Genomic DNA, 47,277 nt, shown 5'->3' on the forward strand with positions numbered 1-47,277 from the left:
TTTAAGATAATTAAAAATTGGCTTTAGCGAATAGTTAAACCGTTATTATCAAACTTTAATACTTTATCTGCAGGTGCACTTAGGTAAATACTGTCGCCATATTTTAATGGGCAATCACCATCTGCTTTTACTGTTACGGTCCCTTTGCCTTCAATGTTTATATGTAAAAAACTCTCCGATCCTAAATGCTCAATTACACCTACAGTTCCAGCCCAAGTACCTTGCTCAGTAGATAGTGTTATATGCTCTGGTCGTATACCAATACAGCTAATATTCGCATCTTCATTTTGTGGAGCATCTATAAAATTCATTTTTGGCGAACCAATAAAACCAGCTACAAATTTGTTTACAGGGTTTTTATAAAGCTCTAAAGGTGTGCCTACTTGTTCAATAATACCGGCATTAAATACTGCGATTCTATCTGCCATCGTCATGGCTTCAACCTGATCGTGTGTAACATAAATCATTGTTGTAGCTAAACTTTTATGTAATTCAGATATTTCTAAACGCATATTTACACGTAGTGACGCATCTAGATTTGAAAGTGGTTCATCAAATAAAAATGCCGAAGGCTGACGTACAATTGCGCGCCCTATCGCTACACGCTGGCGCTGACCGCCCGACAATTGCCCAGGCTTTCGGTCTAAATAATCGGTCAAATTAAGTATTTTAGCGGCGTTAGCAATTTTACTTTCAATTTCTGCAGGGCTAACCTTGGCTCTTTTTAAAGGAAAAGCAATATTGTTACGCACTGTCATATGCGGATATAACGCATAGGATTGAAACACCATTGCTAAGCCTCTTTTTGCAGGCGGTGTTTTTGTAGCGTCAATGCCATCAATTTCTATATTACCACTGGTGGTATCTTCAAGACCTGCGATCATACGAAGTAATGTAGATTTACCACAGCCCGATGGACCGACAAAAACGATAAACTCACCGTCTTTAATTTCTAAGTCGAGCGGTTTAATTACGTTAACTTCATCAAAGTTTTTAGTGACTTGTTTTAGTGTGATGCTGCCCATGTGTATTCTCCTATTTTACTGCGCCGAAACTTAATCCACGCACTAATTGTTTTTGACTAAACCAACCAAGTATTAAAATTGGCACAATGGCCATGGCAGATGCTGCCGATAACTTAGCGTAAAATAACCCCTCAGGGCTTGAGTAACTGGCAATAAATGCCGTTAAAGGTGCAGCATTTGCAGCGGTTAAAATAAGTGTCCAAAACGCTTCGTTCCACGACAAAATAACATTTAGCAATAACGTTGAGGCTATACCTGGTAAGGCTATTGGCAATAAAACATGAAATATTTCTTCACCAATTGTTGCGCCATCCATACGTGAAGCTTCAAGTATTTCGTTTGGTATTTCTCTAAAGTAGGTGTAAAGCATCCATACCATTATTGGTAAGTTAATGAGTGTCATTACAATCACTAAACCTAATTTTGTATCGAGTAACGCAAAGTCACGAAACAATAAATAAATCGGAATAAGTACGCCTACTGGCGGTAACATTTTAGTTGAAAGCATCCACATTAATAAATGCTTTGTTTTTTTAGTTTGTACAAAAGCCATAGACCAAGCAGCAGGTACAGCAATTAATAAGCCCAGTAAACTTGAACCTAGCGATATAACTACAGAGTTCCAAAAATGGTTAAAGTATGGCGAACGTGACAGTACATCGCGGTAATTTTCGAGGGTCCAATCAAATGCATATAAGCTTGGGCTTGCTGATATTGCTTCGGCTTCCGTTTTAAAGCTGGTGATTAACGTCCATAAAATTGGAAAGAAAATCATGCCGCTTATTGTCCATGCAGCAATGGTATAAATTAGTGTGGAACGACGGCTATCTTTTATAGTCATAATTAACCCTCCAAGTTTTTGCCAATTAAGCGCATTAAAAATATAGCGACTATATTTGCAATAATAACTGCAACTATGCCCCCTGCCGAACCACCGCCTACATCAAATTGAAGTAGTGATTGCGTGTAAATTAAGTACGTTATATTGGTTGACGAATAACCAGGGCCGCCACTAGTTGTAACTAATATTTCAGCAAAAATTGACAGTAAAAATATAGTTTCGATTAAAATAACCGCAGTTACAGCGCGCGATAGGTGCGGTAAAACGATGTAAAAAAACTTACTAAATGGGCCTGCTCCGTCCAAATCAGCCGCTTCTAATTGTTCGCGGTCTAATGATTGTATTGCTGTTAGCAGTATTAATGCTGCAAACGGTAACCACTGCCAAGACACAATTATGATGATTGAAAATAACGGCATTTGAGCAAAAAAGTCGATAGGTTCAAAACCAAGCCAAATCGCAAAATGTGCAAATAAGCCATTAACTGGGTTCATTAGCATGTTTTTCCATACCAATGCCGACACAGTTGGCATTACAAAAAATGGGGCTAGTACCATAATGCGAACGTAGTTTCGTCCCCATATGGCTTGGTCTAGTAAAATAGCTAAGCCAATACCACCACAAATAGTGATAAGTAAAACCCCAGTTACTAGGTAAAGCGTGTTAAAAAATGATTCAAAAAAAGCTGGATCAGTTAGGAAAAATTCATAGTTTAAAAAGCCTACAAATTCTTTATCCCCAGGAACGAGTAAGTTGTAATCAATAAATGAGAAATACAGTGTCATACACAGCGGAACTATCATCCAAGCAAGTAATAAAATTACACTAGGAAGAAGCATAAACCGAGCAAGCGTGCGCGAGTTAGTTGTTGCCATAAAGGTGACCTTAAAAAAGCCAATTCTATTTACTTGTTAACTATCAAGTGAAAATCAGAAACCCTTGATAGCGTTTATAACTAACAAGTAAATAGAATTGACATAAAATATTGGGTAAGTTTGAGTACTTACCCGCCCATTACATGCTATTTTGGATAGCGAGCTTTACGCATTGTTCGCTCAACAAGGTGCTGAGACGTACTAAGCGCTTGCTTAACGGTCATTTGGCCAGTTAATGCTGCTGAAAATTGTTGCCCAACAGCTGTACCAATTCCTTGAAACTCAGGAATAGCAACAAACTGAATACCTACATAAGGCACCGGTTTAACGGTTGGATTTTTAGGATCTGCAGATTGAATAGAATCTAAGGTAATTTGTGCAAACGGTGCTGCGTCCATGTACTTTTGATTACTGTAAAGTGATTTACGTGTACCTGGCGGTACTTTTGCCCAACCTTTTTTGTCGGCTACAAGTTGAGTGTATTCTTTAGATGTTGCCCAGCTAATAAATTTCATTGCGGCATCTGGTTTTTTGCTGCTTGCCGGCACGGCTAAAGTCCAAGACCATAACCAGTTACCGCGTTTACCTAGACCGTTATCTGGCGCAAGTGCAAACCCTACTTTATCGGCAACTTCTGAGTCTTTTTTGTTAGTAACAAATGCGCCTGCAACGGTTGCATCAATCCAAATACCACACTTTCCGGTTTGAAATAGTGCAAGATTTTCATTAAAACCGTTTGCAGATGAACCAGCAGGGCCAGATTCTTTCATCACATCTACATAATACTGAAGGGTATTTTCCCACTCTGGGGTATTAAACTGTGGCTTCCAATTTTCATCAAACCAACGCGCACCAAACGAATTAGCCATTGATGTAATAAGCGCAACGTTTTCGCCCCAACCTGCTTTACCACGTAGACAAAGGCCATAAACACCTTCTTTTTTATCTGTCATCGCTTTAGCAGCTTTGCGTATAAAGTCCCATGTTGGGGCTTTAGGCATTGTCAGCCCCGCTTTTTCCATTAAATCAGTGCGGTACATAACCATTGAACTTTCACCATAAAATGGTGCAGCATAAAGCTTGTCGTTAATCGTTAAACCACTTCGAATTGCTGGGATTAAATCGTCTAAATCGTAGTTTTCACCTAAATTATCTAACTCTTTTAACCAATTTTGTTTGCCCCAAATTGGTACTTCATAAGTACCTATGGTCATAACATCGTATTGTCCGCCTTTTGTTGCTACATCGGTAGTGACACGTTGGCGAAGAATGTTTTCCTCTAGAGTGACCCATTTTAGATCTATATCAGGGTTTTGGCTGGTAAAGTCACTACTTAATTCTTTCATGGTGATCATGTCACCGTTGTTAACAGTCGCTATTGTAATTGTTTCTTTTGCCGCAGCGCCTATGCTTATAAAGCCACACGCGAGCATAATTAATTTATTTTTCATCGGGTATTCCCCATACACGTTATGTTTTAATAAGTGCTATTAAATTTTAATCTATTGCCAATTCTATTTATGGCAGTTTTAACGCATAAAACTGCCCGCAAAGTGCCTTTTTAGGTCCTTTGTATAAATAGTTAGACTAATTGGATAATGACTTAAAATTTAACAGATATTTCAGAAGTGAAGCCGTCAAATCCTTTACCGATTTGGCCGCCCGAATTAACACCTTCTTCTTGGTTAACATACTCAACTTTTAAAAGCGTTTTATCGTTAAACCAGTAACCTGCGGCTACTTGAATACGCTCTACTGTGTTGTCTGTTTGTTCAATTAAGTCGGAAGTGTTTTCGGCTTCTGCATAACGAGCCGCTACATATAACTTTTTAGGGATTAGATATTGTTGTGCTTCAAACACGAAGTACTCAACCGATGAGTCGCCTTCTATTACACTGTTTGAATCAAAAGTAGTGCCATTTTCATCAGCTATGCCGTTTGTACCAAAATAGGTAATACCGGCAACTGCATTACCAGCGGCATCTGCAAATGTGTAATCATCAGACGATTTACCAACCATAAAGATTAGGCTTGTTTCGTCAGATGGTTGATAAGCTAAATTAAGCTGGATGATTGATTGCTCAAGCCCTGGCATTGCGCCAACGTGAGTGTCACGCTCGTTTGAAGGTGACGCTGAGAAGTTATAGTTTTCACCATCGCCAAAGCGATAGTTTGTTGTGGTTACACCATCAAGACTGGCTACGCCGTTTTCAAAACGTAACTGGTCGCCTTGATTCGCTTTTAATAAGTTTAAGCCTGCTTTAAAGCCACCTTCAAATTCTAGAGTACCTTGAAGTCGGTAGTTATAACCTCTGTCTTCTTGAAACGCTTCACCGAAACTTGAAGTAGTAATGTGACCTGTAACATTATAAGCACGTACTACACCACTTTCGAAAGTTTCGCTGTAACTTAGCTGTGCGCCGTTTTCGGCGGTTGCGTAATCGGTAATACCATTACCAATAAGTGCATTATTTTGGTTATCTGCGCCGTCTTGAAAACCTTTAAATTGAAATGGTGAGCCACCAATATTACCCAAACGCAGTGTTAAATTTGCGTTTTCTTTTGGTGTGCCATAAAGACCTAGTAAGTCAAATTCAACACCTGCGAAATCGTTGTGAAATGAAAAGTCACGATCTTCGCCACCAAAGTCATTAGGCTCTTCTGCAATATCTATATCGGCAGTGATGAACTCGTTAATATGAAATTTAAGCATTAGATTAGCTCTAATACGGCCAAATCCTGATTCTTGTTCTTCATCTTCTGGACGAAATGCGCCGTCTTTAGCTTGAATTGACTGAAAGTTTTGCATTAGTAAAAAGTCTACGTCAACGCGATCTAAATATTCAGAAATATCAGCCTGTGCTGGAGCCGATGTAGCCATAGCTGCCGCTATGAGAGAAATTGCAAATTTAGTCTTTTTATTATTCAACATAATAAGCTCTTTATTTAGTGTGGTGTGTGATGCCAACTTTATTAAATTGCATATTCATTTAATGAAATTGGTATTAATTCAGTGTGTATAGATGAGGCTGGCTGAGCAAAACATTAAATAGTTAATGAAACCGCACTTGTGAGCATAAGCCCATCTGCTGAGCATAATCACAGAATGAATTTAGAAGGTCAACGATTTTTTATTACAAAACGTTTACAAAAAATCGAATTTATATGTAAATATTTTTGAATCAATAAGTTAAGTAGCAAATTTGTTACATCAAATTTTGAGGAAATAAAGTGTAGGATTAAGGGATTTATTGTAGATACGTCATTATTGTTCAATACAATTAATGAAAATATAAGTTAGTAGAAGATATGAAAGCAGGTAATCCTTTAAAAATAGATTGTTGTGCAAACCTATAAACAGTTTATTTATTAGTGTTTTTTAAGTAACGTTCTTGAGCTTATGATGGGGTTAGCTTAGTATTAAAGCACTTAGATGTATTCAAAATAGAAGTAACCTACATATGGAATTTGTTCGCCCGCTAGAGCCCATCCTCATTATTGATGACGTTAAGGAAATTCGTGATTATCTAAACCAAATTTTAACTGACTTAGGGTTCGAAGATATCTTAGAAAGCGCCGATTTTAGCTCTGCTAAACCTATTATGAACAATAAACCGCCAGGCGTAATATTTGTAGATGTAGATTTACCTGACTCTAACGGTGCAGATATATTGGAATACATTAATAGTGCTTACCCGCACACTCATGTTGTTATGTGCTCTGGCCACAATAGTCTCGAAAATGTACAAAACACGTGGGAAATGGGCGCTAAAGGCTTTATTGCAAAACCTTTCAACACAAAAAAAGTAGACACTGTAATGAAGCGTCTTGAAATAATAGAATAATAATAAGGTTAGCATGCATAGTACTGTTACTGCGATTATAGAAGATCTTTCGACTGTTATATTTGGTAAACAACAGCAAATAAAACTTGCACTTACATGCTTATTTAGCGAAGGGCATTTACTCATTGAAGATTTGCCAGGTATGGGAAAAACCACTCTTTCTCATGCATTGTCAGCTGTGTTAGGTTTATCGTATCAGCGTATACAATTTACCAGTGATCTTCTTCCTGCTGATATTTTGGGTACTAATGTGTTTAACTCTACCGAGCACAGTTTTACGTTTCATAAAGGCCCTATTTTTAGCCAAGTTGTTTTAGCTGATGAAATAAACCGCGCAGGACCCAAAACACAAAGTGCGTTGCTTGAAGCAATGGAAGAGCAACAAGTAACAGTTGATGGAAAAAAATATACGCTGCCAAATCCATTTTTTGTGATTGCAACACAAAACCCGCTTTACCAATCAGGTACCTACCCGTTACCTGAGTCGCAATTAGACCGTTTTTTAATGCGTATTAGCTTAGGTTTTCCACCTAAAGAAGCCGAAAAACGCTTAATTTTGAATATGCAAAAACGAGATTACAGCCAATTACCTAAGCGTATTAACCAACAAGAGTTAGCGGCAATTCAAACCCAGATAAGCCAAATTACTTTGAGCAGCCCGATTATTGACTACATTATAGAGCTTGTTAATTACACACGCACAAGCAACGCTTTTGCAGCATCGTTATCACCGCGTGCCAGTATGGCTCTGGCTAAAGCGGCTAGGTCGTGGGCCTTTATTGATGGTCGTGATTTTGTAATGCCAGAAGATGTTCAAGCCGTATTTGCAAGTGTGTGTCAGCATCGATTAGGTTTGCATAATGAGTCAGGTGAAGCGCAAGTAAACGATATTTTAAAAAACGTTTTAGTTCCGGTATAAGCTTTTATGCCAAAAAAAACAGCTAAGCGCCCTTCTTTATTTAAGTCATTTAAGCGAAGTGTATTTAATAAATTATTAAAAAATAAGCATTTAAAAAACTCAATTACACTTGAACACAGAACAATTTATGTATTGCCATCGTCCCTAGGTTGGTACTTTGTAATTGTGGCTATTTTAAACTTTGTAATGGGCATTAATTATCAAAATAACTTAATTTTAATAATGTCTTATCTTATGTTTGTGGTGATGATTATTGCTGTATTAATGGGCTACAGTAACGCTAAAGGCTTAACGGTTAAATTTAAAGATGCATTTAACAGCTACGCCCCCCAAAAACCGAGTATTGTATTTGAATTACAAAGCCCTTCACTAACCCAATCTATTAATTTAACATATCAAGGTAGTGAGCAAACTCACAAACATACCGACGAAGTTGATAGTAAGACTCAGTTACTTACACTCAACTTACCCTACAGCTCACGCGGTAAGTACTCAGTGCAACGTATTAAAATAGCGAGTAACTATCCCTTTGGTTTAATAACTGTTTGGAGCTACATTCAATTACAAGAAGATGTATTTGTATACCCGTCGCTTGAACAAGTACACAGTGATGCGCATGTTTCTGTGCTTGATGAGCAAGCCGATAAAGGTATTTCTACACAATCTGGTAGCGAAGAGTTTGAGTCGTTAATCCCACACTTACCTGAAATGGGCTTGCAAAGAGTCTCTTGGAAGCATTACGCAAAAACACAGCAGTTGTTAGTTAAAGAGTTTGTAGACTTTAAAACAGCGAATGCGCTCTTCGATTTTACGTTAATGAATGGGGATACAGAACAACGTTTAAGCCAGTTATGCTTTTTAGTGTGTGAAGCAACCGAAAAAAATACCCCTTTTATGTTAAAACTACCGAGTAAAACAATAAATACAAATACCGGACAGCAACATAAGCAGCAGTGTTTAGCGTTATTGTGCTCATTTAATGGTGGTGAGTAATGGATATAATTAAAAACGAAAAAGTAATAAATTATTCACTGTCTTTTATATATTCATGTTTAATTGTATTTTTTGTACCACATTTACCGCTTGCTTTTGTTGGTGTACTTACACTCATTTGTGCATGGAACTTTTACATAACGCTGAGTAATAAACCAAAGCCAAATGCTTGGCTGGCAAACATACTCGCAGGTGTTTCACTTGGTTTAATGCTCTACACCGTAGGCATGTCGGATACGGTTATTTTATTTGTGGCAATGCTGCTACTTGCTAATTTATTTAAGCTGCTGCAGGCTAAAACCAAAAAACACTATCATGTAATTACAACGCTTACGTTTTTTTCACTCTCATCGGTGTATTTATTTAACCAAAGCATTTTAACGACTTTAACTGTAAGTGGTTTATACATATTAAACTTTGCAGTACTTGGCTTACTCGAATCCAAACATAATTTAAAAATAGCCTCTAAGCAAAGTGGTAAATTACTACTTTTAGCGCTTCCTTTAGCTGTATTTTTACTGCTTTTTTTACCAAAAATGCCCGCCTTTTGGCAGCTTCCTGGGCCTAAGCTTGCAAAAACAGGGCTTTCTGAACAAGTCGATCCTTTCGATATTGCAAAGCTTTCAAACTCAGATGAACTTGTGTTTAGAGCTAAATTTAACGAAGAAAAACCTGTAGCGCCTTATTATTGGCGAGCAATAGTCCATGATGAGTTTAATGGTAATGCGTGGCTTACGTCTGACTTTTTAAAATATAATAATGTAAAAACAAATACCCAGAGCGAAAATGATGAGCAACTTATTGCAAGCTACTCAGTTATTACAGAGCCTGCTACACAAAAATGGCTCTATGGTTTAGCGTATTCCAGTAGTAACTCACCAAATGTTGAAGGTAATTCGCTAGGCTTATTGCGTAAAAAAAGTCGTCAAGCTAAAAACTTACAATACGATGTAAATAGCTTTAACTTCACAGCTTTGCCGCTTGGCGAATTTGAAGAAAAACGCTACAAATACCTCGCTTATAAAAAGAATGTAAAAACATCATCACTTGCTAAAAACTTAAAGCAAAATACACACTCTGATCGCGATTTTTATAACCGCTTATTACAATACTTTGCAGGTACGGGATTTACTTATACGTTAACACCCACTCCGATGAGCGGCGATAACACGATTGACCAATTTTTATTTGAAAACCAACGTGGATTTTGTGGTCATTATGCAAGCGCCGCTGCGTACATTTTTAGAACCGCAGGGATACCCGCTCGATTAGTAAGTGGTTATTTAGGCGGTGAATTAAACCAAGATAATAATACGCTAACAGTTCGCCAGTACGATGCGCATGCGTGGGTAGAAGTATATTTACAAAACGAAGGTTGGGTTATTTTTGATGCAACCGCTGTTGTAGCACCGGAGCGTTTAAATGGCTCACTTTCGCAAAACGAAGAGCTGAATGACGAATTTAAAAGTAACCTTGATTTTGGTTTAGTGAGTTTAAGTAATTTCCCCGCTATTAATTGGTTAAGGTTGGAACTTGAAAACCTCGATTATCAATGGTCTAGCTGGGTACTTGGTTTTGACGAAGAAAAACAAAATGATTTTTTAAAATCAATTTTTGGTAGTAAAAATATTTGGCTTGTACCATTAATGGTTTTACTAACAGCTGGTTTTTGTTTTGTAGGTTATTTTGTTTATTTAAACTTACCAAAACGCCCGGCTAAATTAGCGCCTATGGTTAAAGAGTTTTATGAAGTAAAAACATGGGCTAAAAAACAAAAAATAAATACACCCGATAATTTAACACCGAGTCAGCAGTTACATTTTTTTGCTGACAAACTCCCTCATTCTGCACAATCTATAAACACATTTAGTCAGTTATTTAACCAAGTACGCTATAGTAAAAAACCTTTTACGAAAGAGCGTAAAACTCAGGCTAAAGATCTGATAAAATTAATTAAAATTTCCAAATAGAGAATACTATGAATGCTGTTGTTATAGGCGTTATTTTAATGCTCGGGCTATCTCTGGCTCGCGTTAACGTCATTGTTGCCATGATCATAAGTGCTTTAGTTGCTGGTTTAACCGCAGGCTTGGGTATAAAAGAAAGTGTTGATGCATTTAATTCTGGCCTTTCTGCCGGAGCTGAAATTGCACTAAGTTATGCCATGCTCGGTGCATTTGCCGTTGCTATTTCTAAGTCGGGTTTAACACGCATTCTCGCTGATAAGTTACTTGCTAAAGTAAATGCTAAAGGCAGCGGTAATGAAACGTTTTTAAGTTACTTCATTTTATTAATTATTTTAGGTTGTGCGATTTCTTCGCAAAACTTAGTACCTGTACACATAGCGTTTATTCCTATTTTAATCCCGCCGTTACTCGTGGTTTTTAATCAGTTAAGGTTAGACAGGCGTGCTATAGCGTGTATTTTAACATTTGGATTAGCAACTTCTTACATGGTGCTGCCTTATGGTTTTGGTGGTATTTACTTGTATTCTATTTTACATAAAAATCTAGTTGATAACGGCCTAGACATTGTAAATACACAAGTCCCTATGGCGATGATTATTCCTGCATTAGGCATGTTTATAGGATTACTTATTGCGGTATTTATTACCTACAAAAAACGCCGCGAATACACAGAGCAGCCATTAACAACTGTGAGTAAATCGGCTGAGGTAGAAAACCCTAAAAAAGTAATGATTGTAGGGCTATGTGCGGTACTTGCCTCACTTGTTGCACAAAACCTAAGTGGCTCAATGATTTTAGGGGGTTTAGTAGGTGTAATGATATTTAGTGTATTTGGTGTAGTTAAGTGGGAAGAAAACGGCGACGTATTTAGTAAAGGCGTTGCTATGATGGCGATGATTGGTTTTATTATGATATCGGCACAAGGCTTTGCATCGGTTATGCAGGCCACTGGCGACGTAGCGAGCTTAGTACACAGCTCAGCCGCACTTTTTGATGGTAATAAACCTTTGGCCGCCGGTGTTATTTTGTTAGTCGGGTTATTAATTACAATGGGAATTGGTAGCTCGTTTTCAACAGTGCCTATTATTGCAACTTTGTTTGTTCCTTTGTGTTTAGACCTCGGGTTTTCGGTTATGGCAACCGCTGCACTGGTTGGTACTGCGGGCGCTTTAGGTGATGCAGGCTCCCCTGCTTCAGACTCAACGCTTGGCCCAACATCAGGTTTAAATGCCGATGGGCAGCACGACCATATTAGAGACTCTGTTATTCCAACGTTTATTCACTTTAACATTCCACTGCTTATATTTGGCTGGATTGCAGCAATGGTGCTTTAGTTGTATGCATGTAAGTATTCGTAAATTTAATTAAAAGTTAAATGTAACTAAAAAGGTATGTTTAAAGCATGCCTTTTTAGTATCCAAATCCAACAACTCTCACCCCTATCAATTCCCCCCCAGTTTGATTACTTTTTTTAGTTAATATTAACTCTGTTGTCGAGGTTATATTTAATGAACATTTAGTATGATGTGTTCTTTCAGGGGTTTTATATAAGCACCAATTAAGGTGCTTATATAAATTTACTTTACCGCATATTTAAAGCTTTAAATTAATCAAAACCATAAATCATTTTGTCGCATACTACCGGAGTCGGTCTGTGGTTATCATCGACTGCAACAAACGTAAAGCTACCACTAATGGCAGAGTGCTTATCATCTCTGTGCATAGTTTCTAATAATATATCTACGTCAACTTTTAAGCTGGTGTTACCTACATGCACTACTTTAGCTATTAACTCTGCAAAAGTACCTGCTGGTATGGCTTCTTTAAAATCAACTCTATCGGAAGATATGGTAACCAAAGGTTTACGACAAAAACGAGTAGCTGCTATAAATGCCACTTCATCCATCCACGCCAGTGCATCACCACCAAATAAAGTATTGTGATGATTAGTACGCCCAGGAAATACAGTTTTAGTTACCGATGTGGTTGAGTCTTCAATACGCTGAGCAATTATTGCATCGCGATTTACGTCAGTCATAATCTCTACTTTTTGTTTGCTAATGTATCTTGCATTAGTAATGCAGGATCAAGGCGTTCGCCTTTCCAGTTAAAGCGCCAATCTAGGTGAGGACCCGTTACACGCCCTGTTGCACCAATTTCAGCCACTTTGTTACCTTGCTTAATTTTGTCACCCACTTTTACATCAAGCTTACTTAAATGAATGTAAGTTGAGGTAATACCATGGCCATGATCAATAATTAATGTACCGCCTGAGTAGTATAAATCAGGTTCAGAAAATACCACGGTACCACTAATTGGCGCGTAAACAGGAGAGCCTGTTTTATTAGCGATGTCTAAGCCAAAGTGCGGACGACGAGGCTCGCCATTAAAATAACGCTGACTACCATAAACACCCGATATACGCCCTTCTGCAGGCTTTAACACAGGGTCTAAAAAGTACAGCAAATCAGAATCAACTTCTCTCGCCTTACGAACAGCAACTGCTTCGCGGCTTATACGTGCACTGACTTCTTTTGCCGGTGAAACATACTTCTTAGCCACGCCGGTAATTTTATCAATTTCATATTCACGCTTAGTTATGGCTAGCGGCTGAGAATGCGATTTACCCGTGTTATCTACCCATTTTAAAGTATGAGTCGTTTCAGCGTCACGCCCAAAACCAAATACAAAGTCACCATTTGGCGAAAGTTTTAAGCTTTTACTATCTAAGCTTACTGATTTAGCGTTTTCTAGCTTTCCAGTAACTAAACCGCCTTGTGTTAAATGCCCTTTTAACTCAAGCGCCATAGCACTAAAGCTAGCAGAGGCAACAAGCGCTGTTGCTAAAAGTGTTTTAAACATAGCTAATCGATCCTTTTCCAACACCTTCATAAGCAGTCACTTTCACTGCTTTTTCTGGATATTGGGCCTTAATTTGGCCAGCTACATGTTCAGCAATACATTCTACAGTGGTGTCTACTGGTAAAATGTCGCAACGGGATTCGCTAATAGCCATTTCAAAATAGCCTTGTGCCGACGTATAAGCAAAACATACATCACCCGCTTTGGCTGTTATGTGTTTTAAATCAGGTGCGTTAATTTGATCTTCACTGGTGGCTAAGTAAATATCTTCCCACTTTTGAGACCATTCTTTTTGCAAGCGCGGCATAGAGATGCCATCTAGGCTAATACCAATTTGAGAACGATGCCCATGAATAATACGTTGGCAATTACCGTCATGCTTTTTAAGGCCATGGCTGTAATGATAGTAAAAGCTTTGGCTGTGCTCAGGCTTAAGTGACAGCTCAATTTTTTCAATGTTATCTGGTAGCTTCGGTAAAATAGTCGCAATTAAAAATTCAGTAACCGATTCAACCGTTACTTCGTCTGCGTTAATCATGCAATAAGCTTGATGAGGAGCACTCATAGCTAAGTGGTTGTTTTCACCAAATGTACAGTCGAGTGTTTTATGCTCGTCAAATTCAGATACAGTGCCATTAAGGCCCGTAGGAATTGCTAATCGGTGATCAATACACTCATCTATAATGCCTTTAATTTGCTTTTTAACTAAACCAAAGTCTAAAACCATAGACTCTTCGTTAAGTTTACCGTGCAAAGTTAAATCAACAATCCAGCTCTCGCCAACGGCGCCGCGTTTGTTACATAAGTAAGAAAAATCAATCACAGTTAGTGAGTTAACAAAAAGGATCATAAACTTCCTTTAGACTGGTTATAAGACAGCGTTAATTATAATGATTTCTGATTGTAATTGCGCGGTTTTATAGTGCAAAAACCAATCGTGTTGATTGATTGATGATTTAATATGCAATATTTTGATTTTTTAACTGCTCCGAGTTGTTTAGCGTACAAGTGTACGCTAAAGTACTTGGCAATTTCTAAGCGAAGATAAGTGTTATGGAACCTAAAAATAGCTATACAAAAGAAGATTTGATCCTGTGTGGTCAAGGTGAAATGTTTGGTGAAGGCAACTGCCGTTTACCAAGTGACAACATGTTAATGATGGACCGCATTACCTCTATTACTGCTGATGGCGGAATTCATGGTAAAGGCGAAATTGTTGCTGAGCTTGATATTGACCCTAGCCTGTGGTTTTTCGATTGCCATTTTAAAGGCGACCCAGTAATGCCAGGTTGTTTAGGATTAGATGCTATGTGGCAACTAGTTGGCTTTTACTTAGGTTGGTCTGGTGGCCCTGGTCTTGGTCGTGCGCTAGGTGTGGGTGAAGTTAAATTTACTGGCCAAATTTTACCAACTAATAAAAAAGTAACTTACCGTCTTGTAATGAAACGCGTAATTAAACGTAAATTGTTTATGGGCGTTGCCGATGGCACTGTAGAAGTAGATGGCCGAGTAATCTACGAAGCAAAAGATTTAAAAGTGGGCTTGTTCCAAGACACTAGTGCATTTTAATTTTTAAACGCACAAACAAAAAGGCCTCCAATATGGAGGCCTTTTTGCTTAAATTCGATTATTGATTTTAGGTTTTGTACATGTTGCGATTTTCAATCGCTTCACGCCAACCTCCTAACCACTCTGATTTTGGATCTACTTGTTGATAAGGGCATAGCTCTTTTGAGCGACCTGCTAAACCTGCTTTAAAACCTTGAGAATGAGCTCTTTCTAAACGATCTCTTTTCTGTCTCTTCATCGGTAATATCCTCACCTTTTTATTTATATATTGTGTAGCATTAGTGAAATCTACATTTAATGAATAGTTAATAAAAATGTAAAATTCAAATTGTAAAAGCAATTAAATTGTTTGACTTTAACTAAGCTGCTGATGCAAAAATGAATTAACATTTAAAAAAGTAAGTGGTCATACAACATTTAATCCGACCGGTTCGTAATAACAAATTGGCGATTTAATAATCGCTAAAAAGCACTTGTGTGCTTTAATTGTGACCGACTAATATTGACTAAGTTCCAAACAAAAATGTAATCGTGACACTTTTATTTCATTAATCTTAAATTAGTAGCCCGCCCCTAAATTTGAACTATTTTTAAACAATTTAAATTTATACTTGATTATTTAAAGTCGATCGGTCTAATATGAGTTCATGAACAAAAATACATCAACACCAATACGCCGTGGTCGCCCACCTAAAATAGCCAGAGAAAACGCCGATACAAAAGCGTTACTTATTCGCACGGGCCTAGAAACCCTAACTGAATTTGGTTTTAGCGCCACGGGGCTCGATACTATTTTAAAAAAAGCAGCTGTACCTAAAGGCTCTTTTTATCATTACTTTAAAAGTAAAGAAGCCTACGGTATTGCGTTAGTTGATGCATACGACAGTTATTTTATTGCCAAGCTTACCCATTACCTACAGCAAGAAGATGTTCCCCCACTTGAGCGAATCGTTAATTTTACTCAAAGCGCAATTAAAGGGATGAAAAAATACGATTACAAACGTGGCTGTTTAGTCGGTAACTTAAATCAAGAGCTTAACCATTTAAGTGATGAGTTTAAAACCAGATTAATGCAAAGCTACACAGCTTGGCAAAACCATGTAGAGGTTTGCTTAAACCAAGCTAAGCAACAAGGCACTATTGCAAGCCATGTAAATACAAAATTGATGAGTGAGTACTTTTGGATTGGTTGGGAAGGTGCTGTTATGCGCGCCAAGCTCACAAAATCAAATACTCCACTTACTTTGTATACAGAAATGTTTTTACGCGCATTATTAACCTAATGCGTTTTTATTTACCAATTAAAAGACGATCGGTCTAAAAGGATATCCCATGAGTAACCCAATTAAAGCCATTGTTATTAATAAAGAAGACAATAACTATAGCGCTTCATTATCAACTATCGAAAATAGTGATTTACCAAACGAAAACGTATCTATCGACGTGCTATACAGCACACTTAACTATAAAGATGGTTTAGCAATTACTGGCAAAGGCCCCGTTGTACGTAGTTTTCCTATGGTGCCAGGTATTGATTTAGTGGGTACGGTTACAAATTCCACCAGCGATGAATTTAAAAGCGGTGATAACGTAATATTAAATGGCTTTGGTGTAGGCGAAAAACATTGGGGCGGGCTTGCTCAAAAAGCGGCACTTAATAGCGATTGGTTAATCCCCTTGCCTTCAGGTATTTCACCAAAACAAGCAATGCAAATAGGCACTGCGGGTTATACCGCTATGCTAAGTGTTATAGCACTTCAAAAACAAGGTATTACGCCTGAATCTGGCGAAATACTGGTAACTGGTGCTAATGGTGGCGTAGGCAGCTTTGCTATTTATTTACTAAACCAACTTGGGTTTAACGTAACAGCGGCAACGGGTCGATTAGATCAAAGTGAGTATTTAAAAGAGTTAGGCGCTTCACAAATAATTGACCGAAATGAGCTTTCAAACCCGGGTAAGCCTTTGCAAAAAGAGCGATTTGCAGCGGCAATAGATTCGGTAGGTAGCCATACACTTGCCAATATTTGTGCATCATTAAAATATGGTGGCGTAGTAACCGCCTGCGGACTTGCACAAGGTATGGATTTACCAGCATCGGTGGCACCCTTTATATTACGTGGTGTATCTCTTATAGGAATTGATAGCGTAATGCGCCCTAAAGCCGACAGAATTGAAGCATGGGATCGTTTAGCTAAATTAGTATGCGCTGATTATTTAGATAAAATTTCGACAGAAATATCACTTGAACACGTAATTGATAACGCAGAGCAACTTATGGAAGGTAAAATTCGTGGTCGTGTTGTAGTTAATTGCCAAAGTTAATTAAATAATAAGCCACATAGTAATATGTGGCTTAAACGTTTAACTAGGCACCGAATGCAGCTAATTTTTCAGCTAATTCTGTTTTAGTAATCAAACCCATTTCTTCTTGCTTTTTAAGCTTGCGAATGTTGTCAAAGTTATCTAGTTTTAAACGTGCTTTAGCTAACTTTTCTTCCATTTCTTCTTTAGATAAAACATCAAGTTTTACTGCTTTTTCTAACTTCTCTTTTTCTTGATCATATTCTTTTTGAAAAATTGCTTTTTCTTGAATTATAATTTGATCTTTTATTTTCTTTTCGATTTCAATGGCTTCATCTTCAAGCTCAATCTTTTTCTCTAAAAGAGGTTCTATTCTTGATAAAGGCTCTTGTAAAGCAACTTCAACATTTTCACCTTGGTTAGCTAAAAGGTTCTCAACATATTTTTTACCAATATCTTTGTAACCAATATTAAGCTGACCTTCGATTGAAGTGATTTCTGAACGAATCGATGAAAGTTTTGCGTTTTCTTTTGCTGAAGTAGCAATATCACTACTTAGTTTTGATGTAGAGTCACTAATATTTGAGCCAATAGTGCTTGCTTGAGTTTTGATCTTATTAAAAAGTCCCATTTCGTAATATTCCTTAATCTTTAATACTATAAATTGGCATCTTGCCGTATTTTATAAAGCTTTTTAATATTACCGATTATTTAAACACGTGTAAATTTTATCTTTCAATTCATTGTATGTGTAGATTTTAGAGTATCAAAACTTATAGATAAAACTTATAATGCAATTTGTATTTTAATAATGAGGCAACACCTATGAGCAACCAAGAACTTTTCAGTAATAACCCACTGCAAGGCGTAAAATTAGAACAAGTGGTTGAAGAGCTGGTTGAACAATACGGGTGGGAACTCCTACACGCTTATTTACAACTTAACTGCTTTAAAAATAATCCTGATGTTAAGTCTGCGGTTAAATTTTTACGTAAAACACAATGGGCACAAGAAAAAGTAGATAACTTTTACCTTTATCGTCTTAAAAACTTACCTAAGCCTGATGATGTTCAATACGAATTACCGCCACGCGATCGTGTGATCCCAGCTGATCATAAACCCGGGGAGCCGTGTGAGCTTAGTTTTGTTGATGCTAAGCGTATTGTAGAGAAAAAAGAATCTAAGCAACGTGCTCGCGATCGTAAGCAGCGTTCTAATTCTAGTAACCCTTGGGGTAACTAAAAACTTACTAATTTAAGGTCGAAGAGCTATTTATAAATAGCTCTTCGACTATTTTCTCATTAACTTCAATTATATCCGCCTTACATAGCCAATAAATAACAATTAGTACCCTCGGTTTTTCCAAAAATCTGTTTCGGTGCGCTCTGCTTCTAATGCCACATTAAAAGTTTTATCAGCAATGATTTTTCCATTTAATTCAATCGTCATTCGCCAATCACCCAATTTATTTTCTATTGGCAGCCAAAGCGTATCGCCTAAATAAAAGTTCCAATCACTGTTTTTAACGTATACATCGCCTTCAAAAGGATCCATCACATCACCGTTACTACCTGGAATATCAGGATGGTAAATACAATAATGAAGCTTTTCGCCTTTACCTTTTTTGATATTTACGATTAAGCCAAACTCAATATCTACCTCAGCTATTACATTTGTTGTAAATTGCTCTATTTGTGGCAACGCTTTACTTTCACTATCCCACTTAGAGTAAATACCGTGACTTTGTAACGTCACTACAGGTTTTGTTTTAGCCATTAAGGTAGCCTTTTATGTTAGCTATTTTGGCATTAGTTTAACTTTTTGAAATTTTAAAATAAAACACAATCTCATAAAGTTAAATCTCAACTTAGCTTTAATACTCCGCCTATTTACATAATTGCTAATTTGTCATCATTGTTTACACACTATTTGCACAATTGCTAATTATTGTTTGAGTAACTTAATTGATCAGGTAGGCAGCAATGAAACAATACGCACTTAATAATAAAAATCGAAATAGGATAAATGCTTTAAAGCTCACTTCTCTTGCTTTAATTGTTTCATCGTTAGTTGCATGTGGAGGTGGAGAAGGCATAGCTGATAGCTCAGAAACTACAGAAAGCTCATCACAAACCACCACAGATAATGGCACAGGTACCAGCAGTTCAACCCAAAGTGTACTTTGTGAATATAGCTACAGTGAATATAACGAGTCAGAGTCAGTACAAGCCACCAGCGCTGCAGATTGGTCATGCACAGGAACTACACGCGACTTAGCAGCTAATGGCATACCCGATCACGAAGTAGGTACATTCCCTAATGCTGATAACCCAAATACTATTTCTGAACAATCAGTAAATGAAAGCTACACACTTGAGCCTATAGAAACAACACAAGCAACTATGCTTGGTGGTCCTCGTGGAATGATAGGCGTTGTACTTAATGGCATTAAAATAGACGCAGGCACAGGCGGAAGTTGTGATGATTCTGGCACCGATTGCGATTTAGGCGACAACAGCGGCAACTGGAATATAGAAGCCCTAAGCCAAGACACGTTTAGTTTTGGAACAGACGACAACAATGCACACGTACAACCCGATGGTACATATCATTATCATGGTATGCCTGAAGGCTTTGTAGCAATGCGAGGTGGCAATAGCACTACTATGACTCTAATAGGCTGGGCAGCAGATGGCTTTCCTATTTATGCACGTTACGGCTATTCAGACTCAAGTGATGCAACTTCAGCCCTAACCGCAATGACCGGTAGCTACCAACACGTAACATCCGTAAGCGCAAACCGCCCTTCTACCGATATATACCCATTAGGTACATTTGCACAAGATTGGGAATACGTAGCAGGCTCGGGTGATTTAGATGAATGTAATGGCCGCGTTGGTGTAACGCCTGAGTTTCCTCAAGGGATATACCACTACTACGCAACAGACACTTACCCGTTTTTTCAACGCTGCGTTAAAGGCGAAGTTTAATTAGGAGTAAGTTATGCCTTATAAGAAAAATTATCTGTTAAGTGTGACCACATTGGGCTTATTGAGCACATCAACATTAGCAAACGCGCATTTAATGGTTGCAGATCACGGTACGCTGAATTTTGTTGATAATAACGTGTTTATTGTGCTTTCAATCCCTATGTCGGCTTTTAAAGGGGTTGATGAAGATAAGGATGGCAAAGTATCAATAGTTGAGTTTAATGCTCATAAAAAACAAATAAGTAAGCGAGTTAAAAAGAACGTTTATTTAGCAGATCATCAGTATAAATTTACTATTGACGGACTTTTACTAAACCCAGAAGCGTCGCATACACATAAAAGCGACAATATAGACCAAGTAACCATTACTGGGCGCTACTCTTTGCTCAGTAAATTAACCAAAGTTAACTTTAACGTTAAGCTATTTAGTAACAATGAGCACAAGCAGCATTATCAAATAACAGCGACTAATAAAACGCAAAAACTTACTCATCAATTTGAGCTAACACCAACGTCGCCCTTTAGTAAGGTGTTTTAATAATTAGTAATACTTACCTAATAATTAAGTGGCAAAGAGTACAAGTTAAACAAACTTGTGCTCTTTTTTATATTTTACTTCTTATTTAAAACTCTTTAGTTAAGTGCTTTTTCTATAAAGGTACAAGCTTAGGATTTTTAGGAAAGTAATGCTCTTCTTGCTGCTCACATAAACTAAACTCACGGGTGTTTTTATATGGGAGTTTCATAAAGCCCGCAACACCAACGTCCGTAATATTTACCGCGTATTGCATAAGTTTATTTAGCAAACGTTTAAATTCAACCTCTTTGCTCGAATCGAGTAAGCGGTAGTAATGGTGAATCTTCATTCTGTCCGGCAGTGCTTCAAAAATAATACACCCCGTATGATGAATTTGGTTAAGCTCAAATACGCACTTAATAACTTTTTTAGGTAGCTGTAGTTGCTCATCAGGGTCTTTACCGTCTTCAAAGTATGAATGCGGGCGGGTTATGTCGTTTGCCTTCATGCTTACAACTTCGTATTCAAGCTCTGGTAGGCTATCAAACTTAAATGCACCCGTGCCATCTCGCTCTAGCTGAATGGTTTTACGGGCATCAAACAAACAACACTTAAATAACCCTTTTTGATTAATCGCTTGCGCAAGCATCACCGTGTTATTAATCGCATCACTAAACGCATCACCCAATGATTCGTCATGCATAATTAAAGACGATTCAACAAACATCGACTCATCCTTCCAATGAAAACTAAGCCCACCAACAACAGGGTATTTAGCTAATCGGCTTATTGATGCTAAAAATGCTTTTTCGGTATCGCCTGTATCAAACAAAAACTCTTTATAATAACGGTCAAGTTGCGCGTCGTTTATATCTAGTAATTGCTGATTATGATCGGCCTGGCGTAAAAACTGTTTTCGTGAACTATATACAACCGTGTCGGGTTGCTCGGCCTTGCCATACCAAAAAGGAATATCTGCTTTTTTTTGTTTTTTATCAAGCTCAGGTAAATACGCTTTAGCCATAGTTGTAATATTACGCATAAAGTAATCACCGGCACCATCACGTTGTGCCTTACTTTTAGAAAGCATGCCATCAATCACTTTAGCCAGCTCTTTTGGGAGCCCTAAGCTGCTTGCAGGGATGGCTTGCGCGCCAAAGCGACACGACTGCGCCGACGCTAGCGCATACAACGTAGCGGCTACACCTTGTTCGTCAAATCGTGGGGATGATTGCTCCCCCGACATTTGCGCTTCACCAATAAAGTACACATCGCCCATACGCGCATTAGTTGTACTTAAATCGCCCGACATTAAATCCATAAAGTTACTCGCAACAGGGTTACCATCGCTATCGAGCTGTGCATACACAGAGCTTCCCCAATCCACTAACGACAGCGCATCAGTGTTTGCATCCCAAACAAGGTTTGAAGGCTTTATATCGCCATGCACTATAGGTTGTGGGCTAATGCCGTTTTTGTGACTGCGTAAATCAATTAATACATTACGTAACCTAACAGCTAGCGCCATTATTTGCGCGGCACTAAAGCGCCCTGTTTTAAGCGATACTTTTTCAAGGTCCTCTCCAATGGCGCGCGCCATCATTAAAATCCCTTGTTTTTTAATTCGCTCAAATGCATAAAAGGTAGGCACTAAGGGGTTATTAATTTGCGAAAGCATATACGCTTCGTCTTCTAAGCGGTCGCGTACACTTTGGGCAAGCGTAATACGCGAAAACTTAAATACCCAAGGTAAGCCGTTATCGTCATCACCTGCAAACACAAAACCAAAAGCACCTGAGCCAATCATTTCAACGTTTTTGTAGCCCAGCAGTGTTAACTGCTTAATACAAATATTAAGCCACTGGCGGTGTTTTTTAGCATCGCGGTGCGAAAGCAAATAAACAGATTGCTCTTCGTTGATATAAAAGTTGCGGATTTCTTTGGCTTTCAATACGGGTACTCAAATTTATAAAACTAACTAATTATTAGTTTTATATAATGAGATTACAATAGGTTAAATAAGAGTTTTGAAATCGTTGAATAAAACAGCGCTAAAGTAGCGCCATAGCAGTAAATTTAAGTGTAAACGTTAAAGCTCAAAGCAAGCTTTTTACAATGCACTGTATATAAATACAGTGTATTGCTTTTTACTAACTTTCAATAACACGAAGCTGCTTAATTGATGACACAGCTATGTGCGTTTGATAATAATATTTATTGGTGACTCTACCACGGCTCATAAAATCGATAGTTACTCGTTTAGCTTCGCCTGTTACTTCTATTGTTTTATCAATAAAAAAGGTGTCTGCTGGTTGTCCGTATTTACTTTGAAGCTCTGCTACCACATTAGGCTGTATTGATACCGTAATTGAACGCCTGTCGCGATAATCAGTTTCGGTATTTAAATACAACCAACTCCCCTGAGCTCCCGCCGCTTTAATATGAAACTGGTAAGTGCCAGCAACACCCTTTGGTGCACTTTGCTCAGTTAAAGCGATAAGGTTCATATTTGCAGCCGTACTTTGGCTCATTTCAATTTTATGGGGAACAGAACTACATGCACTAAGCGTTAGCACACTTAGTAAGGCTAGATATTTCAAGACACAATTTCCTTGTTTCTTACACCAATTCGCATAATTCAGTGATCTATTTTGAGACAAGAAAATCGTGTCGATAACAAAGCAAAATTTCGTTATTGAGTTGTTCTATATCAAAAATTTTTAATGCAGTTAGCGATTTAATCTCTTAAATTGATTAACTATTATTGCGGATTGGTATTATGCATTATTAAAAATATGTAGCGTTAATGATACCACTATATGCAGCCATGTTTCTATAATCAATCCAAACAATTAGTTAGCGGGTATTAAGGTGCATTGCGCTGAGAAGGATCTGTTTTAAAGCTTTTTAGCAAACTTTGCGGGTCAACCACCTCGGTATGCTCTTTAGCAGCCTGCGCCCACCATATTAGTTGGCCAAACGTACGTGAGAAATAATTAAACCACGATGATTGACTCTCTCCTGCAACAGGTTTGCCATCCTCACTAAACACATCTTGCGCTTTTGGCACGTGGATCATCGCCGATACCGGCAAACAGCCAAGTTCAGATAAAAATGTGCGCATACTAATGGCCGCTCTTACGCCACCCCACTGTCCTGCTGAGTAAGTTACTATTGCACTTGGTTTATACGAAAATAGTGAGCTACCAAAATGATTAAGTAAGTCAGCGAGGGCTGGACTCATGCTGTGATTGTACTCAGGGCTAATCATTATATAACCATCTGCGGCTTTAATTTTATCAGCTAATAGAGTGAGCTCTGTAGGTGCATTACTATTAGCGTATGCAAAATGTGGTTTAAATACGTTTTCGCTAGGAAAATCCAACGCATCAATTAGCTCAAACTCATGATCGCCAAAATGCTCTGTTAAGCATTCTATACAAGCCCTAGAAACCCTTAAGCCTAAGCGAGCTGGTTTTGGTGGAGTGCTATCGCGTACTGTGCCTAAAAATACTAAAAACTTCATATGTAATTCTCAACTTTTTTAAACGATAGCTAAACACTAACATTTTTTAGTTATTGTGTATTAAACATACGCATAGTTTATTGATTCAAAGCATAATAATAATTAAATTTAAAACTGAAATTTAGCAACAACCGCGCCGTTAAACGTATTTTATCGTGTGATCCTAAGATCGATTTAATCATGCAGCAAGAGTTTTACCCAGTAGGCTCTGAACTGCCTAAAAGTAAAACACACTGCTTCAAACTCAACCTTGAAAAAGCACGCCCTAGTATTGATAACTTAGCCCTACACCACCCCAAAATATATTTCGAAGTGTCTCGTCACCTGCAAAGCGTTTTTCATCTTTATTAACGGCAATGCTATAGCTTGTATATGTGTATAAGGCTAACTGATTAAAAAGCTGATACGACAAGTTTGCAGTAAACTTTACGTTGTTAATTCCGTTGTGCCCATCACTAACATACCCCGCGTTAAACCCCACGCCCGATTGAATATCTACTGATAGTAAATCGTTAATATAAAAATCTTTTTTTACTGCCAGCTCCAAAAATGTACCGCTGGCATCAAATGAATGATAAACACTACTTAATAATTGAATATCGTCTGCATAGAGATACGCAAAGTCGAGGCTTAGCTCATTATCGTGAGCATCAATGCCTTCTTCACGAGCTTTAATATAGTTATAACCTACATACATCTCTATCCGCTCAGATAAGTGAGCGGTATAAATAGCATTTAAATTAAGCTCTGAATAATCACTACTAATACCTTTTGCCGCCCAAGGGATCACCGCAAAGTTTTTATAATTAAACTCAGTAGCAATTGATGCAATACCATTACCGGCAAGGTTATCTCGACCTTCGGTTACATATCGGCTTTCCCATAATGGATGAATATGTAAATCAAACTCTTTATTTTTATAATTTACGTCAGTATTAGTATGCTTAATATTTCCGCCTACGCCCACTTCAAGCTCTTGATAGTGCTCTTGTGTTTTTGCTTGTGCGTAAGCTGTATTTACTCCCGCTAGAGTCGTAATAACAAATACATATTTTAAATAGTGAGTCATTTATTAAGTCCAAAACCATCATAAATGGTAAAAAGTGGCGCATAGTATTGTTATAAAACGTATTAGCGCAATAAATGGATGCACATTTATTGTTTTATTTATTAAATTTGAAGTATTTACTAAGTATTACCCATAAACTACAAGTTGCAATTAGCTCGGATTTTAACCAACAAGCCAAAGCCATATATGCACCGAGCAATGCTCTAGCAGGTACTCAGTTTAATAGTTCAAATAATAGTTATAATACTCGCGGTGAGGTGTTCCCTATTGCAAAAGCAGGAAAAGTATAAGAAGGAAGTGTAAAAAAGTGCGGTAACGGGGAAAACTATAAGCAGCAATAATTCATTAAGCTGCTTATTATTCTTAAAATTTTTAACCTAATTTGTTAGCCAGTTTAGTGATTTAAATAAGCCATAAGGACAATCAGTGCAACATAAAAACCAAAACCAAGTAAGAAGGTTAAGTCGACTCTTCTAGCTTTACTCGCTTTATAAGATGCAAAATCCTTAAACTCGCTTTTATACTGCCCCAACGTTACCACTTTTAATAGCAACCAACCGGTCGAGTAAAATAAAAAACTCAAACCAGTTTCAACAATTAGCCAAATAAAAATCTCAAAAGCAATACTCATAAACTATGTCCATTAGTTTGGAATGCAAAAACTATATCAGCTATGTGTTTAAAATACAGCCGACTAAGTTAATTAAGGTGTAACAGTAAATTTCGTTAAACCTATTAACTGACCTGATTCGGTGACTACTTTTACTTGCCACTTACCAACAGAGTCTTTAGGAAAGTTTACTTTGTGTGTCCACGCTCTGTACCCTAGCTCTCTCCCGCCGTTTATATTTAACGTGATCCGATCAACTTCTTTTTTATTATGAAGCCACACATGAAATATTTTTTCATTTAAGCCTCTTGGTGCTTTAACAGCAGTCCAACTATATAAACCTTGTTGGTGCAGTGTATAAGAGTCTAACTGTTTAATACTCCCTACTGGCTTTTTATGCTGTAAATCAACTTCATGAGCTAACGTAATATCGGTTAATCGCAGCGCAGCAGGAGGCACATAGCTCCTTAATTGCCACACAGCAGTGCTCAAAGCACATAAAATCAATACAAGAATAGGAAAACGCCACCAGCGTGCATTAGGCATTAAATTGTTTAAACTCGGTAGAGTAACCACTACAGCCGTTACAAGGGCTGCGGCTAAACTTTGGCTTGTTGTAAGGTTTAACAAAATAGGTAATGTAACGAGTAAAACAACGAATAAAGCAAAGTTATGAAACACACTAAATAACGTACGGTTTCTAGCAAGTTTTTTGTAATAAAAGGGGTCTATAACCGATATAACCGCACATAACACAATGAGGGAGGTAAAAAATGCTTGAGGATGATCCCACTGTGTAACCGCTAAAAAAAACGGCAAAGCAAAAAATAAGCTTTCTTGCTGCACCATTTGCAGAGCAAAACGCATTACATTAGGAGATACAGCCACACCAAACTTTTCTTCTACTTTGTCACGTAACCAATTATCAATAATTAGCCACAACCAACTAATAAGCAAAAATATCGCAATAATTTGCGAAAAAGACTCTTTTCTATCTACAAGTGCAAAGCTGGCAACGCCCGACAAAAACGCCAACACAGCCAATAATCCAGGCCGCTTTTGCATCGCGCTTATAAATTTAGCGATTATATTTTTACAGTAATCCATGTATGAGCGTTTCCGTACGGGTACGTACTTTATTATTTTTATTCAGAGTAAGGTTAGTTTAACCAAGTTTAAATGAACAACAGATAGACGGATGGATTTAAACGCGCCATTTAACAGTACATCAAACTAACCATTTTTGATTAAATAAAAGCTCGGCATAGCGCGTCATTGGTACGTTTATTAATTTTTGTAACGTGTGAGCCTTAGCAAGTAATTCATCCTCACTAAGTACAGGCATTTTATTGTTAAAAGCAAAAACAATTTTATTTCCGCCTTCAATAATAAAACTAAGAATCTTTCCTGCAAATTCTTTCTCAAGTAGTTGATCGAACGCTTCTCTTTGCCCAACTTTGGTATGGCAAATATTAAGTACTAAAACACCATCAAAAGTGAGCGCGTTTTTACAATCACGTAAGTAGGATGATTGCACCTGATCTGACTCCATCCCTTCTGAGCTATATAAATCAGAAAAAATAACATCCGTTTTTATCTGCGTTTTTTTCATGTAGTTTGCTGCATCATCAATATGAATAAACAAACGTTCTGACACAGGAACTTCAAAATATTTTATAGCCATATCAGCAACGGCTTTACGGTATTCAACGGTATGTATAGTCAATGCAGGAAACGCATGATAAAGACTTTTTGCTATAGAGCCCGCCCCAAGTCCCATTATCATCGCGGTTTTTAAGTGCGGAATAAAAAAAAGCGCAGCCATCATAGCTTGCGTATAAGCTAAGCTTAACCCGTTAATATTATTTAACTTAATACAGCTTTGATAAATTTTTCCGTCAAAGCTGAGAATAAGATTCTTTTTTGTTTGATATACATAAACAGGGCCATGCTCATCAATAGTTGATGCAATACAAGTGCCTTTGATATCCACGAATACTCAATAGGTGAGGTGATGAAAAACGAGTATAACTTACTTAACTCACTGGCATTGCCATTAATATGGTTTATAACGCTTTTATTAATAGACAAGCAGCTATGGATTTATAAATATAATAGAAAATTGGTTTATCTTTTGCGCTAGATTTGCACAAGCAGATTTAATAATCCACTTAGAGCCTATCTAAGTTAGTTTGTTATTCGTCTTGCACTTTCCACTCTAATGATTCAAGCGGATAGCCTCCAAACCATTTTGCCGTTTCTAACACAAAGTGACTTGTTATTTTTTCTACCCCTAAAGTGTCTTTCATAATTTCATTACACACACTATTAAAGTCTTCAATACTTGATACCATCATAAAGGCTATATAATCTATACTGCCATTAACCTTCATACAATCAACCACTTCACTATATTTTTTAATGCCTTTTTCAAAAACACCACAATGCTCGTAAGTATTACTTTTTAATGTAAAGTGGGCATATGCTTTTACGTTTACACATAACTTATCGACATTAGCGACCATTGCATAGCCAATAATATATCCACTATCCTCTAATGCTTTCACTCTTTGTAAACAAGCACTTGGCGATAACCCTATAATTGTAGATAATTCATTATTACTAATACGCGCGTTATTTTGTAGTTCGGTTAAAATACGACGATTTAGTCTGTCTAATTTAATGCTTTTTCTAACCATGTTAGTTCCCGTGTAAGTAGTTTATCTACCCTAAAATAAAAAGATTATGGGGTTTTAGCTTTAAATACTAAATTATATTCGGCAGACATACATCATAATAAAACATTAATCTTTCTAAAAAATTAATGTTAGTAGGAATTATGAATAAAACTCCCCATGTTTTAATAGAGACTTCGCTGGGTAATATCACACTTGAGTTATTTTTAGATAAAGCCCCAATTACCGTTAAAAACTTCCTTAAGTATGTTGATAATAACTTATTCGACGGCAGTAGTATTTTTAGAATCGTAACAGATGAAAATGCAGGCCAAGCTGAAGATGCAAATGCAAAAATAAATGTAATTCAAGCAGGTCTCCCTCCTGAACATCCTAAATTACTTGCCGGTATTGTGCATGAATCAACAAGAAAAACAGGTATAAAGCACCTAGATGGCACTATATCAATGGCAAGGTTTGAACCAGGAACCGCCGATGGTAGTTTCTTTATTTGTATTAACGATCAGCCAGAACTTAATTATGGCGGTAAACGCTATGACGATGGTTTAGGTTTTGCTGCTTTTGGACAAATAACGCAAGGTAGAGAGATACTTGAGAAAATTTATCAAAAAGCAGAAAAGCAAGAATACCTAAATAACCAAATTTCTATCGATTCTATAAAACGATATTAAATTACTGTATTTACTTTAAATCGAGCTAACGGCAATATTGAAACAAAACATAAACCTAGTAAAATTGTTCCCATCGTTATCACTTCAGTATAGCCGTTACCCTTTACAAGGGTAGAGGCACAAATAGGCCCAATAATATAACCAAAACCCACGACGGTTTGAGCTGAACTTATATACTTTCCTGAGCGATCAACATCAGAAATAACAGCAAATAAACGTGCGCCAGCAATACTCCAAAAAAAACTAAATACACATAAGGCAATCAGGTATCGAGTTCCTGTTAAACCATCCCCTAAACCCCATAAAGGTAAAGCCATAAGTAATAACGAAATGAATAACAACCCTATATTTTTACCATGGTGCCCTATGTAAGCAAAAAACAGCGCACCGAATAAACCCGCTATCATTGCAGTTGCTAAAGCCTGAGAAACAAATGATAAAGTTAAACCACCACTGGTACCCATTAGCGACATATAAGCCCACACACCACCAATACTGATGTAAAAAAACAATAAACTTAGCAATCCTAAATTAAGTAATTTACTTGGCTGTTTTAGTACAAGATCGTCAGCGTCTATTGACAACTTATAGTCATCACTTTTGCTAGGTAACAGCTTAACTACTCCCAATGGCAGTGCGTAAAAGAATGCCATGGCGATAAAAACACCAAGCAATGAAAACTGCTCATATACTATAGGAACAAGTACCAAACCAATTGCCTGCACCATAACAATGGCAGCAGTATAAAACCCAAACCAACGATTAGGGTTTTTAGTCATACCGATAGCACTTATACCAACCGCAACTATCATCCCCTCACCTAGACCCGTTAAGCTGCGGACTATACACAATAATATGAAATCATTAACTAAAGCCGACAGCAAGTTCCCTAATACTGTAATAATTACGCCTATGACTAAAACCTGTCTAAAGTTTACTTTTTTAATAAACATAGAAAAAATAAACGTCGCAAGTGCCAATCCCACAGAATCAGTAGAGGCTAGCCAGCCAATTTGCTGCTCTGTCAAAGATAAATTAATACCTACAACTTCTAGGTAGACAGGTAAAAAGAGCAAAACAAGGTAGCCTATGGGCGCTGTTGCTAATCCACTTAATCCCAAGCGTAAATCTGAATGTTTCTCTGATGAGTTTTTATTATTCATTTTTATCTCTCCGGTGGCATCAGTCATTTCAATTATGCCAATCCGTTTAAGTATGGGTCTATTTAACAATAAATATCTCTACAACTAGGATCTACTGTTTATACCTAGTTGTTGAGATACTATTTTTGACTTAGATATAAGCCATTTATTTGCTAAATTATGTAATGATTTATGTTATTTTTTATGTGTAATATCTTTATTAAGAGATGGAGATACATTGAGCTATTTATTGACTCTCAGTAAATAAAACATTGAAATTAAATACATTAATCAAAATTGATAATACCCTATTTAGTTGCCAATTATTTAGCAACTTACAACAATTAACAGTAAACACGTTCATAAAATATAGGTAATAGCATCTGCAGGAGATGCGCCATAGATAGAAACAACACTTATAAAGAATGCGTTTATCTATAACCCTTCCTGCATGGCTAATTAAATTTAAAATACGAGCTATTTTACGCCGTGTTGATAAAGAACTTGGGCTTGTTCGTGTGTAATGTAACCGTTTTTAATATCAGCAAGGACTTTCTCTTTAGGGCGTTTTACAGGATTTCCCCAGCCACCACCATTGCCTGTCACTAACCTAATTAAATCGCCTTTATTTAAAGGATATCGGCTTGTTCTGCTAAAGCGTGCTTTTTCATTTCCTTCACTATCAAAAACTTGGACATAGTTACATGAGCCCTCTTTACCTTCGTCAATTCCCCAAGGAGCCGTTATACCTCGACCAAAAAAGCTAGAAATGTCAGTCCCATCAGATAAAATTCGATAATCGAGTACAACACCATTACCCCCTCTAAACTCACCTGCTCCCGCAGTCTCACTATTAAATGTATATTGCTCTACCAATACACCATAACGAGCTTCTGTTATTTCGATGGGTATATTGCTTGTTTCGCCATTACCAACACAAAATTGACCTGATTCACCGTCTTTACCTACAGCCGCACCCCAACCACCAACTAACGGTTCAACCAATAAATAAGGTTCGCCAGTATCTGGCATTTTTCCTGATAAATTCATAGTGCATACAGAGCCAAATTGCCCCGCAGTAACAACACCCGGAAGTACATCAGCCAACGCTTTGCGAATAACATCAGAAGCACACACCATAGCTTCAAAGTATGAAGACACGGGTGCAGGACGCTTAGCTGTTAATAAAGTACCTTCAGGACAAATAACTTCTAATCGTCTAAAACAGCCGTCAGTAGCAGGAGCATCGGGCTGAACAATCCCCATGAATACCTCCCTTGCAGCTGAGATTAATACTCCCATAGTACAATTTATTGGCCCTGGGGCTTGATCAGATGAACCCGTAAAGTCGAGGATAAATGACTTATCGGTAATGGTTACTTTTACCTTTACCAAAAATGGACCATTGCCCATTCCGTCTTCATCAATAACATCTTGTGCTTCAAAAGTACCTTTTGGTAACGTTTTAAACTTCTCTAGCACCATTAAATCACCATGTTCTAGTAACTTATCAATGGCGGTTAAAGTAACGTATTTACTATACTTACCCATAACAGATAAAAAGCGTTGCTCCCCAACTTTTAATGACGCTGCACATGCTTGCAAATCACCTAATGTCATTTCAGGCAAGCGTACATTAACTTCTATTAAATCAAGTAAAGCTTGGTTAGGTATCCCTTTTTCAAATACTTTAATACCCGGAAACTGGAGCCCTTCTTGGTATATTTCTGTCGCATCAGCACTGTAACTTCCCGGATCTTTACCACCAATTTCTGTCCAATGTGCTTTATTAGCAGTCCATGCAACTAGCTCATTTTCGAAAAATATTGGACGGATCATACATACATCAGATAAATGAGTGCCGCCGCCTGCATACGGATCATTTAATATAAATACATCATCAGGGTAAATATTATCGTTATCAAACTTTGCAATAATATTTTTTACACCCGCATCTAAAGTGCCTATAAATCCAGGAATACCATTACCTTGAGAAATAAGACGCCCTTTAGCATCTGTTACACCAATACCGTAATCAAGTGACTCATATATAATTGGACTTTTACTACTGCGCTTTAACGCTAAAAACATTTCTTCGCCAATGGCAACCAAGGCATTTTTTATAATTTCTATTGTAAATATATCAACTTTTTTATTCATAATTTTGTACCAATTTAGTTAATTTATAAAAACGACGAATTAATCTCGTAAATAAATATGCAATCCACCAAAGTCATCTACCTCAACTCGGTTATCTGGTAACACAACCGTTGTAGTCGTGCTCTCTTCTATGATTGCAGGGCCTTTGAACTTCATTCCAGGCATTAATTTTTCACGGTCAAAAATAGAAGTGGTTAACCTCGTTTTATTATCAAAATCAACCCATCGAGTACCAATTAAGGCATCATCAGCACTCGCTGTTTTACTTTTCGGTAACTTCTCAAGCTCTGCTTTATCTAAAATGCCAAAAGCAACTAAGTGAATATTTACAACTTCAATTTTTGAATCATTTAATCTAAATGTGTATTCTTGCTCATGTGTTTGATGAAATCTCTCTGATAACGCTTCAATAAAATCGTGTTCATCAAGCTCAGTATCAGGCACATGAATTTTAACGGTGTGTTCTTGTCCGCTATAACGCGCATCAACATATAACTCATGTTTAACTTTATCTTGCGACATTCCATCATTTTTATAATCTAAATTAGCTTTTGAAATAACGCCATCAAACGCACTAATAACCTCAGCTTTACTTTGCTCACTTAAGCTAAATCGGTGAGTTTGAATGTAGTCTCTGCGTAAATCGATCATCAGCATTCCCCATGCAGAAAACACACCCGCAAATGGAGGAATAATAACTTTACGAGCATTCAGTTCGCGACCTAAAGCAGTAGCATGCAAAGCGCCACCGCCACCAAAGGCCATTAAAGAAAAGTCACGTGGGTCATAACCACGATTAACTGAGATTAATTTAAGGGCATTTACCATATTAGAATTGGCAATATCTAAAACGCCATGTGCAACATCCATCGCTTCAACATTAAGCTTATTAGCTAAGGTAAGAAAAGATGCTTCTACAGCACTCAAATCGGGGTGTATTTCACCACCAGCAAAATTCTCGCTGTTAATACGGCCAGTAATTAAGTTAGCGTCTGTCGTTGTTGGCGCAATACCACCGCGTCCATAGGCAACAGGGCCCGGTGTAGAACCCGCACTTTGAGGGCCAACATGTAAGCTATTAGCGGCATCAATCCACGCAATGCTTCCGCCACCATTCCCTATTTCAACAATATCTATTACAGGTGTTTTTATTGGATAACCTGCTTTTTTAGCGGTTTTTTCTAAAACGTATTCAGTTGTTATACGTGTTTTACCATTATGGATTAGCGAACATTTAGCTGTTGTTCCACCAATATCTAACGCCATTATATTACCGTCGCCTATTACAGCACCATAAGCTGCAGCACCTAAAATACCGCCCACAGGCCCCGACTCAACCAACGTAATAGGGTTATCTCGTGCCGATTGTAAAGTAGCAATACCACCATTAGATTGCATAATAAAAGGATCGTTTTTTAATCCGTAAGTACGTAACTTACTTTTTAATTTATCTAAATACTGTTGAGCTGGCGGTAATACATAAGCTGATAAAACAGTGGTACTTGTTCTTTCATATTCACGCCACTCAGCTGAAATCTCATGAGATGCAATAACATTAACTTCAGGCCATAGCGATTTCAAAGCCGCTATCGTTTTAATCTCATGCTCTGGATTTAAGTAAGCATGTAAAAAACAAATACCGATTGCCTGTACATCTTGAGATTTAAAATAATCGACCAAAGACTGTAAGTTACTTAAGTCAACTGGTGTAATTACATTGCCTTTATAATCAAGGCGTTCTTTTATTTCTAATCTTAAATGGCGCTCAACAAACGGGTTTGGTTTTTTATAGGTATTATTAAAAATATCAGGTGTATTCCCGCGTGCAATTTCTAGCACATCACGAAAACCTTTTGTCGTTATCAAGCCTGTTTTTACACCTTTACGCTCAGTAATCGCATTAATTACTACAGTAGAACCATGAGCAAAAAAATCAACATCGGATAAGTTTATGTCAGCTTTAATTGCTGAATTAACAACGCCTTGTTCAAAATTTGGTGGCGTAGTATCGCTTTTGACAGCTTTAACATTACCTTTATCAATATAAACAAGGTCAGTGAACGTACCACCAACATCTGTAGCGACTCTAACTGTCATAACTTGCACCTTACTAACGTAGTTACCTTATATGCGGTAACAATTAACTTGATTTGCTTAGCCGCATTTTGTGCTCAACTAAACTTATAAATAAAAATTATTATTGATGACTAAATTCACCATCAACGATGGCTATTAACTTGCATTAATAGCCATATTATTTTTAGAAGTTGTACCTAACTTGTACACCAACTTGTCTTGGTTGATTACGCATTCTTATTAATGGATTGAATAGAAAAACTGTTTCTGGGGATGCTTCATCTGTTAAATTAGAAACAAATATTGAGGTAGAACATTTCTCATTTTCTAAAGTGAAGTTGGCATTTAAAAATGTATGTGTATCCGTTTCACCCGTATCTTCATTAAAGATATCAAACGAACGAGGTCCTAATGTATTAAACGAAAGACGTGCTTTAAACTCATAATCAGCAAACGCTTGTTGCGAATAGTCAACAGAGCCATTTAAATTAAAGTCAGAAACATAAGGCATAGTACCGCCTTCTGTTGCGGCTAAATCTCTGCCCGATAAAATATCAACACCTTGATTTTTAGTAATTTCATTATCAATTAAACCAAGCCCAAAATTAACCGTTAAATAATCAGTTAAAGTGGCTGACATCTCTAATTCAAAACCATCTATCGCTACTTCATCAATATTTAAGTTTTCTAGAGTGAAAGTTGTCGGGTTTAAGCGTGTAAATTGTGCATCTTGTTGATCAATATGAAACAAAGACATATTCACCCAAACTTTTCCATCAAGCCAAGTTGTTTTTAAACCTAGCTCAACGGTGTCTGATATTTCTTGATCGTATTTACGTATTACACTTGGGGCGTATTCATTAAAGCCACCCGATCTAAAGCCTTTTGAATAAGTGCTGTATAGCAGATGGTCATCACTAATTTGCCAAGCAATAGAGGCTTTAGGTTGTAATTCACTAAATGTTTCATTTACTTTAGAGGCTGATGGGTCACGTTTATCAAATGCATCTCGCTCTTCTGAGTCATAGCGCAGGGCAACTGTTAGCTCAATGTCTTCTACCACATCGTAATTTGCTTGCCCAAACAAAGCATAGGCAGTACTTTCTTGAACTGTTTTTTCACCGGTGATAACTAAACTAGGATCATTCGCAATATCAGCTTTTACATCTTGATAGGTAACTCTTTGTGTTGGTGTAAAGTCTAATACTTGATCGTAAGATACATTTCTGTCTTTTGATTCATAATATGCACCAATCGACCAACGAAGAGCGTTATCACTTGGCGAAGTAAATCGGGTCTCAAAGCTACTAGAGTCTTCTTCTATTGGGTTAATTTGGGTATGAGGGAAGTAAAAATTGTCGTCGCTTGGAGCCTGATGAGTAAAATCTCCATCAGAAAAAAACATAATGTCTGAATCATTAGCAGACGCAATAAACGTTAAATCGCCATAATCTGTTTCATGATCAAGTTTTACTGAAACTGACCATAATGTTGACTCATCACGCCCTACAGCATTTGCCTCTGGTTGTAATAAAAAGTCCTCTAACTGGTCACTGGTAATAAATCCCATATAGTTACTACCCTGGGTTTTTTCAGCGTAGTTACCATGAAAAGTTAACTTGGTATAATCACTTAAATAAAATTCAAGCATTCCTTGAAAGCCAAATGCATCATCAACATAATCTACTTTTTCATTTAAAAAAGAGTTTTCAATTAGGCCATCGGTATCTTGATAGTTAGCAGACAACCTAAAGTAAGCTTTGTCTTGAACAATTGGGCCACTGAGCGCAACGTTTAGCTTTTTATCGTTTCCTTGCGCAACTGATGCTTGAACGCTTCCTTCAAATTCATCTGTTGCTTGCTTTGTAACAATATTAATCGCCCCACCAATCGCATTTTTTCCGTACAAGGCACCTTGTGGCCCTCTAAGAACCTCAATACGTTCGATATCGTGTAAGCCCTGATTAATAAACTCTAGATTAGGCACAGTTATACCATCTACAACATAAGCAATAGGCGCTTCCCCTACCTGTGGGGTAATTAACCCTCTAACAGTTACAAAATTTAGTCCTGATCTAAAATTTGTTGATACATTTAAATTTGGCGTTAATGATGAAAAATCTTTTATGGTAGAGATACGAGCGGCTTTAATGTCGTCACCAGTGAATACTGTGACCGAGTCTGGTATTTGTTGTAATGTCTCGGTACGCCCTCTGGATGTAACAACAATTTTTTCAATTTTGTCTACTTTATTACTGCCTTCGGTATCCAACTCATTTGCGTATAACGGTGTGCTTCCTGAAGTTGCTATAATTACTGCTAGCGCTACTTTTTTAGGACAAAAACGATTACTTATTGTCATATCACTCCCCTTTAGACCTTTTGGTTTACAAAGTTATTATGTTTTTTATAAGTGCTTAATATTTTTAACACTTTTAATAGTACGCATTGGTCGGAAAATCTTTGATTCTAAAAATGCAATAAAACGCAATTTATTTTGTATTCACAATCTAAAACAGAACTTCTAGCAAAAAAGCATTCGAACTCACTTTATTTAGTTAAATAATGGCATATTTTATGAGCTGCTTTTCGCCATACATTAAATTGTCATGCTAAAAGTAATGGGATCTCAGGCGATTTATCTTTTAAGGTTGAATAGATGGTTGTGTTGCCTGGCAGAGGCTATGTTATGAAATGTAGATAAAGCCGTTTCTATGAATGTTTAGGGAGGTTAAGAGTAGCTTAATGCCTATTATCAAATTTATAATAATAGGCATTTATATATTATGAGCTTATGTAATCACAAGGCTGTCGTCTCTTTTAATAACCAGGCGTTACTACGTGTGTCTATAAGAGGAGATATAAGTCGATATACCATTTCGTGGTATGTATTTAACCACTCTATTTCACATTTTGTAAGTTCTGCTTTATCTATTAACCTTCTGTCAAAAGGAACATGAGTTAACACTTCAAAACACAGCATATTTATATCTGACCCGCTGATATTAAGGCTTTCTTTTACAACATATAAGTTTTCGTGGCGTATACCAAACTCATCCTGACGATAGTAACCTGGCTCAATAGATACAACCATCCCAGGTAAAAGTGCAACGTTAGAATTTGCCTTTGCAATGCGTTGCGGCCCTTCATGTACATTAAGGTAATGCCCTACACCATGTCCTGTGCCATGTTCGTAATCATACCCTTTTTGCCATAAGTGTTGCCGCGCAAAAGCGTCTAATTGCTGTCCTGTTGTTCCAAAAGGAAATCGGATAGTCGCCAACGAAATATGACCTTTTAAGACTAAAGTAGCCATTTTTATTTGCTCTTTAGTCGCCTTACCTATAGCCACTGTACGTGTAACATCTGTAGTTCCATCAAGATAATGCGCGCCCGAATCAACAAGATAGATAGTATTATTTGTCATTAGTTTAGCGGTCGTATCTTTATGATTATAATGACACATAGCCCCATTACTCCCAACAGCTGACACAGTATCAAAGCTAGGTTCTTGGTATAACTCATCTACAGTTCTAAATGTTTCAAGCTTATCGGCAAGTTGGGCTTCGTCGTAAAAAGTCTGTTCGCGTACTTGCAAATCTAACCACGACAAAAAGTTAATAAGTGCTGCACCATCACGAATGTGACATGCTTTCATTCCTGTGATCTCAATCGGATTTTTTTGTGCTTTTAGTAATCCTATAGGATCGCTGCTTTGAATAACGTTTACATCTGGCTTTTGTAGTAATCTCGCCATGTGCGCATTAATGACTTTTGGGTCAATTTGAGTTACGCAATTTGAAATAGATAATAAGTATTCATCTAACTGCGTAATACATTTAAAACTTACATTATGCTTAAAAGAAGATTTAAGTTTTTCATCCAGTGTAGTTAAATCTAAAAAACAAATAACCTCTGCATCTTGATCAATAATTGATGTTGAATAAAAAACGGGTAAACAAGGGATATCACTTCCTCGTAAATTGAGTAACCAACACGTTGACTCAAGATTGGTAATGATTAACCTATCTACACCCACCTTACTTAAAATGTCTGCAACTTCTTTGCACTTAGTAATGCTTGATTTACCACAGTACTTTTCATCTATTAATTTTACGTTGGTGCTTATTTTAGTCGGTCTATTTGTCCAGCATAAATCTATTAAATTATTTTTAAGTGGAAGCGATTTTCTACCTTCTATAGCAACTTTACTTATAAATTTCGAAAACCAGTCAAATGAATGCAAAGAAGGGTCGATTCCAATTTTTGCTGAGGGAGGTAGTAACGAATCAATCCAACTGTTGCTCTCAAATACAGCCATACTTTCAAATGAAAATAGCTCCCCGTCAACTTGCTTAGTCACTTGAACGCTGTATCTACCATCAACAAAAAAAATGACATCATCTTTTAAAACGACAGCAACTCCTGCGGTACCTGTGAAACCACTGATCCATTTTAAACGATTATTACAATCAGAAACTTCTTCTAAAAGATATTCATCTTCATGAGGAACCACAAATGCATCCAAATCCAATTTCGCCATTTCATTTCTAACGGCTTGTATTCGATAGTTATATTGACTCTTCATTTCAATCTCGTATTAAAGTAAATCCTAAACTTTATAACAACTTGAGAATTGATAAGTTTTTATTACCATGCACTTTCCGTAGAAAGTTTTGTTGTTCAATTTTTAAAATAGTTCATTCAACTTATAGAATAAAGCTGATCATAAGCCATAAACTTCAGTAATTAAGCTCAATAGCACCGCTAATGTACTGTTATAGCTATAAAAAACCCCTTTGAATATTTCTCATGTTCAACATGAATAAAGTGCACACCAAAACAAAGGAAGTCTAAACGGCTAAACATCCATCTTTTATTTTTACCGATTTATGCCTTTTTCTCGCCAATTGCTACGTAATCGAATCTAACAATAGTGATTAATGAATATGACTCATGTTTTATGTGAAATTAAACCGTTTTTCTTCATATACCAATCAACGTATAAATTACTCATCCCTTAGCGCTAAACACTATTACTAACAACTTAAAGCTGCTGAATAACAAAAACAGCTAAGTAAGTTGCAAGGCTAATAAAGCACAGAGCATTAATCAGGTTTAAATTATAAAATTGGATATAAACACGATGAAAAAAGATTTTACATTTAATATTAAGAGCGTTTCACTCGACGAAAATTATCATCCATCAACTAATACGCGTATCACAACCAACTTTGCTAATTTAGCCAGAGGTGAATACCGCAAAGCAAACTTGCGTAACGCCTTAAACATGATTAACAACCGTTTTAATGCCCTAGCCCACTGGGATAACACCAAAGGTGAGCGTTATGCTGTTGAGCTTGAAATTGTCTCTGTTGAGATAGGTATTGAAGATGGCGGCGAAAGCTTCCCATCAATCGAAATATTAAAAACAAATATTGTTGACCATAAAACTAATAAGCGCATTGAAGGCATTGTAGGAAACAACTTTTCATCGTATGTGCGCGACTACGACTTTAGCGTACTCCTACAAGAGCACAATAAAGGCAAGCCTCAATTTAGTATTCCTGATGACTTTGGGGTTTTACATGGCAAGCTATTTCAGTCATTCGTAAATTCGGATACATACAAACAAAACTTTAAAAAACCACCGGTTATATGCCTAAGTGTGTCAGATAACAAAACCTACAACCGCACCGAAAACCAACATCCGGTACTTGGCGTAGAATACGAACCAAATGAATCGTCTTTAACTGAGCAATACTTCAAAAAAATGGGCTTGCAGGTACGTTACTTTATGCCGCCAAATAGTGCAGCGCCTTTGGCATTATTTTTCTTTGGTGATTTACTTAATGATTACAGCAATCTTGAGCTTATAAGCACCATTAGTACGATGGAAACGTTTCAAAAAATCTACAGACCAGAGATTTATAATGCCAACGCAACAGCGGGTAAATCATATAAACCAAACTTAAAAAACTTGGATCACTCACTAACGCAAATTGTGTATGACCGAGAAGAGCGCGGCAAGTTAGCAAATGAGCAAGGCAAGTTTGCACAAGAGCATTTTATCAAGCCGTACCAAACGGTTCTTGAGCAATTCTCTACTCGCTATCTGTCATAACAACTAATAGTAACAACCAGTAATAACGCGCTTAACGCTACGTTTAATAATTAACTAAAATATACGGCATTATTTATTATGAAAAAATTACTACCTACTTCTACCGCTGGCAGTTTACCTAAGCCGTTATGGCTTGCAGAGCCAGAAACACTTTGGTCACCTTGGAAATTACAAGGTGATGAATTAACCCAAGGAAAATACGACGCCCTACGCTTGTCATTATTCGACCAACAACAAGCAGGCATTGATATTGTTAGCGATGGTGAGCAAACAAGGCAGCATTTTGTAACTACATTTATAGAGCACCTAAATGGCGTTGACTTTGAAAAACGTAAAACAGTAAAAATTCGTGACCGATACGACGCAAGCGTACCCACCGTTGTGGGCCCTGTTAGCCGTCAAAAGTCTGTGTTTGTTGAAGACGCTAAATTTTTACGCAAGCAAACCAAACAACCTATTAAATGGGCATTGCCAGGTCCAATGACCATGATAGACACGCTTTACGATGACCATTATAAAAGCCGCGAAAAACTAGCGTGGGAATTTGCCATAATACTCAATCAAGAAGCAAAAGAATTAGAAGCCGCAGGCGTTGATATCATCCAATTTGATGAGCCCGCGTTTAACGTATTTTTTGATGAAGTGAACGACTGGGGAATTGCCTGTTTAGAGCGCGCAATTGAAGGGCTTAAATGCGAAACCGCCGTGCATATTTGCTATGGCTACGGCATTAAAGCCAATACAGATTGGAAAAAAACATTAGGATCTGAATGGCGACAGTACGAAGAAGCATTCCCTAAGCTTCAGCAATCTAATATCGATATTATCTCACTAGAGTGCCATAACTCGCATGTACCAATGGATTTACTAGAACTCATTCGCGGTAAAAAAGTAATGGTAGGCGCAATTGACGTAGCAAACCACACTATTGAAACGCCAGAAGAAGTAGCTGATACGCTACGTAAAGCACTGCAATTTGTAGATGCCGACAAACTCTACCCGTGTACAAACTGCGGCATGGCTCCACTACCTCACCATATAGCCAGAGGTAAACTAAATGCCTTGAGCGCTGGGGCTGAAATTATAAGAAAAGAGTTATTAGAAAAGAACTAGAAAAGTAGCTTTGAAATACAAATTGTAAACAATAACAACTGTCGCACCATGCCATAGTAAAATCCATAAACATGGTGCGTTAGCTAAAACCGACTAAAGAACAAAGTTTAGGTTAGTTATTTAATTTTTTTATTAAAAAGCTCTAGCCTGTTTTTTGAAAAATCGATAACTGCTTGGCATTGGGTAAAAAAGGGAGAGCCTAACAAGCCATGTACTCCCTTTTCACCACCCGCCACCTGTACATGGTCAAGATTAAGTGACACAAAGCCTGGACTTTCAAACAAGGCATTTCCAAACTCAATTGAATGAACTTCTATATCCCCCATAGCGTGATCCGAAGTGCCCAAGCCTGCTGCATTCTCAACATTGAGTTTTTCTTCAATGCCTAACTCACTTAGGCATCCCCTGTCTAAAACAGATGTTCCAGCGCCAGTATCTAAAATAAAACGTAACAATTTACCGTTAATTTTAGCTTCAACAATTTGGTGGCCTGTTTCTGATATTTCAAACTCAATTACAGTTTTGCCTTCAGATAAATTCATATACGTTCCTTGTTATAAAGTTTTTAAAATCTTACTTACTATTTTCAGCTTCCCACAATTAATAGCCAAATTTTACTAGTCGCCCACCTCAGCGCGTTTTGTTAGGTAACGTTTATCACCTGAGGCTCAATATTTGTTAAAACATGAATGATTTCATTTGTAGTCATTACTGAATAATGAAACAGCTTATTGTTGTTTAAACTGAAAGTATTCGTTTTAGTTTGAGCATACTCCAATAAGCATGAATCAGAATACACGCCGATTACGCCCGAATCACGGTTTTGATGATAGTCATGAAAATGGCTACTTTCATCATAAGTTTCAAATAAAACGGTATTTGTAAACACAACCATAAACCTTACGGGATCATCGCCTTTTATATAAGTTTTAAGGTTCAGTGTTAGTAACCCATCAACATACGATAATTTGTCTAAGCTCCAGTCTTGGTAATTATTTGTGACTTCATCGATGGCAGTATTCATTTAATTACCTAACGAGCCTGTAGATTAACTCGTTTCTATTTGTTTTTATTGATAAACAAACCATAGCTGAGTTCCTAATTTGGTTCAATCTATTAGTGTTTTCATAAAATTTAGAATGGGTGTCTAGTTTATTTAAGAATGGGGATACGCTTTTATTATTTCCCTAAGTCTTTTTATTATTAGGGTTTTCAAAAGCACCAGCAAGAGCTTGAAATACCATTTCAGGCTCACCAGATTCAATATTAATCCGACTAAAATACCTTGCTTGCCAATGCCAAAATTCAACTTCAAAATATTTTGCTAAATATCTAGAATCCGCCTCTTTAATATCTACCATAAAATTTAACTTTTTATAGAAATGTTCAATTTTAGATATTTTTTGCCACTCTTCCGTAGATAGTTTTCGGTAAAGACTATCCCAAGATGGGCTTTCAATTTCTAGCATCGACTTTTTAAGTGCTTTACTTGCATCATTACGAATCTGAATGTAATCCGGAGAACTGTATTCTTGTATCAGATCAAGAGCTCTATTTTTTCTTTCACGATTAGTTTCATGGATAACTATTAAAGTTGCAGAAAGTCCTGCACCAATACCCGCTCCTAGGAGTGCAGCCCCAAGACTACCTGTTAATGCACCGACTACCGCACTAAAAACACTCGTAATTGTTATTGCTTCCATTACCCCTCCAAGGGATCAATTAATACCGACCAAACCAGACAGCCACTTTAATTGAACAAACAAAACTGTGCCACAAAATTAGCTCTTCAGGTTCATAATTAACCTTTTATTACTGGGTCGCTTTCATTTCATCTATTAAATAAGTCATTACATTTTTAAACCCAAATTACACGCATGAAAATAACTCCGTATGGCATTTTTAACTTTTACTGAACTGTTTTAATTTATGCGAGTAGCTTTTCGCAATTGCTAATATTTGATCGCCGTTTACGCTTTAAATTTTCACAGTAACTTGCTTGTGAAGTGGGTCTGCCTACTGCACCATGAAATACGCGCGTAAATTGCGTAGTCAGTTTTAACCAGTTCTCTGGGGAGATATTAAGCCTTTCTAACAAAGGTAGGTTCATGTTATCAATATGCCCACGCTTATCCTCTCGTATTATTCGCCCTGTTAGCTCAACAAGTTCAAGGTACGATTTAAGCTCAAACGGCAGCCCTTTGGGCATAATCTGACGAGGCATACCAGCAAAACGTAGTAACTGTTTTGGTTGTTTACCTTCTGCTGCGCATGTTAAACGCTTTTGTACACTGGTATGCTTTGACTCCTCCGGTGTGTTAGTCATTTTAGCTCTAATGGGATTTAAATCGACATAGGCCATACACGCTGCAAGTGCTGCTTCATCTAGTAATGCCTGCGATTTGAATCTACCCTCCCAGAACCTCCCTGTGCAGTTATCTTCTTTATTTGCTCTGCGCGCAATGTCTTCATTTAAGAGCCGCATAAACCAGCTGATACTTGATAAGCGTTCGCGGTATTGTTTAACCGTTTGGTTGAAAAAGATGAGCTCAACTTTACTTAACTTTTCACCTTGTACATATTTTTGCGTTAACAATGTGCCTTTACAGAGTTTATGCCAGCGAATAACAATCGCTTTATCATTCAGCCTGTTTGCTTTCTTATCATCTACATATAGTACCAAATGGGTGTGATTACTCATTACGGCATAAGTACATACATCAATACAAAATATTTTTGCGAGCATAAGTAACTTATCTTCAACCCAACCTCTACGATGCTCGTAAGATTGACCTGTAAAACGGTCTTCGCCACATAAAAATGCACGACGCACGCAACGTGAAATACAATGGTAGTATTTTGTATCAACCAAACTTACTTGACGTTTTCTCGCGATTGCCATAAGACACCCAGCTTGTTTTTTGCACTAAACAAAGGCTAGCCTCTAACTCCGTAAAGTGCAAAATTTAGGATGGGTGTCACTGTTAATTAAAGAAATAAAGGATGTTGAAATTCTCACCGATGATATGGCGGTGATCACGCCAAACTTATTGCTTATTGAATGCCTCGTTCCTCAACTCAAACAGCTAATGTTGGCAATAACACAATTTGATGACGAAATTAAAACGCTTTATAAGCAACATAAAGATCGCGCTATTTTTGATAGTTTACCAGGTGCAGGCCCACAATTAGCACCTCGATTATTAGCCGCTATGGGGTCAAATCGTGACCGCTATAAGTGCGCCGCTGACATACAAAAATACGCAGGCATTGCTCCAGTAACCGAACGCAGTGGCAAAAAGGAATGGATACACTGGCGATACTCGTGCACTAAATTTTTAAGGCAAACATTTGTGGAATGGGCTGGATTATCTGTGCGTTATTCATTTTGGGCTAAAGCATATTATCGGCAGCAAGAAGCCAAAGGAAAACCTCATAATACCATCATCAGATCATTAGTATTTAAGTGGATACGAATCCTATTTAGGTGCTGGAAAACACATACGCCCTACGATGAATCAACTTACTTAACGGCATTGAAAAGTAAGGGATCACCGCTGTTAAAATTTGCGGTGGAAAGTGAGCTTTAGCGCTTGCTGTCCACCTCAGGGCGTGTTGTTATGAGTACATTTGATACTGGACTAAAAGACTACTAAGTGTAAAAACAACACCAAAGTTTAAACCAAATTTTGCGTACCACATAGGGACGGTAGTTTGATCACTTTGCTCTGCTGGATTTTTTGCTACCAACCAGAACCCATAAGCCCACCCTAAAATATTATGAGTTACATAAAAAACTGGAATCAATATCTGCCAATTTTGAAACTCAAAATTAAATAAAGCGACTATTGAAACAATGGCCCATAAAAACTCTATAGTTGTAGTAACTACAGAAAACTGACCTGTTTTGATGACACCGGAATTTTTTACGATTAGATAACCGTCATAAATGACAATCAGTCCAATTATGACACTAATGCCTAAATATACTTCTAACATTGCTTGTACTCATAACGAGCCTGTAGATTAACTCGTTTTTAAATTTGTTTTTATTGATAAACAAACCATAGCTGAGTTCCTATTTTGGTTCAATTGATTACTGTATTTTTACGCAGAATATAGAAGTGTTTGATATTGTTTTAATTGGCGTTTTGGAAGGGATTACGGGTGTTTGAGTGGCTTTTATTTAGAGTAAGAGGGCTTACCCTACTTAATGTATCGTATTTCAGCTTTTCTATATTATGAACAAGGCAATACAGTTGCCACACAATAAAGTAAAGGCATTCACTTTTGTTTGACCCCGTAAGGTCAATTTATTCATGCCTTTTTTCACTGTAATGTTCCGCTTTTTATTTAAAGGAAAGCCGGTTCAATACAGCCGAGTCGTTTGCCATTCTTTAATAAACAGATATCGTCCCGATTGGGCTGTCTATTGTTACTTTCATTTTTTCTACATAGTTCAGCTTTTTGCGTGATTCATTATTTATAATAATGCACTCTTCATACTGTTTTTGTTAGCTTTTTTCCTAATGATTAGGATGGGTGTCATCCTAATCATTATTATCTGCACTTTTATCTAGCTTTTCTTTTTGTTTTAAATCCTGAGTTATCAATTCTTCGCCCAGTCCATCTTGTGATTGGTGGCGTTCAATAATACGTTTGCTTGCGCGTTCTAGTTTTGCTTTTTTGCGACCTAACTCATCGAATGTGCCACTCCACTCTTTACTCGCATTGGACTTTAATTTACACCCATCAATGGCAAACATGTTGCGGCCTATCAAGCCTTCCTCGTCACATATCATCAGCACTTGCGTAAAAAGCGGCTCAATCTGTTCATGCATTTTAGCCACAAAACCCGCTATAGATGTGTAATGCGGCTGGATATCACCCGACACACTCATAAATAAAATATTATGCTCGCAAGCCTTTGCAATCCGACGGCTACTGATAAAACCATGTGCATAGCCCAGTAAAATAATCTTTAGCATTACCGAAGGCGGATACGCAGCAGCGCCCGTTTTGTCATTGTTGTACCACGCGTCAAACCCCGATAAATCGAGTTTATTTTCGACAATATAACAAAGGGCATACTCAAAAGTGCCAGGCAGAATTTGCTCAGCGAAATTGATAGGAATGAATTTATTTTGACAAGATAAGTCAGGCTTGTAGTTAGCCATAACAGTTTACCGTGGGTGAATAATATCTATTAGATCACAGCGAATGAATGGATTCAAGGTTAAAAAGCAACCAACCAAGAATAGTAGGATACGTTCCTAAAAAGAGTAATTCTACAGCCTCAACGCCTTACTAAGAGGCAAATAATTGTTGGTTAAAATAAGCGACGAAGGAGCAAAAACCAACTATTATTTGTCCTTTTGAGTAA

46 protein-coding genes are annotated in these 47,277 nt (G+C 37.3%); 16 read left to right on the forward strand and 30 right to left on the reverse strand.

The window, feature by feature from the left end:
- Positions 1-23: 23 nt before the first annotated feature.
- From P20429_RS11190 to P20429_RS11170, 5 genes are all read right to left on the reverse strand, one after another.
- Entirely contained in the window at positions 24-1,025 is a 1,002-nt protein-coding gene (locus tag P20429_RS11190) for an ABC transporter ATP-binding protein (RefSeq protein WP_007582729.1), read from the reverse strand.
- 10 nt (positions 1,026-1,035) lie between these two features.
- Positions 1,036-1,866: a carbohydrate ABC transporter permease gene (locus P20429_RS11185; RefSeq protein WP_007582731.1), complete on the reverse strand. Its 831-nt coding sequence runs from the start codon at positions 1,864-1,866 to the stop codon at positions 1,036-1,038.
- A gap of 2 nt (positions 1,867-1,868) precedes the next feature.
- Positions 1,869-2,741, reverse strand: a complete 873-nt coding sequence (locus tag P20429_RS11180) for a carbohydrate ABC transporter permease (RefSeq protein ID WP_002960879.1) — start codon at positions 2,739-2,741, stop codon at positions 1,869-1,871.
- 146 nt (positions 2,742-2,887) lie between these two features.
- On the reverse strand, positions 2,888-4,192 hold the full coding sequence (locus P20429_RS11175) for a sugar ABC transporter substrate-binding protein (protein WP_007582734.1): 1,305 nt from the start codon (positions 4,190-4,192) through the stop codon (positions 2,888-2,890).
- A 152-nt stretch (positions 4,193-4,344) separates the two neighbouring features.
- The gene (locus P20429_RS11170; protein ID WP_007582736.1) at positions 4,345-5,673 is read right to left on the reverse strand and encodes a hypothetical protein; all 1,329 of its coding nucleotides are present in this window, start codon (positions 5,671-5,673) and stop codon (positions 4,345-4,347) included.
- Positions 5,674-6,202: 529 nt separating this feature from the next.
- Here P20429_RS11170 and P20429_RS11165 point away from each other — a divergent pair.
- Genes P20429_RS11165 through P20429_RS11145 form a run of 5 tightly spaced genes read left to right on the forward strand, consistent with a single transcriptional unit; the run spans position 6,203 to position 11,799 of the window.
- Entirely contained in the window at positions 6,203-6,586 is a 384-nt protein-coding gene (locus tag P20429_RS11165) for a response regulator (protein WP_007582739.1), read from the forward strand.
- Positions 6,587-6,599: 13 nt separating this feature from the next.
- Positions 6,600-7,505, forward strand: coding sequence for a MoxR family ATPase (locus tag P20429_RS11160; RefSeq protein ID WP_007582741.1), 906 nt, complete (start codon positions 6,600-6,602; stop codon positions 7,503-7,505).
- 6 nt (positions 7,506-7,511) lie between these two features.
- Positions 7,512-8,498, forward strand: coding sequence for a DUF58 domain-containing protein (locus P20429_RS11155; protein ID WP_007582743.1), 987 nt, complete (start codon positions 7,512-7,514; stop codon positions 8,496-8,498).
- Entirely contained in the window at positions 8,498-10,468 is a 1,971-nt protein-coding gene (locus tag P20429_RS11150) for a DUF3488 and transglutaminase-like domain-containing protein (protein ID WP_007582745.1), read from the forward strand. The genes P20429_RS11155 and P20429_RS11150 overlap by 1 nt, the downstream gene beginning before the upstream one ends.
- An 8-nt stretch (positions 10,469-10,476) precedes the next feature.
- Positions 10,477-11,799 carry a Na+/H+ antiporter family protein gene (locus P20429_RS11145; RefSeq protein ID WP_007582747.1) on the forward strand — a complete coding sequence of 441 codons (1,323 nt, stop codon included), beginning with the start codon at positions 10,477-10,479 and terminating at the stop codon, positions 11,797-11,799.
- A gap of 272 nt (positions 11,800-12,071) precedes the next feature.
- Here P20429_RS11145 and P20429_RS11140 read toward each other — a convergent pair whose 3' ends face one another.
- The 3 genes from P20429_RS11140 to P20429_RS11130 are packed head-to-tail and all read right to left on the reverse strand — an operon-like array spanning position 12,072 to position 14,177.
- Complete coding sequence (locus tag P20429_RS11140; RefSeq protein WP_007582749.1) at positions 12,072-12,503, reverse strand: acyl-CoA thioesterase; 432 nt, start codon at positions 12,501-12,503, stop codon at positions 12,072-12,074.
- Between the two features lie 5 nt (positions 12,504-12,508).
- The gene (locus P20429_RS11135; protein WP_007582751.1) at positions 12,509-13,327 is read right to left on the reverse strand and encodes a M23 family metallopeptidase; all 819 of its coding nucleotides are present in this window, start codon (positions 13,325-13,327) and stop codon (positions 12,509-12,511) included.
- The gene (locus tag P20429_RS11130) at positions 13,320-14,177 is read right to left on the reverse strand and encodes a 6-carboxytetrahydropterin synthase (protein WP_007582754.1); all 858 of its coding nucleotides are present in this window, start codon (positions 14,175-14,177) and stop codon (positions 13,320-13,322) included. The genes P20429_RS11135 and P20429_RS11130 overlap by 8 nt, the downstream gene beginning before the upstream one ends.
- 203 nt (positions 14,178-14,380) lie before the next feature.
- On the opposite strand from P20429_RS11130, the gene fabA reads away from it, so the two are divergent.
- Positions 14,381-14,896, forward strand: coding sequence for a bifunctional 3-hydroxydecanoyl-ACP dehydratase/trans-2-decenoyl-ACP isomerase (gene fabA / locus P20429_RS11125; RefSeq protein WP_007582756.1), 516 nt, complete (start codon positions 14,381-14,383; stop codon positions 14,894-14,896).
- A gap of 67 nt (positions 14,897-14,963) precedes the next feature.
- On the opposite strand, the gene rmf is transcribed toward fabA, so the two are convergent.
- A complete protein-coding gene (gene rmf / locus P20429_RS11120; RefSeq protein WP_002960897.1) occupies positions 14,964-15,134 on the reverse strand; it encodes a ribosome modulation factor in 171 nt (56 codons plus the stop codon).
- A 409-nt stretch (positions 15,135-15,543) separates the two neighbouring features.
- Between rmf and P20429_RS11115 the strand changes: the two genes are divergently transcribed.
- Positions 15,544-16,179, forward strand: coding sequence for a TetR/AcrR family transcriptional regulator (locus P20429_RS11115; RefSeq protein WP_007582758.1), 636 nt, complete (start codon positions 15,544-15,546; stop codon positions 16,177-16,179).
- Between the two features lie 49 nt (positions 16,180-16,228).
- Positions 16,229-17,221 (forward strand): MDR family oxidoreductase, encoded by a 993-nt coding sequence (locus P20429_RS11110; protein WP_007582759.1) that lies wholly within the window; start codon positions 16,229-16,231, stop codon positions 17,219-17,221.
- Between the two features lie 43 nt (positions 17,222-17,264).
- Here P20429_RS11110 and P20429_RS11105 read toward each other — a convergent pair whose 3' ends face one another.
- Positions 17,265-17,831 (reverse strand): hypothetical protein, encoded by a 567-nt coding sequence (locus P20429_RS11105; protein WP_007582760.1) that lies wholly within the window; start codon positions 17,829-17,831, stop codon positions 17,265-17,267.
- A 194-nt stretch (positions 17,832-18,025) separates the two neighbouring features.
- Between P20429_RS11105 and P20429_RS11100 the strand changes: the two genes are divergently transcribed.
- Positions 18,026-18,442 (forward strand): VF530 family DNA-binding protein, encoded by a 417-nt coding sequence (locus tag P20429_RS11100; protein WP_007582761.1) that lies wholly within the window; start codon positions 18,026-18,028, stop codon positions 18,440-18,442.
- A 102-nt stretch (positions 18,443-18,544) separates the two neighbouring features.
- Here the strand turns inward: P20429_RS11100 and P20429_RS11095 are convergent, their stop codons facing one another.
- The gene (locus P20429_RS11095; protein WP_007582762.1) at positions 18,545-18,976 is read right to left on the reverse strand and encodes a DUF3859 domain-containing protein; all 432 of its coding nucleotides are present in this window, start codon (positions 18,974-18,976) and stop codon (positions 18,545-18,547) included.
- A 206-nt stretch (positions 18,977-19,182) separates the two neighbouring features.
- Between P20429_RS11095 and P20429_RS11090 the strand changes: the two genes are divergently transcribed.
- Positions 19,183-20,190, forward strand: a complete 1,008-nt coding sequence (locus P20429_RS11090; RefSeq protein WP_007582763.1) for a YHYH protein — start codon at positions 19,183-19,185, stop codon at positions 20,188-20,190.
- Between the two features lie 13 nt (positions 20,191-20,203).
- On the forward strand, positions 20,204-20,728 hold the full coding sequence (locus P20429_RS11085; RefSeq protein WP_007582764.1) for a hypothetical protein: 525 nt from the start codon (positions 20,204-20,206) through the stop codon (positions 20,726-20,728).
- A gap of 112 nt (positions 20,729-20,840) precedes the next feature.
- On the opposite strand, the gene P20429_RS11080 is transcribed toward P20429_RS11085, so the two are convergent.
- From P20429_RS11080 to P20429_RS11065, 4 genes are all read right to left on the reverse strand, one after another.
- Entirely contained in the window at positions 20,841-22,658 is a 1,818-nt protein-coding gene (locus tag P20429_RS11080; RefSeq protein WP_007582765.1) for a serine/threonine protein kinase, read from the reverse strand.
- 199 nt (positions 22,659-22,857) lie between these two features.
- The gene (locus P20429_RS11075; RefSeq protein WP_007582766.1) at positions 22,858-23,307 is read right to left on the reverse strand and encodes a hypothetical protein; all 450 of its coding nucleotides are present in this window, start codon (positions 23,305-23,307) and stop codon (positions 22,858-22,860) included.
- 266 nt (positions 23,308-23,573) lie between these two features.
- On the reverse strand, positions 23,574-24,233 hold the full coding sequence (locus P20429_RS11070; protein ID WP_007582767.1) for an NADPH-dependent FMN reductase: 660 nt from the start codon (positions 24,231-24,233) through the stop codon (positions 23,574-23,576).
- A 265-nt stretch (positions 24,234-24,498) separates the two neighbouring features.
- A complete protein-coding gene (locus tag P20429_RS11065; protein ID WP_007582769.1) occupies positions 24,499-25,302 on the reverse strand; it encodes a hypothetical protein in 804 nt (267 codons plus the stop codon).
- Between the two features lie 74 nt (positions 25,303-25,376).
- On the opposite strand from P20429_RS11065, the gene P20429_RS11060 reads away from it, so the two are divergent.
- Positions 25,377-25,592, forward strand: a complete 216-nt coding sequence (locus P20429_RS11060) for a hypothetical protein (RefSeq protein ID WP_007582773.1) — start codon at positions 25,377-25,379, stop codon at positions 25,590-25,592.
- 104 nt (positions 25,593-25,696) lie between these two features.
- On the opposite strand, the gene P20429_RS11055 is transcribed toward P20429_RS11060, so the two are convergent.
- From P20429_RS11055 to P20429_RS11040, 4 genes are all read right to left on the reverse strand, one after another.
- Positions 25,697-25,933: a hypothetical protein gene (locus P20429_RS11055; protein WP_007582775.1), complete on the reverse strand. Its 237-nt coding sequence runs from the start codon at positions 25,931-25,933 to the stop codon at positions 25,697-25,699.
- A 72-nt stretch (positions 25,934-26,005) separates the two neighbouring features.
- Entirely contained in the window at positions 26,006-27,019 is a 1,014-nt protein-coding gene (locus P20429_RS11050) for a DUF5924 family protein (RefSeq protein ID WP_007582776.1), read from the reverse strand.
- 121 nt (positions 27,020-27,140) lie between these two features.
- Complete coding sequence (locus P20429_RS11045) at positions 27,141-27,905, reverse strand: spermidine synthase (RefSeq protein ID WP_007582777.1); 765 nt, start codon at positions 27,903-27,905, stop codon at positions 27,141-27,143.
- 202 nt (positions 27,906-28,107) lie between these two features.
- The gene (locus P20429_RS11040) at positions 28,108-28,611 is read right to left on the reverse strand and encodes an Lrp/AsnC family transcriptional regulator (protein WP_007582778.1); all 504 of its coding nucleotides are present in this window, start codon (positions 28,609-28,611) and stop codon (positions 28,108-28,110) included.
- A 140-nt stretch (positions 28,612-28,751) separates the two neighbouring features.
- Here P20429_RS11040 and P20429_RS11035 point away from each other — a divergent pair, with 140 nt between their 5' ends.
- On the forward strand, positions 28,752-29,279 hold the full coding sequence (locus P20429_RS11035) for a peptidylprolyl isomerase (RefSeq protein ID WP_007582779.1): 528 nt from the start codon (positions 28,752-28,754) through the stop codon (positions 29,277-29,279).
- On the opposite strand, the gene P20429_RS11030 is transcribed toward P20429_RS11035, so the two are convergent.
- From P20429_RS11030 to P20429_RS11010, 5 genes are all read right to left on the reverse strand, one after another.
- Positions 29,276-30,442 carry an MFS transporter gene (locus P20429_RS11030; RefSeq protein ID WP_007582780.1) on the reverse strand — a complete coding sequence of 389 codons (1,167 nt, stop codon included), beginning with the start codon at positions 30,440-30,442 and terminating at the stop codon, positions 29,276-29,278. The genes P20429_RS11035 and P20429_RS11030 overlap by 4 nt on opposite strands.
- Before the next feature lie 456 nt (positions 30,443-30,898).
- Positions 30,899-32,581, reverse strand: coding sequence for a hydantoinase B/oxoprolinase family protein (locus tag P20429_RS11025; RefSeq protein ID WP_007582782.1), 1,683 nt, complete (start codon positions 32,579-32,581; stop codon positions 30,899-30,901).
- 39 nt (positions 32,582-32,620) lie between these two features.
- Positions 32,621-34,678, reverse strand: coding sequence for a hydantoinase/oxoprolinase family protein (locus tag P20429_RS11020; protein ID WP_007582784.1), 2,058 nt, complete (start codon positions 34,676-34,678; stop codon positions 32,621-32,623).
- Between the two features lie 163 nt (positions 34,679-34,841).
- Entirely contained in the window at positions 34,842-37,019 is a 2,178-nt protein-coding gene (locus P20429_RS11015) for a TonB-dependent receptor (protein WP_007582786.1), read from the reverse strand.
- Positions 37,020-37,457: 438 nt separating this feature from the next.
- Entirely contained in the window at positions 37,458-39,245 is a 1,788-nt protein-coding gene (locus P20429_RS11010; RefSeq protein WP_007582788.1) for an aminopeptidase P family protein, read from the reverse strand.
- Between the two features lie 558 nt (positions 39,246-39,803).
- On the opposite strand from P20429_RS11010, the gene P20429_RS11005 reads away from it, so the two are divergent.
- Both P20429_RS11005 and P20429_RS11000 read left to right on the forward strand, forming a co-directional pair.
- On the forward strand, positions 39,804-40,781 hold the full coding sequence (locus tag P20429_RS11005; protein ID WP_007582790.1) for a DUF1852 domain-containing protein: 978 nt from the start codon (positions 39,804-39,806) through the stop codon (positions 40,779-40,781).
- A 78-nt stretch (positions 40,782-40,859) separates the two neighbouring features.
- Complete coding sequence (locus P20429_RS11000) at positions 40,860-41,894, forward strand: methionine synthase (protein WP_007582792.1); 1,035 nt, start codon at positions 40,860-40,862, stop codon at positions 41,892-41,894.
- Positions 41,895-42,010: 116 nt separating this feature from the next.
- On the opposite strand, the gene P20429_RS10995 is transcribed toward P20429_RS11000, so the two are convergent.
- From P20429_RS10995 to P20429_RS10980, 4 genes are all read right to left on the reverse strand, one after another.
- Entirely contained in the window at positions 42,011-42,436 is a 426-nt protein-coding gene (locus P20429_RS10995) for a retropepsin-like aspartic protease (RefSeq protein WP_007582793.1), read from the reverse strand.
- Positions 42,437-42,537: 101 nt separating this feature from the next.
- On the reverse strand, positions 42,538-42,918 hold the full coding sequence (locus P20429_RS10990) for a hypothetical protein (RefSeq protein WP_007582796.1): 381 nt from the start codon (positions 42,916-42,918) through the stop codon (positions 42,538-42,540).
- A 163-nt stretch (positions 42,919-43,081) separates the two neighbouring features.
- Positions 43,082-43,597: a hypothetical protein gene (locus P20429_RS10985; protein WP_007582799.1), complete on the reverse strand. Its 516-nt coding sequence runs from the start codon at positions 43,595-43,597 to the stop codon at positions 43,082-43,084.
- A 224-nt stretch (positions 43,598-43,821) separates the two neighbouring features.
- Complete coding sequence (locus tag P20429_RS10980; protein WP_007582800.1) at positions 43,822-44,796, reverse strand: transposase; 975 nt, start codon at positions 44,794-44,796, stop codon at positions 43,822-43,824.
- 73 nt (positions 44,797-44,869) lie between these two features.
- Between P20429_RS10980 and P20429_RS10975 the strand changes: the two genes are divergently transcribed.
- Positions 44,870-45,484 (forward strand): IS110 family transposase, encoded by a 615-nt coding sequence (locus tag P20429_RS10975; protein WP_007582802.1) that lies wholly within the window; start codon positions 44,870-44,872, stop codon positions 45,482-45,484.
- A gap of 28 nt (positions 45,485-45,512) precedes the next feature.
- Here the strand turns inward: P20429_RS10975 and P20429_RS19415 are convergent, their stop codons facing one another.
- On the reverse strand, positions 45,513-45,893 hold the full coding sequence (locus P20429_RS19415; protein WP_033026676.1) for a hypothetical protein: 381 nt from the start codon (positions 45,891-45,893) through the stop codon (positions 45,513-45,515).
- 551 nt (positions 45,894-46,444) lie between these two features.
- On the reverse strand, positions 46,445-47,071 hold the full coding sequence (locus P20429_RS10970; RefSeq protein WP_007582805.1) for a transposase: 627 nt from the start codon (positions 47,069-47,071) through the stop codon (positions 46,445-46,447).
- Between the last annotated feature and the right edge of the window lie 206 nt (positions 47,072-47,277).

The sequence above is a fragment of the Pseudoalteromonas sp. BSi20429 genome (assembly GCF_000238895.1).
GTDB classification, from domain to species: domain Bacteria; phylum Pseudomonadota; class Gammaproteobacteria; order Enterobacterales; family Alteromonadaceae; genus Pseudoalteromonas; species Pseudoalteromonas arctica.

What these genes read in the sequence shown, in the direction of transcription:
- P20429_RS10990 (WP_007582796.1), bottom strand. Translation starts at nt 42,918, where the DNA reads ATGAATACTGCCATCGATGAAGTCACAAATAATTACCAAGACTGGAGC.
- P20429_RS11155 (WP_007582743.1), top strand. Translation starts at nt 7,512, where the DNA reads ATGCCAAAAAAAACAGCTAAGCGCCCTTCTTTATTTAAGTCATTTAAG.
- P20429_RS10985 (WP_007582799.1), bottom strand. Translation starts at nt 43,597, where the DNA reads ATGGAAGCAATAACAATTACGAGTGTTTTTAGTGCGGTAGTCGGTGCA.
- P20429_RS11035 (WP_007582779.1), top strand. Translation starts at nt 28,752, where the DNA reads ATGAATAAAACTCCCCATGTTTTAATAGAGACTTCGCTGGGTAATATC.
- P20429_RS11050 (WP_007582776.1), bottom strand. Translation starts at nt 27,019, where the DNA reads ATGGATTACTGTAAAAATATAATCGCTAAATTTATAAGCGCGATGCAA.
- P20429_RS11015 (WP_007582786.1), bottom strand. Translation starts at nt 37,019, where the DNA reads ATGACAATAAGTAATCGTTTTTGTCCTAAAAAAGTAGCGCTAGCAGTA.
- fabA (WP_007582756.1), top strand. Translation starts at nt 14,381, where the DNA reads ATGGAACCTAAAAATAGCTATACAAAAGAAGATTTGATCCTGTGTGGT.
- P20429_RS11110 (WP_007582759.1), top strand. Translation starts at nt 16,229, where the DNA reads ATGAGTAACCCAATTAAAGCCATTGTTATTAATAAAGAAGACAATAAC.
- P20429_RS10970 (WP_007582805.1), bottom strand. Translation starts at nt 47,071, where the DNA reads ATGGCTAACTACAAGCCTGACTTATCTTGTCAAAATAAATTCATTCCT.
- P20429_RS11145 (WP_007582747.1), top strand. Translation starts at nt 10,477, where the DNA reads ATGAATGCTGTTGTTATAGGCGTTATTTTAATGCTCGGGCTATCTCTG.
- P20429_RS11105 (WP_007582760.1), bottom strand. Translation starts at nt 17,831, where the DNA reads ATGGGACTTTTTAATAAGATCAAAACTCAAGCAAGCACTATTGGCTCA.
- P20429_RS10980 (WP_007582800.1), bottom strand. Translation starts at nt 44,796, where the DNA reads ATGGCAATCGCGAGAAAACGTCAAGTAAGTTTGGTTGATACAAAATAC.
- P20429_RS11170 (WP_007582736.1), bottom strand. Translation starts at nt 5,673, where the DNA reads ATGTTGAATAATAAAAAGACTAAATTTGCAATTTCTCTCATAGCGGCA.
- P20429_RS11115 (WP_007582758.1), top strand. Translation starts at nt 15,544, where the DNA reads ATGAACAAAAATACATCAACACCAATACGCCGTGGTCGCCCACCTAAA.
- P20429_RS11095 (WP_007582762.1), bottom strand. Translation starts at nt 18,976, where the DNA reads ATGGCTAAAACAAAACCTGTAGTGACGTTACAAAGTCACGGTATTTAC.
- P20429_RS11090 (WP_007582763.1), top strand. Translation starts at nt 19,183, where the DNA reads ATGAAACAATACGCACTTAATAATAAAAATCGAAATAGGATAAATGCT.
- P20429_RS19415 (WP_033026676.1), bottom strand. Translation starts at nt 45,893, where the DNA reads ATGTTAGAAGTATATTTAGGCATTAGTGTCATAATTGGACTGATTGTC.
- P20429_RS11180 (WP_002960879.1), bottom strand. Translation starts at nt 2,741, where the DNA reads ATGGCAACAACTAACTCGCGCACGCTTGCTCGGTTTATGCTTCTTCCT.
- P20429_RS11185 (WP_007582731.1), bottom strand. Translation starts at nt 1,866, where the DNA reads ATGACTATAAAAGATAGCCGTCGTTCCACACTAATTTATACCATTGCT.
- P20429_RS11130 (WP_007582754.1), bottom strand. Translation starts at nt 14,177, where the DNA reads ATGATCCTTTTTGTTAACTCACTAACTGTGATTGATTTTTCTTACTTA.
- P20429_RS11040 (WP_007582778.1), bottom strand. Translation starts at nt 28,611, where the DNA reads ATGGTTAGAAAAAGCATTAAATTAGACAGACTAAATCGTCGTATTTTA.
- P20429_RS11030 (WP_007582780.1), bottom strand. Translation starts at nt 30,442, where the DNA reads ATGAATAATAAAAACTCATCAGAGAAACATTCAGATTTACGCTTGGGA.
- P20429_RS11135 (WP_007582751.1), bottom strand. Translation starts at nt 13,327, where the DNA reads ATGTTTAAAACACTTTTAGCAACAGCGCTTGTTGCCTCTGCTAGCTTT.
- P20429_RS11175 (WP_007582734.1), bottom strand. Translation starts at nt 4,192, where the DNA reads ATGAAAAATAAATTAATTATGCTCGCGTGTGGCTTTATAAGCATAGGC.
- P20429_RS11010 (WP_007582788.1), bottom strand. Translation starts at nt 39,245, where the DNA reads ATGAAGAGTCAATATAACTATCGAATACAAGCCGTTAGAAATGAAATG.
- P20429_RS11005 (WP_007582790.1), top strand. Translation starts at nt 39,804, where the DNA reads ATGAAAAAAGATTTTACATTTAATATTAAGAGCGTTTCACTCGACGAA.
- P20429_RS11160 (WP_007582741.1), top strand. Translation starts at nt 6,600, where the DNA reads ATGCATAGTACTGTTACTGCGATTATAGAAGATCTTTCGACTGTTATA.
- P20429_RS11020 (WP_007582784.1), bottom strand. Translation starts at nt 34,678, where the DNA reads ATGACAGTTAGAGTCGCTACAGATGTTGGTGGTACGTTCACTGACCTT.
- P20429_RS10995 (WP_007582793.1), bottom strand. Translation starts at nt 42,436, where the DNA reads ATGAATTTATCTGAAGGCAAAACTGTAATTGAGTTTGAAATATCAGAA.
- P20429_RS11025 (WP_007582782.1), bottom strand. Translation starts at nt 32,581, where the DNA reads ATGAATAAAAAAGTTGATATATTTACAATAGAAATTATAAAAAATGCC.
- P20429_RS11140 (WP_007582749.1), bottom strand. Translation starts at nt 12,503, where the DNA reads ATGACTGACGTAAATCGCGATGCAATAATTGCTCAGCGTATTGAAGAC.
- P20429_RS11000 (WP_007582792.1), top strand. Translation starts at nt 40,860, where the DNA reads ATGAAAAAATTACTACCTACTTCTACCGCTGGCAGTTTACCTAAGCCG.
- rmf (WP_002960897.1), bottom strand. Translation starts at nt 15,134, where the DNA reads ATGAAGAGACAGAAAAGAGATCGTTTAGAAAGAGCTCATTCTCAAGGT.
- P20429_RS11165 (WP_007582739.1), top strand. Translation starts at nt 6,203, where the DNA reads ATGGAATTTGTTCGCCCGCTAGAGCCCATCCTCATTATTGATGACGTT.
- P20429_RS11065 (WP_007582769.1), bottom strand. Translation starts at nt 25,302, where the DNA reads ATGACTCACTATTTAAAATATGTATTTGTTATTACGACTCTAGCGGGA.
- P20429_RS11060 (WP_007582773.1), top strand. Translation starts at nt 25,377, where the DNA reads ATGGATGCACATTTATTGTTTTATTTATTAAATTTGAAGTATTTACTA.
- P20429_RS11190 (WP_007582729.1), bottom strand. Translation starts at nt 1,025, where the DNA reads ATGGGCAGCATCACACTAAAACAAGTCACTAAAAACTTTGATGAAGTT.
- P20429_RS11100 (WP_007582761.1), top strand. Translation starts at nt 18,026, where the DNA reads ATGAGCAACCAAGAACTTTTCAGTAATAACCCACTGCAAGGCGTAAAA.
- P20429_RS11055 (WP_007582775.1), bottom strand. Translation starts at nt 25,933, where the DNA reads ATGAGTATTGCTTTTGAGATTTTTATTTGGCTAATTGTTGAAACTGGT.
- P20429_RS11150 (WP_007582745.1), top strand. Translation starts at nt 8,498, where the DNA reads ATGGATATAATTAAAAACGAAAAAGTAATAAATTATTCACTGTCTTTT.
- P20429_RS11070 (WP_007582767.1), bottom strand. Translation starts at nt 24,233, where the DNA reads ATGAAGTTTTTAGTATTTTTAGGCACAGTACGCGATAGCACTCCACCA.
- P20429_RS11085 (WP_007582764.1), top strand. Translation starts at nt 20,204, where the DNA reads ATGCCTTATAAGAAAAATTATCTGTTAAGTGTGACCACATTGGGCTTA.